The following is a 57,671-nucleotide window of genomic DNA, read 5'->3' as shown; positions in this document are numbered from 1 at the left end:
TCCGGTGGCAAAAGAGGTGACTATTCAGCCTGGTTGCAGCTCCGGTCAGGCGTGTGAAAATGCGCTGCCGGTAACCTACTCTGATGTTCAGCCGAGTGATTTTGTTCAGACCTTTGCTCGTCGTAATGGCGGGGAAGCGACCAGCGGTTTCTTTGAAGTTCCGTTGAACGAAACGAAAGAAAACGGTATTCGCCTCACCGAACGTAAAGAAACGCTGGGTGAGGTAACGCACCGCATTCTTACCGTGCCAATCGCGCAGGATCAGGTAGGGATGTACTACCGTCAGCCTGGCCAGCAGTTAGCGACCTGGATCGTCCCACCGGGACACTACTTCATGATGGGTGATAACCGTGACAACAGCGCGGACAGCCGTTACTGGGGATTTGTGCCGGAAGCGAATCTGGTGGGTAAAGCGACTGCAATCTGGATGAGCTTCGACAAGCAAGAGGGTGAATGGCCGACCGGCGTGCGTTTAAGCCGTATTGGTGGTATTCATTAATTGCTAATAATCGTTCACGTTGTCGTCATTATGGCGACAGCGTGAATTATTTCTCGGATAAATTCCCGCAGACTAACGACATCCCTTGTCGTTGTGTATAGAATATTCCCCCGAAGTTTTAGGTTGGCACCGACAGGTTGCCACGGCACACGAAACAGCGTTGGTTTGTATACAAAAGCATTCAGACGATGCCAGATGGCTAAATGAATGGCGTATATCAGGTCTGTTTCGTGTGCTGAATTGTTGACGCATTCATTTATTGGTATCGCATGAACCCCATCGTAATTAATCGGCTTCAACGGAAGCTGGGCTACACTTTTAATCATCAGGAGCTGTTGCAGCAGGCATTAACTCACCGTAGCGCCAGCAGCAAACATAACGAGCGTTTAGAATTTTTAGGCGACTCTATTTTGAGCTTTGTCATCGCTAATGCGTTATATCACCGTTTCCCGCGTGTGGATGAAGGCGATATGAGCCGCATGCGCGCGACGTTGGTTCGCGGTAATACGCTGGCAGAATTAGCCCGTGAGTTTGACCTCGGTGAATGTTTACGTTTGGGCCCAGGCGAGCTGAAAAGCGGCGGTTTCCGTCGTGAGTCGATCCTGGCGGACACCGTTGAAGCTTTGATCGGCGGCGTCTTCCTCGACAGCGATATTCAAACCGTTGAGCAACTGATCCTGAATTGGTATCAAACCCGTCTGGATGAAATTAGCCCAGGCGACAAACAAAAAGATCCGAAAACGCGCCTGCAGGAATATTTGCAGGGTCGCCACCTGCCGCTGCCGTCCTACCTGGTGGTACAGGTCCGTGGTGAAGCTCACGATCAAGAATTTACTATCCACTGCCAGGTCAGCGGCCTGAGTGAACCGGTGGTTGGCACAGGTTCTAGCCGTCGTAAGGCTGAGCAGGCTGCCGCCGAACAGGCGTTGAAAAAACTGGAGCTGGAATGAGCATCGATAAAACTTACTGCGGATTTATTGCCATCGTCGGCCGCCCGAACGTTGGTAAATCAACCCTGTTGAATAATCTGCTTGGGCAGAAGATTTCTATTACCTCTCGTAAGGCTCAGACAACACGTCACCGTATTGTTGGCATCCATACCGAAGGCGCGTATCAGGCGATTTATGTTGATACCCCGGGCCTGCATATGGAAGAAAAACGAGCCATTAACCGTTTGATGAACAAGGCGGCGAGCAGCTCGATTGGTGATGTTGAGCTGGTGATTTTCGTTGTGGAAGGCACTCGCTGGACGCCGGACGACGAAATGGTGCTCAACAAGCTGCGTGATGGTAAAGCCCCGGTAATTCTGGCGGTGAACAAAGTCGATAACGTTCAGGAAAAAGCCGATCTGCTGCCGCACCTGCAGTTCCTGGCCAGCCAGATGAACTTTCTCGACATCGTGCCGATCTCTGCCGAGACCGGTCTGAATGTTGATACCATTGCGGGTATCGTACGTAAGCATCTGCCGGAAGCAATTCATCACTTCCCGGAAGATTACATTACTGACCGTTCTCAACGCTTTATGGCTTCTGAAATCATCCGTGAAAAGCTGATGCGTTTTCTGGGCGCTGAACTGCCGTATTCCGTCACCGTTGAGATTGAGCGTTTTATTTCTAACGAGCGCGGCGGCTACGATATCAACGGTCTGATCCTTGTCGAACGTGAAGGGCAGAAGAAGATGGTGATTGGCAACAAAGGGGCCAAAATTAAAACTATCGGTATTGAAGCGCGTAAAGACATGCAGGAAATGTTCGAAGCGCCTGTTCACCTCGAACTGTGGGTGAAAGTGAAATCCGGCTGGGCCGATGACGAACGCGCGCTGCGCAGCCTCGGTTACGGCGACGACCAGTAGTTTTAATACTCTATGGCTTTCGAGGTGCAGGAAGGCGGCAAGTCCGTGAATCCCCGGGAGCTTACTCTTGTAAGTGACTGGGGTGAACGGGCGCAGCCAACGCACCTGCAACTTGAAAGACGACGAGTATTATGATGGAAGGATGGCAACGCGCTTTTGTCCTGCACAGCCGCCCGTGGAGCGAAACCAGTCTCGTGCTGGACGTCTTCACGGAAGAATCGGGCCGCGTGCGCCTTGTTGCCAAAGGCGCGCGTTCCAAACGTTCTAATCTCAAAGGCGCACTCCAGCCTTTTACTCCGTTACTGCTTCGCTTTGGTGGGCGTGGTGAGGTCAAAACCTTGCGTAGCGCCGAAGCCGTCTCTCTGGCACTCCCTCTAAGCGGTATTACGTTATACAGCGGCCTGTATATCAACGAGCTTATCTCGCGCGTGCTTGAATACGAGACTCGCTTTTCTGAACTCTTTTTCGACTACCTGAACTGTATTCAGGCGCTGGCAGGCGCGACGGGGTCGCCCGAACCCGCCCTACGCCGCTTTGAACTGGCTTTACTCGGTCATCTGGGTTACGGCGTGGATTTTACCCACTGCGCGGGCAGCGGCGAGCCGGTAGATGACACCATGACCTATCGTTATCGGGAAGAGAAAGGATTTATCGCAAGTGTCGTGATTGATAACGCCACCTTTACCGGACGCCATCTGAAAGCGCTTGAGTCGCGTGAATTTCCGGATGTTGATACGCTTCGCGCTGCGAAACGCTTTACCCGCATGGCGTTAAAGCCGTATCTTGGTGGTAAGCCGTTAAAAAGCCGGGAACTGTTCCGGCAATTTATGCCAAAACGCGCAGTAAAAATTAAAAATGATTAACGAGGATTGTCATGGCTGAATTACTGTTAGGCGTCAACATTGACCACATTGCCACTTTACGTAATGCTCGCGGCACCGCATACCCGGACCCGGTTCAGGCGGCGTTTATCGTTGAACAGGCGGGCGCAGACGGCATTACTGTGCATCTGCGTGAAGACCGTCGCCATATCACCGACAGAGACGTGCGTATTCTGCGTCAGACGCTGGATACGCGTATGAATCTGGAAATGGCGGTAACCGAAGAGATGCTGGCGATTGCCGTTGAGACTAAGCCGCATTTTTGCTGCCTGGTGCCGGAAAAGCGCCAGGAAGTTACCACTGAAGGTGGTCTGGATGTCGCCGGTCAACGCGACAAGATGCGTGACGCCTGTAAACGCCTGGCGGATGCCGGCATCCTGGTTTCACTGTTTATCGATGCCGATGAAGAACAGATCAAAGCCGCTGCTGAAGTTGGCGCGCCGTTTATTGAAATTCACACCGGCTGTTACGCTGATGCAAAAACTGACGCGGAACAGGCCAGCGAACTGGCGCGTATTGCGAAAGCGGCAACTTTTGCCGCAAGCCTTGGCCTGAAGGTGAATGCGGGTCACGGTCTGACGTATCACAACGTTAAGGCCATCGCGCGGATCCCGGAAATGCACGAACTGAACATCGGTCATGCCATTATCGGACGCGCAGTGATGAGCGGTCTGAAAGACGCGGTAGTAGAAATGAAACGCCTGATGCTGGAAGCGCGTGGTTAATGGCGATTTTGGGATTAGGTACGGATATCGTGGAGATTGCCCGCATTGAAGCGGTGATCTCCCGCTCCGGTGACCGTCTGGCAAGACGCGTGCTCAGCGACAACGAATGGGCAATCTGGGAAACGCATCAGCAGCCGGTGCGTTTTCTGGCGAAGCGTTTTGCGGTTAAAGAGGCAGCAGCAAAAGCCTTTGGTACGGGTATTCGCAACGGCTTGGCGTTTAATCAGTTCGAGGTCTTTAACGATGAACTCGGTAAGCCGCGTCTGCGGTTATGGGGGGAGGCGTTAAGCCTGGCGGAAAAACTCGGCGTCGCACATATGCATGTGACGCTGGCCGATGAGCGTCACTACGCCTGCGCCACGGTGATTATTGAAAGTTAGATTTTGTCCGCGTGATGCATCTGGACGAATTTATCCCACAACTGCTCTTCACTCTCTAAATGTGCCGGATCTTTCAAAATAGTATTGGGGATCGGGCACACCTTCTGGCAGGTTGGCGTGTCATAATGGCCTACGCATTCCGTACATTTGTCACTGTTAATCTCGTAAATGCTGTCACCCATCGAAATCGCCTCATTCGGGCATTCAGGTTCGCACATATCGCAATTGATACATTTTTTAGTGATTAACAGGGCCATCAGGAAACTCTCAAAACATCACAAATCGGGCGGGCATTATACGCGCATTCTTTGCTCAGACCAGTTTTTTTACCAGCGCTTCGCTGTGACGAATGCGTTCCGGAGCATGCTCCAGATCCTGCTGCACCAGCGCCATAAACAGTAAATCGGTGAGCATCATTTGCGCATGGGTGGAGGAGATCGCGGCGCTGCGCGTGGCCTGCTCCTCGGCAATCGTATACAGACAATGACTTGCGCGTTGCTGCAGGGCATTGGGCGTAAAGCCGGTGATGGCGAGAATTTTGGCCCCGGTACGCAGCGTTTCATCTGCCGCCAGATTAAGCTCGCGGCGTTCACCGGTGTACGAAATAGCCAGCAGTAGATCGCCTGGCGAAAGCGCCTGCACCGTCGCCAGCAGCGCGTGCATATCGCGTTCAACCACCGCGTTAAAACCAATCTTCAACAGCTTCCAGGCAAAATTCTGCGCTACCAGACCCGATGCGCCAATACCGGTCAGAATAATACGTCGGGCAGAGCGCAGCATCGTGACGCTCTCCAACAGTTTTTCTTCGCTGTTAATATCCAGCGTCGCATGCATCGCCGCCGCGTTCTCCTTAATCAGCTTTTCACCCACCAGACGCATAGGGTCATCACCTCGGATCTGATTATGCACCGGAACAGAATGGGGGTTGGGATTGCTGGCCAGCGCTTCGCTAATCGCCAGTTTCAGTGCCGGAAATCCTTTAAAGCCTAATTTTTGCGCGAACTTCACCACGCTGGACTGGCTGACGCCCGCTTCAAAAGCCAACTGCTGTGAGCTGAGGTGACGCGCGGTATCCGGTTGAGCGAGGAGATAATCCGCAAGTTTTTTATCGCTTTGCGCGAGATCCGGGTAACGCTGACGAATGCGAATTAAACAGTTCATGCTGTCTCCTGGCGAAAACGTGATGGCGATTACAAAACAAAATTTCACTCGCCTGGATGAATATAATATTCCATTATGACAGATTATTATGAATTAAAAATTCCTAAGGACCAAAAAATGAATCTCGGTGCATTAGTTTCAGAAACCCGTAACCCTCAGACCATGGATCTTGATGCGCTCTCCACGCTGGAGTTGGTTCATCGTTTTAATCAACAGGATACGCTGGTAGCAGAAGCAGTAAAAGCCACTCTTCCTGAAGTTGCGCTAGCGGTCGATGCGGCGGCTGATGCGCTTAAAGCGGGCGGACGCATTATTTACATGGGCGCGGGTACCAGCGGGCGTCTTGGGGTTCTGGATGCGTCTGAATGCCCACCGACTTTCGGCGTACCGCACGGTCTGGTGGTTGGCCTGATAGCCGGAGGACCGGGCGCGTTGCTGAAGGCGGTTGAGGGCGCGGAAGATAACCCGCAGTTAGGTGAAGACGATCTGCGTACGCTCAGTCTTACCGCACAGGATCTGGTGGTGGGTCTGGCGGCTTCAGGTCGTACGCCGTATGTGATTGGCGGGCTGAAATATGCCCGGACGGTAGGCTGTACGACGGTGGCAATTTCCTGCAATCCGGACTCTCCTATCGCGCATGAAGCGGATATTGCCATCTCCCCCGTGGTAGGACCGGAGGCCCTGACGGGGTCTACTCGACTGAAATCCGGCACCGCGCAAAAACTGGTGCTCAATATGATCTCCACCGGTGCGATGGTGAAGTTTGGCAAGGTGTATCAGAACCTGATGGTGGATATGCAGGCCACCAACGTCAAACTGGTCGATCGGGCGTGTCGCATGGTGGTTGAAGCCACTGGTATTGCGCGTGAGCAGGCGCAAGCGCTGTTAAAGCAGACTGACTTTGAGGTTAAACCCGCCATTTTAATGGCGCTCACCGGCCTGGACGCCGCTGCCGCCCGCGAAAAGCTTGCCGCTCACCAGGGTTTTTTACGCGCGGCGTTAGAACACTAAGAGGTGTATATGGATAAGACGGCGGTGCTGGCCAGCGACATTCTGCTGGGCGTTGGCGGAGAGAAAAATATTCTGCGCCTGGAAAACTGTATGACCCGTGTCAGGGTGGAAGTCCGGGATGAGGGTCAGCTCGATGTATCGCGGCTCAAGCAACTGTCCGGCGTCAGCGGCTACGTGAAGCAGGGCGCGCAGCACCAGATCATCGTCGGCCCCGGTAAAGCCGCCAGGGTGGTGGATGCTATGCGCTCCCTGATTGCCGATGACGGCGAGCGCACCGATGTACATGATATCGAGCGCACGAAGTCAGCGGCTAAAGCGAAATACAAAGCGCCGATGAGCGATGCGTTGCGTAAGCTGGCGAACGTCTTTATCCCTCTTATTCCGGCGTTTATCGCCTCCGGTTTAATTACCGGCATTATTAACATCCTTAAGCGGCCGGATATCGTCGGGGATTTTGCGACCCACTATCCGAATTTACTTGGACTGATGGGCATATTTGGCAGCGCCGTGTTTGCCATTATGAATATTCTGGTCGGGGTCAATACCGCTAAAGTCTTCGGCGGTTCTCTGGCGATGGGCGGAGTGATGGCGGGGATCCTCTCCAGCCCGCAACTGGCGCAAATTACCCTGTTTGGCGAAACGTTGCAGCCGGGGCGCGGCGGGGTAATCGCCGTGCTGTTGGTGGTAGCGTTGATGTGCTGGATCGAACGCAAATTCCGTGAACTGCTGCCGGAATCACTGGAACTGATCCTTAACCCACTGCTGACCACCATTATTACCGGGGCTATTGCGATAGTGGCGCTGCAACCGTTGGGTGGTTGGATTTCCGAATCTATCGCTCACGGCGCATCCTGGGCTATCGATCGCGGCGGTTTTCTGGTCGGCGCTATACTGGCGGGAACCTTCCTGCCGCTGGTGCTCACCGGGCTTCATCAGGGGTTAGTGCCTATCCACGTCGAACTGGTGCAGGCGCACGGTTATAACGCGCTCTTCCCAATCCTTGCAATGGCGGGTGTTGGGCAAATCGGTGCTGCGATTGCGGTGCTGATGAAAACCCGCAACGCACGACTAAAAAAGGTGATCAAAGGGGCGTTGCCGGTTGGATTATTGGGGATTGGCGAACCGCTGATTTTTGGCGTTACGCTACCGTTGGGTAAGCCGTTTATTGGTGCCTGTCTTGGCGGAGCGGTAGGCGGGGCGCTGATAAGCTACTGGAAAGTGGCGACGGTTATCACCTTTGGTATCTCAGGATTACCGCTGGCATTAACGATTGTTACCGGAAAAGTGATGCTCTATCTGTTAGGCTATCTGGTAGCAGTTATTGCCGGGTTTCTGTTTACCTGGCTATTGGGGTTCAACGATCCAGAGGAATAAAGCTTGACCAATCACCAGCGCCGCGTTGTCTTTTTTGATTTGGATGGCACGTTACATCAGCAGGATATGTTCGGGAGTTTTATTCGTTATCTGCTGCGCCGCCAGCCGCTGAACGTGCTGCTTGTGCTGCCTCTGTTACCGGTGATTGCGCTGGCGTTGTTGATAAAAGGACGCGCGGCCCGCTGGCCAATGAGTCTGCTGTTGTGGGGATGTACTTTTGGTCGTAGCGAGGCGCGTCTGAAAGCGCACCAGGCCGATTTTGTACGTTGGTTTCGCGATAACGTGACGGCGTTTCCGCTCGTACAGCAGCGGCTGACCACTTATCTGTTGAGTTCTGACGCCGACATCTGGCTTATCACCGGTTCCCCACAGTCGCTGGTGGAGCAGGTTTACTTTGATACTCCGTGGCTACCGCGCGTCAATCTGATCGCCAGTAAAATGGCGCGGGGATACGGTGGCTGGGTGCTGCCTCTGCGCTGTCTGGGGCATGAGAAAGTGACACAGCTGGAACGCCAGATTGGCACGCCGCTGCAACTTTATAGTGGTTATAGCGACAGTAAGCAGGACAACCCGCTGCTCTCTTTTTGTCAGCATCGCTGGCGCGTCACGCCGCGTGGGGAACTGCAACAACTCGAATAGAGTAAACGATAGCGTCTGTGTATAATGCGCCCGCTTTGATTACTGGAGTTACCCCCTTTGTCTGAAGTTGAATTTAGCCACGAATACTGGATGCGTCATGCTTTAACGCTGGCTAAGCGCGCCTGGGATGAGCGTGAAGTCCCGGTGGGCGCGGTATTAGTGCATAATAACCGCGTCATTGGCGAAGGTTGGAACCGACCGATTGGTCACCATGATCCCACGGCCCATGCTGAAATTATGGCGCTGCGTCAGGGCGGCCTGGTGCTGCAAAATTACCGTCTGTTGGATGCCACGTTGTACGTCACTCTGGAGCCGTGCGTGATGTGCGCTGGCGCGATGGTGCACAGTCGTATCGGCCGGGTAGTGTTTGGCGCGCGCGATGCGAAAACGGGGGCGGCGGGTTCATTAATTGACGTGCTACATCACCCTGGAATGAATCATCGGGTTGAAGTGACAGAGGGAATCCTGCGGGATGAATGCGCCACGCTGCTCAGCGATTTCTTTCGTATGCGTCGTCAGGAAATTAAAGCCCTGAAAAAATCCGCCAATGCGTAAATGCCGGTCTGATTGCCTGATGTTTATCAGGCCGATAAGACTACTTTTCCTCTTTCTTTTGCGCTGAAAACAGCAGAGAAGGGGAGTGCGTCAGGTAGTTTGACGACGTCTGAGACAGAAACGCGGAAAGCGGGAATTTCTCTTTACCTAATAACTCCGCGGGCGACACCGCCGGGTAATCCTGCGCCAGCTGCTGCGTTTCCTGCGCCTGTTTTTCTTTTTCTTGCAGATATCCCACCAGGCTTATCTGGTATTTACGGATATTTTCCACATAGGCGTAGGCTTCATGACCACGCGCATAGCCATAGGTCAGCTTGTTGTAATACGGCTTTTGACTGAGCAGCGGTAGACGCTGTTTTACATCGGACCAGCTATTCGGATTGCCTTTGGTTTTGACCGTCAGCGCCCGTGCGTCCAGCATATGCGCATAACCCATATTGTAGGCGGCAAGCGCAAACCAGATCCGTTCTCCTTCCGGGACAGTATCTGGCACTTTACTCATCATATCCTGCAAATAACGCGCGCCGCCGCTGATGCTCTGTTCTGCATCGGTACGGTCAGTCAGCCCGAGGCTCTGGGCGGTATTTTTGGTCAACATCATCAGCCCGCGTACGCCGGTCGGGGAGGTGGCCTGCGCGTCCCAGTGCGACTCCTGATACGAGATTGCGGCAAGCAGCCGCCAGTCTATTTCTTGCGCATATTTTTCAAATAGCGGCTTAAGGTCTGGCAACACGCTATCGACGGCGCGCAAAAAGGTGCGGGTGTCGACATAGTCAAAATCATCGCCATGCCCGAGGTATTTCTCTTCCAGTCGCGCCAGAGAGCCATCTTCATTCATGGAATTAAAGAAATCCAACAGGGCGGCGGACAGAGTGTTGTCATCGTCCAGTCGACTAAACCAGGTCACCGGTTGTTCGTCGGAGACATCCAGCGCGACGGCCAGCTCAGGGTGTACGCGTTGGTACAGGCTGATGGCGACGGAATCGGCAATGGTGTAATCCAGCTTACCGGCGATAACATCATCCAGCAGTTCAGTGGTGCCCTTTTTGTCATCCACTTTCCAGCTCAGATCGGGAAATTTTTTCTCTTTTAGCTGCTGGAGGTCGTTAACCACCACGTGCCCCGGGGCGATGGTCAGTTGGTTATCGTTCACGGTGGCCAGGGTTCGGGGGCGATATTGACCGACCCGATACACTAACTGTTGTGAAACCGAATAATAGGTCGGGCCGGGCTGGTAATTTTTCACCCGCTCGCTGTTATACACCAGACCTGCGGCTAACAGATCGGCATCCCCGTTATCCAGGTCGTCAAACAGCTGGCTGATGTTCTGGCGCACAGTGATTTTTAACTTCACGCCTAAGTAGTTGGCGAACGCCTGGGCCAGTTCATAATCCAGACCGAATTTTTTCCCGTTGAGGGTTGCATAAGTTAATGGCGAGTCAATGGTACTGACACGCAGTTCTCCCCGCGACTGAATGGCGGCGATACGATTTTCGGCTTTACCGAACCAGGGAATGGATGGCCAGAGGGCCGCTGCCAACAACAGCGTTAATATGCCGATGAACAGATAATTAATCTTTAATTTTTTCAATTAGTTAATTCTCTGAACCGTACGTTGTCTCTGCCTGCTGTGGTGTTGTTTAAGAAGTGAAATCGTCATTAATGAGCGGCATTTTGCTTAAACTTGCGTCAGTTGGCAACTTATTCAGAATACAGACCGCATTTGATGATAAGACGAGACCGCGATTTTATTTCGACGCAAACGGTTTCGTCGGCGCGGTAGATTCTTTATAATACCGCCCGTTTCCCCCACTTGGGCACACCGAAAGCTTAGAAGACGAGAGACTTATGATGGAAATTCTGCGTGGTTCACCTGCACTGTCTGCATTCCGTATTAACAAACTGCTGGCACGTTTTCAGGCTGCCAACCTCCAGGTCCACAATATTTACGCCGAGTACGTCCATTTTGCCGATCTGAACGCACCATTGAATGAGGATGAGCACGCACAGCTTGCACGCCTGCTGAAATATGGTCCAGCTCTTCACAGTCACGCTCCTGAGGGCAAACTGCTGCTGGTTACCCCTCGTCCGGGCACCATCTCCCCGTGGTCTTCTAAAGCGACTGATATTGCCCATAATTGCGGCCTACAACAGATTAGCCGCCTGGAACGTGGCGTTGCTTATTATGTCGAAGCTTCTACGCTGACTGCGGAGCAGTGGCAGGAGGTTGCCGACGTACTGCACGACCGCATGATGGAAACGGTTTTCTCTGCGCTAAACGATGCCGAAAAACTGTTTGCGCATCATCAGCCTGCATCGGTCTCCAGCGTCGATCTGCTCGGCCAGGGCCGCCAGGCGTTGATTGACGCCAACGTGCGTCTCGGCCTGGCATTGGCGGAAGACGAAATCGACTATCTGCAGGATGCGTTTAGCAAACTGGGGCGCAACCCGAACGACATCGAATTGTATATGTTTGCGCAGGCTAACTCTGAGCACTGCCGCCACAAGATTTTTAACGCCGACTGGGTTATCGACGGTAAACAGCAGCCGAAGTCGCTGTTTAAGATGATCAAAAATACCTTTGAAACCACGCCGGACCACGTGCTGTCTGCCTATAAAGACAACGCCGCGGTGATGGAAGGTTCCGAAGTCGGACGTTACTTTGCCGACCACAAAACCGGTCGCTACGATTTCCATCAGGAGCCAGCCCATATCCTGATGAAGGTAGAAACCCATAACCACCCAACCGCCATCTCTCCATGGCCGGGCGCGGCAACCGGATCCGGCGGTGAAATTCGTGATGAAGGCGCTACCGGGCGCGGCGCGAAGCCGAAAGCCGGGCTGGTGGGCTTCTCTGTTTCCAACCTGCGTATTCCTGGCTTCGAACAGCCGTGGGAAGAAGATTTCGGCAAACCGGAACGTATCGTTACCGCGCTGGATATCATGACCGATGGCCCGCTGGGCGGTGCGGCGTTCAACAACGAATTTGGTCGCCCGGCGCTGACCGGCTACTTCCGTACCTACGAAGAGAAGGTTAACAGCCACAACGGTGAAGAGCTGCGCGGCTACCACAAACCGATTATGCTGGCGGGCGGGATCGGCAACATCCGTGCCGATCACGTGCAGAAAGGCGAGATCGTCGTCGGCGCGAAGCTGATCGTTCTCGGCGGCCCGGCGATGAACATCGGCCTCGGCGGCGGGGCAGCGTCCTCTATGGCCTCGGGTCAGTCTGATGCCGACCTCGACTTCGCCTCCGTACAACGCGATAACCCGGAAATGGAACGCCGCTGTCAGGAAGTTATCGACCGCTGCTGGCAGATGGGCGATGCCAACCCGATTCTGTTTATTCACGACGTCGGTGCGGGCGGTTTGTCTAACGCCATGCCGGAGCTGGTCAGCGATGGCGGTCGCGGCGGTAAATTCCAGTTGCGCGATATCCTCAGCGACGAGCCGGGTATGAGCCCGCTGGAAATCTGGTGTAACGAATCCCAGGAGCGCTATGTGCTGGCGGTTGCCGCTGACCAGTTGCCGCTGTTTGATGAACTGTGTAAGCGTGAGCGCGCGCCGTACGCGGTGATTGGCGAAGCCACCGAAGAGCAGCATCTGACCCTGAGCGACAGCCACTTCGACAATCAGCCGATCGATATGCCGCTGGACGTGCTGCTGGGCAAAACGCCGAAGATGACCCGCGACGTGCAGACGCTGAAAGCTAAGGGCGATGCCCTGAATCGTGGCGAAATCTCGATTGCCGATGCGGTGAACCGCGTACTGCACCTGCCGACGGTCGCTGAGAAAACGTTCCTCGTAACCATCGGCGACCGTACCGTTACCGGTATGGTGGCGCGTGACCAGATGGTCGGGCCGTGGCAGATCCCCGTGGCTAACTGTGCGGTGACCACCGCCAGCCTTGATAGCTACTATGGTGAAGCGATGTCTATCGGCGAACGTGCGCCAGTCGCTCTGCTGGACTTCGCAGCTTCTGCCCGTCTGGCGGTAGGGGAAGCGCTGACTAACATTGCGGCAACACAGATTGGCGACATCAAACGCATTAAACTCTCCGCTAACTGGATGGCGGCCGCGGGTCACCCTGGTGAAGATGCCGGCCTGTACGAAGCGGTAAAAGCTGTTGGGGAAGAATTGTGTCCGGCGCTTGGCCTGACTATTCCGGTAGGTAAAGACTCGATGTCGATGAAAACCCGCTGGCAGGAAGGCAACGAGCAGCGAGAAATGACCTCGCCGTTGTCGCTGGTGATCACCGCTTTTGCCCGCGTGGAAGATGTGCGTCACACTATTACTCCACAGCTCTCTACTGAAGATAATGCCCTGTTGTTAATTGACCTTGGTCTGGGCCACAACGCACTGGGCGCAACGGCGCTGGCGCAGGTTTACCGTCAACTGGGCGACAAACCGGCCGACGTACGTGACGTGGCGCAGTTGAAAGGCTTCTACGACGCCATTCAGGCGCTGGTCGCACAGCGCAAGCTACTGGCCTACCACGACCGCTCCGACGGTGGCTTGCTGGTGACGCTGGCGGAAATGGCTTTCACCGGGCACTGTGGTATTGAGGCTGATATCAGCACCCTGGGCGACGATCGCCTGGCGGCGCTGTTTAACGAAGAGCTGGGCGCGGTGATCCAGGTTCGCGCCGCTGACCGTGATGCGGTGGAAGCCATTCTGGCGGCCAACGGCCTGGCAGACTGCGTACACTACCTCGGTAAAGCCGTCGAAGGCGACCGCTTCACTCTCTCCGCTAATGGACAGTCGGTGTTCAGCGAAAGCCGTACCTCCCTGCGTATGTGGTGGGCAGAAACCACCTGGCAGATGCAGCGTCTGCGCGACAACCCGGAATGTGCCGATCAGGAACACGACGCTAAAACCAACGACGCCGATCCAGGCCTCAACGTTAAACTGACGTTCGATATCAATGACGATGTTGCCGCGCCGTATATCGCCACCGGCGCACGTCCAAAAGTCGCTGTACTGCGCGAGCAGGGGGTGAACTCCCACGTCGAGATGGCGGCAGCTTTCCACCGTGCGGGCTTCGATGCTATCGACGTACACATGAGCGATCTGCTGGGCGGGCGTATCGGTCTGGGGAATTTCCAGGCGCTGGTAGCCTGCGGCGGATTCTCTTACGGCGATGTGCTTGGCGCCGGGGAGGGCTGGGCGAAGTCGATTCTGTTCAACAACCGCGTGCGTGACGAGTTTGAAACCTTCTTCCATCGCCCGCAAACGCTGGCGCTTGGGGTGTGTAACGGTTGTCAGATGATGTCTAACCTGCGCGAGCTGATCCCGGGCAGCGACTTGTGGCCGCGCTTTGTGCGTAACCACTCCGATCGTTTTGAAGCCCGCTTCAGCCTGGTCGAAGTGACGCAAAGCCCATCTTTACTGCTCAGCGATATGGTTGGATCGATGATGCCAATTGCCGTTTCTCACGGTGAAGGCCGTGTGGAAGTGCGTGACGACGCGCATCTGGCTCAGCTTGAGAGCAAAGGCCTGGTGGCGCTGCGCTACGTTGATAACTTCGGTAAGGTGACCGAAACTTACCCGGCTAACCCGAATGGTTCACCGAACGGTATTACTGCCGTTACCACTGAAAACGGTCGCGTCACCATTATGATGCCGCACCCGGAACGTGTGTTCCGCACCGTGGCTAACTCCTGGCACCCGGAAAACTGGGGCGAAGACAGCCCGTGGATGCGTATTTTCCGCAACGCGCGTAAACAGCTCGGTTAATTAGCCCGATAGCCATTAAGCCCCTCCTGCGAGGGGCTTTTTTTGCCTGTCTCTCTGTACGCCGCCATCCGGCAATAAACTCAGCGCTTGCACCGCAAAATTAAAGTGTCGGGAAACCCCGACATAGGTGGGAGTAGGCTGTCGCCAAAAAGAGACATTTAACTATTTGATGTAAAATGGTTTTGTTTTTATGTGCTACAGGTGTTGCTGATTGGCGACAGGAAGTGCAAAAAAACGGCAGAACCATTTTTAACGTGAATAACGATATTTTTCATATCTATCATTGTGTTAACAAAGTGTTTTGAATATTGGCACAGATACTGCATAATATTAACCAGTGGCTCATTCACCTTCTTATGTCAGCCCCTTCGGGAAGCGCTACATAAACTTCGAATGACGCACAACAAGGTGCCTGCCGTCCAACATCTGATATTAGCATGGCTCATATCAACCTCCGGGCGAAACGTCGAGTTAGGCACCGCCTTATTCCACAACAAAGCCGGGTTAATCCCGGCTTTGTTGTATCTGGCGTTCCCCTCAGTTAGCATCAAGTTATTCCTGTCCAATGAGAGTAACGCCTTGAAGCGCTGGTCAGTTTTCCCCCGATCTTTACGTCAATTGGTTATGTTGGCATTCTTGCTGATTCTGCTGCCGTTGTTAGTTCTGGCCTGGCAGGCGTGGCAAAGCCTGAATGCTTTGAGCGCGCAGGCGGCGCTGACGAACCGCACCACGCTGATTGACGCCAGACGCAGTGAGGCGATGACCAACGCCGCGCTGGAGATGGAGCGTAGCTACCGGCAGTATTGTGTGCTTGATGATTCAACGTTGGCAAAGGTCTACCAGAGTCAGCGTAAACGCTATAGCGACATGCTGGATGCGCATGCGGGCGTGTTGCCGGATACCAAGCTTTATCAGGCATTACGTCAGGATCTCAACGACCTCGCGCAATTACAGTGCAATAACAGCGGTCCAGATAGCGTAGCGGCAGCCCGGCTGGAAGCGTTCGCCAATGCCAATACCGAGATGGTACAAGCAACGCGCACCGTGGTCTTTTCTCGTGGTCAGCAGCTACAGCAGGAAATTGCCGAACGTGGGCAGTTCTTTGGCTGGCAGGCGCTGGTGCTGTTTCTCGTCAGTCTGGCGATGGTACTGCTGTTCACTCGCATGATTATCGGCCCGGTGAAAGGCATAGAACGGATGATCAATCGGCTGGGGGAAGGGCGTTCGCTGGGCGACAGCGTATTATTTACCGGGCCGCGTGAGCTGAGGTCTGTCGGTCAGCGCATTATCTGGTTGAGCGAACGTCTTTCCTGGCTTGAGTCGCAACGGCATCAGTTTTTACGTCATCTTTCCCATGAGCTGAAAACGCCGCTGGCGAGTATGCGCGAAGGGACGGAGTTGCTGGCCGATCAGGTTGTGGGACCGCTAACGCCGGAGCAAAAAGAGGTGGTCGGTATTCTGGATGACAGCAGCCGTAACCTGCAAAAGCTGATTGAGCAGCTTCTTGATTACAACCGCAAGCTGGCAGATGACGAGGTTGAGCTTGAGAGTGTGGAAATCGCGCCGCTGGTTGAAAGCGTTGTTTCTGCACATAGTCTGCCTGCTCGCGGCAAAATGATACATACTGAGGTAACGCTTGAGGCGAACACCTGCCTGGCAGAACCGATGCTGTTGATGAGCGTGCTGGACAATCTTTATTCCAATGCGGTGCACTATGGCGCTGAATCCGGTAACATTTGGATCCGCAGCAGTTTGCATGGCTCAACGGTATACATCGATATAACGAATACCGGTACACCGATTCCAGAAGCAGAACAGACCATGATCTTCGAGCCTTTTTTCCAGGGTAGCCATCAGCGAAAAGGGGCGGTAAAAGGAAGCGGGTTGGGGCTGAGCATTGCCAGAGATTGCATCCGCCGTATGCGAGGCAAACTGTATCTGGTTGATGACTATGCGCAAAGCGTTTGCTTTCGCATAGAATTGCCGCTATCTGCTGCAAAAAATCACTAAAATAAACCTAAGTCTGGTGAGTATGCCACACGTTGTTGTCCGAATGCTTAAACGACATTTTTTCCGCCGCATCATCCTCGCAAGCCTGCCGTGTCTGGCGCTGGCCGGGTGCGTGCCGAACGCGGTGAATCATATTATCGGCGACCCCTCGCAGGAGAAAATTCCGCCTTACCAACTGGCGGACTATCTTGCAACCGACTGTAGCGATATCTGGTCGCTGTCTGGTCAGCCCACAGACACCAATCCGCTATACTGGCTGCGGGCGATGGATTGCGCCAATCGCCTGATGCCGGTACAGGCGCGCAGTGAAGCCAGTATGATGGTGCCAGATACCTGGCAGGGGGCTTTCAGGCGCGGGATCCTGCTCGATAACGCCAATATTACGCCACCTGAAAGACGGGAGGCTGTTACGCGCCTCGACGCATTAAGCCCGCAAATTCCGCCACAGGTTCGCCCGCTGTATCAGGTCTGGCGCAGCAGCCAGACGTTGCAGTTGCAGCTTGCCGAAGAGCGTATGCGCTACAGCAAACTCCAGCAAACATCGGACAGCGATCTGGATACTCTGCGTCAACAGCAGCAGCATTTGCAGTCCCAGCTCGATCTCACAACCCGTAAGCTGGAGAATCTGACCGATATTGAACGTCAGCTTTCCACGCGCAAACCTGCCGGCAGCTACAATCCTGATGCGCCGCACGGAAATGATAAACTCACCACGCCTGATAACGAGGATGGCACTGCGCCATCTGCCGATGAGGTCACACCATGATAAGCCGTAAGCCCGCACATCTGCTGCTGGTGGATGACGATCCGGGCCTGTTGAAATTGCTCGGTATGCGACTGACCAGCGAAGGCTACAGCGTAGTAACCGCCGAAAGTGGGCAGGAAGGGTTACGGGTGCTGAACCGCGAAAAAGTGGATCTGGTTATCAGTGACCTGCGCATGGATGAAATGGACGGCATGCAGCTGTTTACTGAAATCCAGAAAGTGCAGCCTGGAATGCCGGTTATTATCCTCACTGCTCACGGTTCCATCCCTGACGCCGTTGCCGCGACGCAGCAAGGGGTGTTCAGTTTTCTCACCAAGCCGGTGGATAAAGACGCGTTATACCACGCGATTGATGGTGCATTGGAACAGTCTGCGCCAGCCACTGATGACAGTTGGCGTGAGTCCATCGTCACCCGCAGTCCGCTGATGCTGCGTTTGTTAGAACAGGCGCGGATGGTCGCGCAATCAGATGTTAGCGTATTGATTAACGGTCAGAGCGGAACCGGGAAAGAGGTGTTTGCCCAGGCGATTCATAATGCCAGCCCGCGTAGTCACAAGCCTTTTATTGCCATTAACTGTGGCGCGTTACCGGAACAACTGCTGGAGTCCGAACTGTTTGGGCATGCGCGCGGTGCCTTTACCGGGGCGGTAAGCAATCGTGAGGGCCTGTTTCAGGCGGCGGAAGGCGGGACGCTGTTTCTTGATGAGATTGGCGATATGCCCGCGCCGTTACAGGTCAAATTGCTGCGCGTTTTACAGGAGCGCAAGGTCAGGCCGCTGGGCAGTAACCGCGATATCGACATTGATGTGCGCATTATATCCGCTACCCACCGCGACCTGCCGAAAGCGATGGCGCGGGGCGAGTTTCGCGAAGATTTGTATTATCGCCTCAACGTGGTAAGCCTGAAGATCCCGGCGCTGGCCGAGCGTACGGAAGATATTCCGTTGCTGGCAAACCATCTGCTGCGTCAGTCTGCAGAACGGCATAAGCCGTTTGTGCGCGCCTTTTCTACCGACGCCATGAAGCGCTTGATGACCGCCAGTTGGCCGGGCAACGTGCGTCAGTTGGTCAACGTGATCGAGCAGTGCGTGGCCTTGACCTCTTCGCCGGTGATCAGCGATGCGCTGGTGGAGCAGGCCCTGGAAGGGGAGAACACCGCGCTGCCGACGTTTGTTGAAGCGCGCAATCAGTTTGAACTCAACTACCTGCGCAAGCTGCTGCAAATCACAAAAGGCAATGTGACCCACGCGGCGCGAATGGCGGGGCGCAACCGCACCGAATTCTACAAGTTGCTCTCTCGCCATGAGCTGGATGCAAACGATTTCAAAGAATAAATCTGCGGATTATGTTAGTTTTATTCGATCAAAAGACAGGCGACCTTTTCAAGGAATAGCATGAAAAAGATTGATGCGATTATTAAACCTTTCAAGCTGGACGACGTCCGTGAAGCGCTGGCTGAAGTCGGCATTACCGGTATGACAGTGACAGAAGTGAAAGGGTTTGGCCGCCAGAAAGGCCATACCGAGTTGTACCGTGGTGCGGAATACATGGTGGATTTTCTGCCGAAGGTAAAAATTGAAATTGTGGTTCCCGACGACATCGTCGATACCTGCGTTGACACCATTATTCGTACCGCGCAGACCGGTAAAATCGGTGACGGTAAGATTTTTGTTTTCGACGTGGCGCGCGTTATTCGTATTCGTACCGGTGAAGAAGACGACGCGGCAATCTAAGCCGCGTCATGCTTGCCGGATGGGCGGTGTCACCTTATCCGACCTACAACATCCCGTAGGCCGGATAAGCGCAGCGCCATGCGGCATGACGTAATTACAATACTTTATGCGGGCCAAAGCATTCGTAATGAATGTTCTCGTTTTTCACGCCCAGACCGACCAGTTGCTTCGCGGCGAACTGCATAAAGCCGACCGGGCCGCACAGATAAAACTGCATCGCCGGATCGCTGATTGCCCCTTCCAGTTTGTTCAGATCCATCAGACCAATATTATCAAATGCACCTTTCGCGCGATCGGCTTCGGTTGGCTCACGATACCAGGTATGCGCGCTAAAGCGTGGCAGCGTTTTGCCGAGTTCTTTTACTTCATCGGCGAAAGCATGTACATCGCCATTTTCCGCCGCGTGGAACCAGTTAACCTGCGCCATATGATTGGCTTTCGCCAGCGTATCCAGCATCGCCAGCATCGGCGTTTGGCCCACGCCTGCGGAAATCAGCGACACCGGCGTATCGGTCGCGACGTCCATAAAGAAATCGCCTGCAGGCGCGGCCAGGTGAACCACATCGCCGACATTGGCGTGGTTATGCAGCCAGGTTGAAACCTGACCACCATCCTCGCGCTTCACGGCAATACGGTAGCCTTTGCCATCTGGCTTACGGGTCAGTGAGTACTGACGAATTTCCTGATGCGGGAAACCTTCTGGTTTCAGCCAGACGCCCAGGTATTGACCCGGATGGTATTCAGCCACTGCGCCGCCGTCGACGGGTTCAAACTCAAAGCTGGTAATCGCGCGGCTTTGCGGCGTTTTCGCCACGATACGGAAAGGACGCGTGCCTTCCCAACCGCCATTTTTGTTGGCATTTTCGCTGTAGATTTGCGCTTCACGGTTAATAAACACGCCCGCCAGCACGCCGTATGCTTTGCCCCACGCATCCAGCACTTCCTGGCCCGGGCTGAACATTTCGTCCAGCGTGGCCAGCAGGTGACTTCCTACGATGTTGTACTGCTCTGGTTTAATCTGGAAGCTGGTATGTTTCTGCGCGATTTTCTCAACGGCTGGCAACAGTGCTGCCAGGTTGTCGATGTTGCTGGCATACGCGGCAATGGCGTTAAACAGCGCTTCACGTTGGTCGCCATTGCGCTGGTTACTCATGTTGAAAATTTCTTTCAGCTCTGGGTTATGCGTAAACATGCGATCGTAGAAATGGGCGGTCAGCTTCGGGCCTGTTTCAACCAGCAGGGGAATGGTGGCTTTCACTGTAGCGATGGTTTGTGCGTCAAGCATACGGTCTTCCTTTATCTGAAACTTTAATGATGTATGTCAAATGCATCTTATAAAAAATACCCCTGCATTGTAAATGGTTCTTTGTAACTTTGCGTTGTAAAGGTTACATCGTGAAAAATCTGCATCACAAACCTGAAAAGAAATCCGTTGAAATTCGGCAGACCTTTGTTCTCCAAAGCCTTGTGTGCCGTGAAGGTAATCGTTTGCGTAAAATCCTTTGTCAAGACCTGTTATCGAAGAATGATTCGGTTATACTGTTGGCCGTCGTCCAACGGGACTGCCTTTTTAGGCCGAAATTCTATTGTTAGCTGAGTCAGGAGATGCGGATGTTAAAGCGTGAAATGAACATTGCCGATTATGATGCCGAACTGTGGCAGGCTATGGAGCAGGAAAAAGTACGTCAGGAAGAGCACATCGAACTGATCGCCTCCGAAAACTATACCAGCCCGCGTGTAATGCAGGCGCAGGGTTCTCAGCTGACCAACAAATACGCTGAAGGTTATCCGGGCAAGCGCTACTACGGCGGTTGCGAATACGTTGATATCGTTGAGCAACTGGCTATCGATCGCGCGAAAGAGCTGTTTGGCGCTGACTACGCTAACGTCCAGCCGCACTCTGGCTCTCAGGCTAACTTCGCTGTCTACACCGCGCTGCTGCAGCCGGGCGATACCGTGCTGGGTATGAACCTGGCGCAGGGCGGCCACCTGACTCACGGCTCCCCGGTTAACTTTTCCGGCAAACTGTACAACATCATTCCTTACGGCATTGATGAGTCCGGTAAAATTGACTACGAAGACATGGCTAAGCAGGCCAAAGAGCACAAGCCGAAAATGATCATCGGTGGCTTCTCTGCCTACTCCGGCGTGGTTGACTGGGCAAAAATGCGTGAAATCGCTGATAGCATCGGCGCATACCTGTTCGTCGACATGGCGCACGTTGCCGGTCTGATTGCCGCTGGCGTTTACCCGAACCCGGTTCCACACGCTCATGTTGTCACCACCACCACGCACAAAACCCTGGCGGGTCCGCGCGGTGGCCTGATCCTGGCGAAAGGCGGTGACGAAGAGCTGTACAAAAAACTGAACTCCGCTGTGTTCCCAAGCGCGCAGGGCGGCCCGCTGATGCACGTGATCGCAGCGAAAGCTGTGGCGCTGAAAGAAGCGATGGAGCCAGAGTTCAAAGTCTACCAGCAGCAGGTTGCGAAAAACGCCAAAGCGATGGTGGAAGTGTTCCTGAACCGTGGCTACAAAGTGGTTTCTGGTGGGACTGAAAACCACCTGTTCCTGCTGGATCTGGTTGATAAAAACCTGACCGGTAAAGAAGCTGACGCCGCACTGGGCCGTGCTAACATCACCGTCAACAAAAACAGCGTACCGAACGATCCGAAGAGCCCGTTTGTGACTTCCGGTATCCGTATCGGTTCCCCGGCTGTCACTCGCCGTGGCTTTAAAGAAGCGGAAGTGAAAGAGCTGGCTGGCTGGATGTGTGATGTTCTGGACAATATCAATGATGAAGCGGTAATTGAGCGCATCAAAGGCAAAGTGCTGGATATCTGCGCACGCTTCCCGGTTTACGCGTAAATAACATTGATTGCCGGACCTTATCCGGCCTACAGGTAACTCACGTGTAGGCCGGATAAACGAAGAGACATCCGCCAGTTATATTGACTTAAGCAAGATTGTTTCATCGACTAAAGCCGCCACTGGCGGCTTTTTCTTTGCCTGAATCCATTTCCGCAATAAGCGCATTTCCCGGCCCTGGTTCAACGTCACTGCGCCGACAATGACATCATTCTGCAGACTAAACCATATTGCTTTCTGCGCATCAGGATCGCCACGTACGAGCCAGCTTTCTCCCTGCATTTCACCAACAAATTGCAGGTTATCACTGTATTGATCGGTCCAGAACCAGCCTGGCGTGGCAGTGGGCAAGGGCAAACCGAGCATCGCGGCGGCAGCAACTTGCGCCTGGCAGTTGGCATTTTCCCAGCTTTCGATGCGCCTTAACGAGCCGTCCGGCTGGCGAGTGAGCGCCACATCACCGGCGGCGAAAATGACCGGGTCGGAGGTGGCGCAGGCGCTATCGACAATAATACCATTGGCCGTTTCCAGCCCCGCGTCGCGGGCCAGCATATCGTTCGCCACGATGCCGATGCCGTAAACCACGGCATCAGCCTGTAGCGTTTCGCCATTTTGCAGGGTAAGCGAGAGGAACTCGCCCGCTTCGGCGTGCTCAATGGCGCTATTGAGCAGCACTCTCACCCCGGCCTGCTGATGGCGGGATAACAGATAGTCGCGCACTGGCGCAGGCGCATTGCGGCCCATCACCGTATCCGCCAGTTCGACTACCGTCACCCGGCAACCGCGCTGGGTAGCGCTGGCCGCCAGCTCCAGGCCAATGGTGCCCGCGCCGACGATGACCACTGATTTCCCTGGTTGTAGAACGGTGCGTAGGCGCTCGGCATCGCCCGCATGACGAAGGGTAAAACAGCGATCGCCCAGCGCATCCAGCAGCGGCAGCGGCCTGGCGGCGGCCCCGGTCGCCAGCAGCAGCTGCGTCCAGCGGTAGGTTTGCCCGTCGGCGAGCGTTAACGTACGCGAGGCGCGATCAATCTCGCGTAGCGTGACGCCCATATGCAACTGCACGTTGTGTTCCTGCCACCAGTTGGCGGGCAGAACTGGCTGAAGCTGTGGGTTATCGTCCAGCAGCATGGCCTTCGAGAGCGGTGGGCGCTCGTAAGGTAAATGCATTTCATTGGAGAAAAGATGCAGCGGCCCGCTCGATAATGGCAATAATCTGTTCGCTCATACTCGCTCCTTACAGATCCAGACCGGCGGCCACGTGGCGGATCCCACGGATCCCCAGCCCGGCATCGGCGTTGATCATCACGCCGCTTAGCGTACGGTTGTTGCGGCGTGAAGCCAGCATCACGTACGGTCCGGTGAAGTCAGCCGGTTCCGGGAAGAACTGCAGCGGCAGAATGGCGGCAATTTTCTCCGGCGTCAGCGACTGCATTATTGAGGTATCGTTCTGACCGAGCGCCTGCGGGCCACGCAGATCGGTGGCCATGCCGCACGGGCCGACGCCGTTCACCCGCACTTTGGGGGCGAGTTCGTAGGCCAACTGGCGAATCAACCCGGTGGCCGCCCCGCCGCCGCCGGGATACCACGCGGCGTTAGACAGGGTAAAGATGATGCTGCCTTCGCTGGCGATTAACGCCTGGGCGCAGGCTTTTGCACCCAGCAGGTAACCCAGCACGTTAACGTTAAACAGCTCGTGGAAGCCGCTCTCCAGCGCCTCGGCGGACGTATTGACCAGCGAAGCATTGTGATCCCAGATACCCGCGTTGCCGATAAAACAATCCAGCGTGCCGAAGGTGATGAGGATACTATCCACCGCGCGCTGGTAGTCGGCGTAGCAGGTAACGTTGCCTTCTACCGCCAGCACATGATCGCCAAAGCGCTGGCGCAGGCTGGCAACCTTCGCCGCGGACAGCTCGAGTGTGGCGACTTTCGCACCTTCTTCAATAAAGCGTTCTACCAGTGCCAGCCCCAGCCCGGAGCCACCGCCGGTAATAAACACAACGTTATCGCGTAAATCGCTCATCAGGACTCCTCAGGTAAATCAATAAACACCTCGCCGCCTTCCACATGCACCGCATAGGTGGTGAGCGGATCGGTGGCGGGCAGGCACAGCGCTTTGCCGGTTTTCAGGCAGAAGCTGGCGGCGTGCAGCGGGCACTCCACCGTGGCGTCGTCTTCCAGATAGCCCTCTGACATCGAGGCGTTACCGTGACTACAGCGATCGTTAATGGCATAAAACTCACCGCCAACGTTAAACAGCGCGATAACGGGAGAGGTTTCCAGCCGGAGGGCTTCACCTTCCGGCAGCTCCGTGGCGGAGCAGGCAAATATGCGGCTCATCAGAACAGTACACTCAGGTTGTGGGAGCTGATCACCGCCTGATCGAGCACGATCTCACGCTCCAGTAAGCGCCATTCGTCGCCCGGCAGACGACGGACTTTATCCATGCGCGTGCCGACGTAGAACGTCTCGTCACGCTCTTTTTGTGCGCGGTACAGCAGATAGTTCAGGCGCACGGCGAATACGTCCGGCTGGTCGGTTTCGCTCACCTGCAGGTTGCTGATCATGTGGCGGGTGCGAGAAGGCGGCTCTTCGGCCCACGCCATGCCGGTTTCCAGCCGCGCGATACGGCGTTCAAGCTGGTCTTTGTTGTCGTTGAAAATCCAGGTGGTCGGCGGCTGTACGCCTTTACGGCGGTCGCGCGTCTGGGCATTCACCGTGGTCCGCATGGTGTAGCGAATGCCTTCATCCAGTTGCGCCAGCCAGTCGCGAAACTGCCAGTCGTCCAGCAGACGCGCTTCTTCATACAGGAACTGGCTGATGCGGTGATGCAGCTCAGGGGAGACTAACGCGCTCATTTCATCACCTCCTGCTGGTATGCGGCGGTTTTTTCCTGCACTTCCTGCCAGCTTTCGCTGCTTAATAAATCGGCCCAACGCTGATACATGCCGCGGGCGGCGGTTTCCGAGAAGATATAGTTTGTGATCCCCGGAATGCCGTCTTCACGGCGTTTTTCCTGGCCGAGACCCATCTCCAGGCACAGTTTGGTGTTGCGCGCCCGGTGGCCTTTCAGCAGTTTTTGAATCTCACACCAGTTTTCCGAGTCGTCCTGCTCAAGGAACCCCGCCGGGCCGAAGGCGCGGGTGGCGCTGTTTTCAAAAGCGGCTTTGACATCATCAGAGGCGGCTTTATCGGCGATGCAGAACGCCCATACTTCGACTTTGTCCGGTCCGCGCGGATGCCAGACGCGCAGCGTGGCGGTGCCGTTCAGCCAGGAGAGCGTGGGGAAAATGTTATTGTGACCGGCGAGACGCAGCGCGCGTACCTTGCCCAGACGCTGCTCGGCCTCTTGATAGGTGTCGCGATAGTAGCTGGAGACTTCACCGTCGACCCAGACGTTGGCGTCTGGTTTCTCGGTAAAGAAGAAGCCGCTGCCGTGCCCGTCCTGGCCGAACTGCAGCGCGTCTTTGGCGGTTTCCCAGACCGGGCGAGCGGTTTGACCGTCTCCGAGGCGTTTGTCGCTGCCGTCATCCTTCGCGCCCAGTACCTGCACGGCGGAAGCGTGGCTGAACAGCGCGTGATACTGGTCGCTGGCGAACTGTTCAGCGGGGAATTTCCAGTTACAGTCAATGGTCCACTTCTGCACGCCACCGACGATTTCAGTGCCGCCTTCACGGCGATCCAGCACGCCGTCGAGATACCAGGCGATGTCGCCGAGATAATCGCGCAGATTCGGTGCGGTGGTATCCCAGTTACCGAAAATAAGCCCTTTGTAGCTCTCGACGCTCGGTACTTCGTTCAGGCCCCAGTGGGATTTGCACAGCCCTTGCGGGTAGGCGCGCGGCTCCAGCGGCACGTCGATTAGCTCGCCGTTAATGCCGTACGACCAGCCATGATACGGGCAGGTGAAGGCGCGGGTGTTACCGCAGTCGGCGTAACTCACGCGCATCGCGCGGTGGCGACACTGGTTGAGAAACGCTTTGATGCTGCCGTCCTTCTGGCGCACCACCACCACGGCGTCTTCGCCCATATAGGTGTTAAAGAAATCGCCCGGTTTGGGGATTTGGCTTTCGTGGGCAAGAAACAGCCAGCAGCGTCCAAAGATGCGTTCCAGCTCCAGTTGGTAAATGTCAGGGTCGGTATAAATACGTGGGGTTACGCGACCGTTTTGCGTGTCGATCAGTCGGTAGATGTCTAAATTTGAGGGTATGGTCATATTTTTTAATCCTGAAAGCTAAGATGTATTGACCTTCTTTTTTTGTACCCTAAGGATGTTGCTGGTTAGTTATCAATCTGTGAAATAGTAAATTTCTACCAGTTGAGACATTTTTTCGATAACAAGGAGAAGGGCATGGAACTGAGGCACTTACGCTATTTTGTAGCGGTGGCGCAGGCGCTGAATTTCACCCGGGCGGCAGAAAAACTGCATACCTCTCAGCCCTCGTTAAGCAGTCAGATCCGCGATCTGGAGGCCTGCGTGGGGGTTCCCTTGCTGGTGCGGGACAAGCGCAAAGTTGCGTTAACGGCAGCAGGTGAATGTTTTTTACAGGATGCGTTGGTGATCCTCGAACAGGCGGAAAATGCCAAAGTTCGCGCCCGTAAAACGGGGCTGGAAGATAACCATTTCGCTATCGGCTTTGTCCCTTCCGCAGAGGTAAATCTGTTGCCCAAGGTGCTGCCTTTGTTTCGTTTAAAACAACCGGATACGCATATTGAACTGGTCAGTTTGATCACCACCGAGCAGGAGGAGAAGATCCTGCGCGGAGAGCTGGACGTTGGCTTAATGCGTCATCCGGTTTACAGCCCAGAGCTGGATTATCTGGAGCTGATTCATGAGCCGCTGGTGGTAGTGTTACCGGTGAATCATCCGCTGGCTAATGAGAAAGCGATATCGGCACAGCAACTGCACGGCGTCAATTTTGTCGGCACCGATCCCGCTTATTCCGGCGCGTTAGCAATGATTGTAAAAAACTGGTTTCAGCAGCAAAAAAGCCAGCCCAATATCGTGCAGGTGGCGACCAATATTCTGGTGACCATGAACCTGGTTGGCATGGGGTTGGGGGTGACTTTGATACCCGGTTATATGAATAATTTTAATACCGGACAGGTGGTTTTTCGCCCCATTATTGGTGATGTTCCAACCATCGCGTTGCTGATGGCGTGGAAAAAGGGGGCACTGAAACCGGCACTGACCGACTTTATCGCCACGGTGCATGAACGTTTAGCCGTGAGCGTTGTGGATTAACGACTACAGCTCGCTAAGTTGTGATTCTACATACAGATAGCCAATTCCCATGAGTTGCTGAGCGCGAGTCAGTTTACCGAAACCGATCTGCGTAGCCCTGGCTCGCGGGTTATCGCCGTGATCGAACGGATTGAATCCGGTTTGTTGTACCAGCGTATTGAGCCAGCTCTCGCCAAATGCGCAGCTCCGCCCATATAACCATATTTGGTTAATATTCAGTATATTCAAAAAGTTATAAAGACTCAGGCCAATAGCGCTGGCGGCATGTTCAGCCCACGCCTGAATGCGGACGTCTCCGTGCCTCCAGGCATCAATAAGCTGGTCGGTGGTCAACGTTTCCGGATCATACAGGGAAGCCGGTTGCGATTTCATCCACACGCGAGCCTGCTTTTTCAGTGCGCTTAATGACGCTACCGTTTCCAGACACCCATAACGACCGCAGTCACAGGCAACGCCGTCCGGATGAATTATTGTATGGCCAATCTGACCGCTGCCATACAAACTGCCCCGCCAGATGTTATCGTTAATCACAAACGATGAGCCAATGCCGTAATCAACGTTAATCACACAAAAATCACCTTTAGCCGCCGGATTTTGCCACTTTTCCGCCAGCGCCAGCATCACGCAGTCATTGTCCAGCCGGACCTGCACACCAAGCATCTCCTCAAGCAGGTATTTTATTTCCACCGGTGTTTTCCACGGAGCCTGAGGCATGGTTTTTGATGCGCCGGTAATCGGATCAACCTGGCCGTGCACGCCTAGCGCCAGATTAATCGTAACCTCTGGAAATTGCCGATGGTATTCCCGCCAGTGTGTCGCCAATGCCGCCAGTAGCGCTTTTGGCGTATCAGGTTTAATGACCTCATGGCGCCAGTCGCCGACGGCCACCAGACGCGCGTCCGCCAGTTGGCTGGTGATGCTGGTGGGAGTGACGTTGATGCAGAGCGTCCAGGCGCCTGTTTCTGGCAAATGATAACTGCCGCTACTCAAACCGCGCTGGCTTAACGTCTCTCGCGAATGGCTGATTCTCCCTTCATCCATCAGCTCTTCAAGAATATTGCTGACCGCCGGGATTGACAGACTGGTGAGCTGCGCCAACTGCGACTTGCTAAGCTGTTTTTCCCGCCATAGATGCGACAAAAAGATCTGTTTATTTGCCTGACGCACCCTGGCGTTATTGAATCCCAAACGCTGCATACACTTAACTTCCTTTACTATATTGCGTGAGCATTGTGCATTTTAACGCCACTTAACTGCTGCAGAATAGCCTCAGGTTAAATTTTTACTTTTGTTTATTGAGTGGAGAGCGGCATGTACGGTTCAGTTAAAGTCTGGCAGGAAACGATCACCCTCCCAACGTGGACGGTGGGTGAAGAAGACGCTAACCCGATGTTTCTGGAGAAAAGGGTGTATCAGGGATCCTCTGGTGCGGTTTATCCCTACGGCGTGATTGATACCCTGACCGGCAAGCGTGAAATGCGCGACTATCAGGCGGTGTGGATGGAGAATGACTTCATTCGCATCATGCTGCTGCCGGAATTAGGCGGACGCATCCATCGTGCGTATGACAAAGTGCAGCAGCGTGATTTCGTCTACTACAACGAAGTAGTGAAACCTGCGTTGGTTGGCCTGCTTGGGCCATGGATCTCTGGCGGCATTGAGTTCAACTGGCCGCAGCATCATCGTCCAACCACCTTTATGCCGGTTGATTTTACGCAACAGCAGGGCGAGCAGGGCGAATACACCGTGTGGATGGGGGAAGTTGAACCCATGCGTGGTTTACAGGTGATGACCGGATTCACACTGTATCCAGATCGCGCGCTGATCGAAATAACCGGGAAGGTGTTTAACGGTAACGCCACGCCGCGCCACTTCCTGTGGTGGGCGAATCCGGCGGTGAAAGGCGGCGACGATCATCAGAGCGTGTTTCCGCCGGATGTAACCGCGGTATTCGACCACGGCAAGCGCGATGTTTCAGCGTTTCCTATCGCTACTGGCACCTACTACAAAGTGGATTACTCGGCGGGTGTGGATATCTCTCGCTACAAAAACGTACCCGTTCCGACCTCTTATATGGCGGAAAAATCGGATTATGACTTTGTCGGTGCCTGGCACCACGGCGAACGCGGTGGATTACTGCACGTCGCGGACCACCATGTTTCGCCGGGGAAAAAACAGTGGACCTGGGGATACGGCGACTTTGGCGTTGCCTGGGATCGTAATCTCACCGATGACAACGGTCCGTATATCGAACTGATGACCGGCGTCTTTACCGATAACCAACCGGATTTTACCTGGCTTGCGCCGTACGAAGAGAAAGTTTTCGTGCAAAACTTCCTGCCCTACAGCGAACTTGGCATGGTGCAAAACGCCAGCACGCAACTGGCGCTTCGGCTGGTGCGTGAGGGAAGCCAACTTTCAGTGGGCGTTTATGCGATAGCGCCGCTACGCGATGTTCAGGTTACGCTTGCGGCACACGGGCAGCCGTTCTTTGAGAATACACTCTCCCTTGAGCCGGGGCAGAGCTGGTTAGCCGATGTATCTGACAATGGCCACGCCCGGGTAACGATGACCGTCACTCGCGCCGATGGCTCCACGCTTTTGCAGTACGAAGAGCACCTGGCGCAAGAGTTACCACTGCCCTCGGCGGCCAGCGCGCCAGCTCAGCCAGAAGCGCTTGCTAATACCGATGAACTCTATTTTATTGGTCAGCATCTGGAGCAGTACAACCACGCCAGCCGCTATGCCGAAGACTATTACCGCCGCGCGCTGGACGTTGACCCGCTGGATTATCGCAATAATGTGGCGCTGGGGACGCTGGCGCTAAACCGCGCGGACTGGGCATTAGCAGCCCATTGTGCGGGCAAGGCGCTGGAACGGGCGCACAAGCTCAATAAGAATCCACGTGATGGCGAGGCGAGTATGCTGCTGGCCGCCGCGCAGGAACGCCTGGGAGACGATGACAGCGCCTGGGATAATTATTATAAGGCGAGCTGGAGCGGCAACTGCCGGGACGCGGCTTTCTGGTCGTTAGCGCGCCTGGCGATGAAACGTCAGGACTATGCCGGCGCGTTGGAAAAGGTCGAGCAGAGCCTGCGCTTTAACGGCAGTAATAACCTGGCGATGGGACTGAAAGCGCTGGCGCTGGCTAAGCTTGATCGCAATGCGCAAGCGCTGGAATACATTTGCCAACAGCTGGTTGATTATCCGCTGAGTTACACCCTGCACTATGCGCGCTGGGCTATTTGCCAGGATGAAGCGACTGCACAGGCGCTAATCTCGATTACCGGGCAGCGCGGTACCAACGCGTGTGAACTGGCTGGCTGGTTGATCGCATTGGGGCAAAAAGATGCTGCCCGTGGCGTGCTGGAACTGCTCGACAGCCAGGAAACGCTACCGATGCTGTGGCGCGCTTCGTTGAGCGATAATCCGCAACCTTTCATCGAACTAGCGCGTAAGTGTCTGCAAAATCGCGTCCGTTTTCCCAATACGCTGGATGAAGTACAGATGCTGCAAACCCTCGAGCAGAGCGCTTTTGCCCGCTATTTGCTCGGCTGTTTCTGGTACAGCAAACGCTGCTATGACGAGGCGGTCTCCTGCTGGCAATTTACCCTTGCGCAGGAGCCGGATTTTGCCCCAGTGCATCGCTTATTGGGTATCTATGCCTGGAACAAACAGCACGATGCACAGCAGGCGATGCAGTATCTGTCGCAGGCCGTCGCACTGGAGCCGCAAAATGCCCGTTTCCTGTTCGAACTCGACTATCTCAAAAAGCTGATGGCGCAACCGGCTGAACAGCGTTTGCAGCGACTGGAAGCCAGCAAAGATATTGTCTTCCATCGTGACGATCTGACGGTGGAACTGCTTAGTCTGTGGAATGGATTGGGGCGCTACGACGAGGCCGCGGTAATCTTACGTGAGCGTGTATTTCATCCGTGGGAGGGGGGAGAAGGCAAAGCCACCGGGCAATATCTGCTGAATCAGATGCATCGCGCACTGGAGGCTGTTCAGGCGGGCGACCCGCAAACCGCCATCACGCAACTGCAACAGGCGCTGCACTACCCGCAAAACCTTGGGGAGGGGCGTCTGCCTGGGCAAACGGATAATGACATCTGGTATTTGCTGGGTTATTGCGCCCAGCAGCAGGGGCATTTCGAGGAATCTCAGCGTTACTTCTCCCGTGCCACACGTGGCGGTAGCTCACTGGATGCCGGACGTTACTACAACGACCAGCCGGTGGACTATCTCTTCTGGCAGGGGATGGCGCAGAGAAAACTTGGCGATGATGCAGAGGCGGACGCTCTGTTCAACAGCTTCCTGCAATGGGTTGAGTCGCATCGCGACAACATCCCGGATGTCGATTTCTTTGCCGTATCGCTGCCCGATCTGGTGGTACTGGATACCTCAGCACAAGCAAAACACCAGCAACACTGCCTGTTTATCAATGCGCTTGGGCATCTGGGACTGGGAAATAGTTCTGCTTGCCAGCGCGATCTTGATGAGCTTCTGCAACTCAATCCGGCGCATGACAAGGCGTTACTGCTGCGTCACGCCATAAACGTAAGGCTGTTCCAGTAATACCCGAAACGGGTGGGGGCAACCTCACCCGAAACCTTCTGTCCCCTGCGTTTCCCTGAAAGAGGAATCATAATGAATAACGCGCAGACACATTTAAAGATTGGTTACGTCTGGACTATCTGCCTGGTTGCCGCCTGCGGTGGTTTACTTTTTGGCTATGACTGGGTGGTAATCGGCGGGGCAAAGCCCTTCTATGAAGCTTATTTCTCGATTACCGATCCGGCGCAATCTGGCTGGGCGATGAGCTCGGCGCTGGTTGGTTGTATCTTTGGTGCGCTGATTTCCGGCTGGTGCGCCGATAAATTTGGCCGAAAGATGCCGCTGATTCTCTCGGCGATCCTCTTTAGCGCTTCAGCCTGGGGGACCGCAGTTGCCAGCAATTTTGACATGTTTGTTGTTTATCGCATCGTTGGCGGCGTGGGGATTGGTCTGGCATCCGCGCTAAGCCCGCTGTATATCGCTGAGGTCAGCCCGGCGGAAAAGCGTGGTCGCTTTGTTGCCGTTAACCAGCTCACCATCGTGATTGGCGTCCTGGCGGCGCAGCTTATCAACCTGATGATTGCCGAACCTGTCGCCACAGGCGCTACGCAGCAGGCGATTGTGGAAAGCTGGAACGGTCAGACGGGCTGGCGCTGGATGTTTGGCGCTGAATTAGTGCCCGCGGTAATATTCCTGGTGCTGATGTTCTTTGTCCCTGAATCGCCGCGCTGGTTGGTGAAGGCAGGAAAAGCCGAACGTGCGCGCACCATGCTGCAGCGCATTGGTTCGGCAGAATATGCCGGGCAAACGCTGAAAGAGATTGAACATACGCTACAAAAAGATAACCACAAGGTCGCGTGGTCATCACTGTTACAACCGCAGATCAAACCGATAGTGATTATTGGCATGGTGCTTGCAGTGTTCCAGCAGTGGTGTGGGATCAACGTTATTTTCAACTATGCGCAGGAGATATTTGCTTCCGCCGGATTCGACATCAACGGCACGTTAAAATCGATCGTAGCGACCGGGATCATCAATCTGGTCTTTACCCTTGCCGCTCTGCCGCTGGTGGACAAAATTGGGCGTCGTAAACTGATGCTGTTTGGTGCATCAGGGCTGACGGTTATCTACGTACTCATTGCCGGGGCGTACGGGTTGGGCATTCTGGGCTGGCCGGTTTTGGTTCTGGTGCTGGCGGCGATTGCCATTTACGCCCTGACGCTGGCCCCGGTAACCTGGGTGCTGCTGTCCGAAATTTTCCCCAACCGTGTTCGCGGGTTAGCGATGTCGCTCGGCACGCTGGCGTTGTGGATTGCCTGCTTCCTGCTGACCTATACCTTCCCACTGCTGAATGCGAGTCTGGGCGCATCGGGAAGTTTCCTGCTCTATGGTGTGATTTGTGCGATGGGCTTTATCTATGTTCTGCGTAATGTGCCGGAAACCAAAGGCGTGACGCTGGAAGCGCTGGAAGAACGGCTGGCGGCGCAGCATACGAAAGTTGGCGCATCAAGCCAGCAACGAAGCGCCCGCTAATGAACTCTCTGCTGATGTTACAAAACGCACATCTACGGATGTGCGTAGATCCACAGGGCGGTTCGCTATTGAGTCTGGTTTCGTTACAACATCAACAGGCAATATTACGCGAAGGTCATGGTCAGCAGCCCGGTGATTGCGGCCTGTTCCCGATGTTACCGGTGGCAAATAGGGTGGCGGGCAATCGTTTTATGTTACGTGGGGAAGAGGTTGTGCTACCGCACCATGAGGCGGATGCACACTTCTTCCTGCACGGTGACGGTTGGCTGCAGCGCTGGCAGGTTATCACTGCTACGCAAAGCGGTTGTTTGCTACAGTTGCGCAGTTGGCATCCCTGTGGTTACGACTATACGGCGCAGATTTGCTACCAACTGGAAGCGTCAAGCCTGCATGCTTCATTGACGCTCACCCATTGCGGGGAACAACCGATGATCTATGGCTGCGGGTTCCATCCGTTTTTTGCCTTTGATACGCACAGTACGGCCCAGTTCACCGCCAGCGGCTACTGGCCGGAGGGGGAACAGCATCTGCCACTGGACTGGCAAAGTAATATTCCACCCGCAGCAGATTTCATGCATGCGCAATACGGTGAAGATGCCTGGTTGAATGTGGGTTATTCTGGCTGGAGCGGGCGGGCCGTTATTCAGCATGATGTGATGAAAGTCACGATTTTAGCGCAAACTCCGTGGTTGATGCTGTTCAGAATGTCGGGTGAACCATTCCTGTGCCTGGAGCCGCAGACGCATCCGGTGAATGCCCACCACATGCAGGGGCAGCCGGGATTGCAGGTTTTAGCGCAGGAAGAACGCTGTCATTTTGCGATGCAAATTTGCATCGAATAGGGCGAAAATCATGTTATCTGCCTGTTAATGGTCTCTTGCGCCAGCCAGAGTTTATCGCCAGACTACCGTCTCCAAACGGGAGGGATTCATGGCTTTGCATTCCACGCGCTGGCTGGCGCTCGGTTATTTCACCTATTTCTTTAGCTACGGTATTTTTCTGCCTTTCTGGAGCGTCTGGCTCGAAGGACTGGGGCTGACGCCGGAAACCATTGGTTTACTGCTGGGCGCGGGGCTGATTGCCCGTTTTCTCGGTAGCTTGCTGATTGCGCCGCGCGTGAGCGATCCCTCTCGTCTGATTACCGCTTTACGTATTCTGGCTCTGTTGACGTTGGTGTTTGCGCTGGCTTTCTGGGCGGGGACCAACGTGGCGTGGCTGATGGTGGTGATGGTCGGATTTAACCTGTTTTTCTCACCGTTGGTGCCGCTGACCGACGCGCTGGCTAACACCTGGCAAAAACAGATAACCATGGATTATGGGCGGGTTCGACTGTGGGGATCCGTGGCCTTTGTGATTGGCTCTGCGCTGACCGGTAAGCTGGTGAGCCTGTTTGACTATCGGGTGATCCTTATTCTGCTGTCGCTTGGCGTCGCCTCTATGCTGCTGGGCATGATGATTCGCCCGAGCGTGCAGCCAGCAGGTGAAACCCGTCAGCAGGAGAGTGCGGGATGGCCCGCCTGGCGCGCGTTAATAACGCAAAGCTGGCGTTTTCTTGCCTGCGTGAGTCTGCTGCAGGGCGCACATGCCGCCTATTATGGTTTTAGCGCCATTTACTGGCAATCCGCCGGTTATTCCGCCTCGGCGGTGGGCTATTTATGGTCATTGGGCGTTGTGGCGGAAGTGATCATCTTCGCGCTGAGTCACAAGTTGTTCCGCCGCTTTAGCGCCCGCGATCTGCTGTTGCTTTCCGCCGTTTGCGGCGTGGCGCGTTGGGGGCTGATGGGCTGGAGCACCGAGCTGCCGTGGCTGATTGTGGTGCAGATCCTGCACTGCGGTACCTTCACCGTCTGTCACCTGGCGGCAATGCGCTATATCGCGGCGCGACAGGGCAGCGAAGTGATTCGTTTGCAGGCGGTCTATTCCGCGGTGGCGATGGGCGGCAGTATCGCCATCATGACCGTTTTCGCCGGCTACCTGTACCAGAACCTGGGCAGCGGCGTATTCTGGGTGATGGCGCTGGTGGCGCTCCCGGCTATCGTGCTGCGCCCGAAAGTGGTGGCGCAGCCTGCGACGTTATGATTCGAGGATTTTGCGGATCTGCTGCTGCTGGTGAGACGTCAGCGCCAGATCCGCATGAATCAACGGCGGTGAAAACAGCGGCAGCGGCGTAGTGTACGGTGTGACGATCAGCGTTACGCCGCGCGGCGCGCCCTCTTTTTGAAAGTCCTGCATTGGCATATGTTTTACGTTGAGCGGCAGCAGCGTCAGTTCGCGTAGCTGCTGTTCTATATGCGCTTCGAGTTGTTCATTACTGCCGGTCAGCAGGATAATCTGCTTTTCGTGCAAATCCTTCTCCTGCATCAGCCAGGCACCGAAAATCACCGCCACCAATCCGATCTCTTCTTCTGAAAACTGCACATCGTATTCCGCTTCGAATCCGTGTATCGCCTCGCGGGTGGTGCGTACCAGCCGGGGATAAAGTCGGCTGAACTCTTCCGGTAGCGTGTTATCAATGCCAATAGCAAACACACTGCGGTTCAGCGCCTGGGCAAGGTGGATATACAACTGGTCGTTCAGCCCTTGTTCATCGCTGAAGCGAACGTTGCCATACTCGCGAAAACGCAGCACCAGCCGCGCGATAGCCAGACGAAGACGGCGATCCTGCTGGTGGTTATCGCGGATGGGGTCGGGGATGCGAATCATTGAGAACAGCAATGCCATAAACAGCGATTCGCCCGGCGGCGCACTTTGCATGACGTGACGTTGCCAGTGGCGGGCGATCTCCTCAGCCAGAGCGTACTCCGCGCAGGATTGCGCCCAGCGCTGCTGGAGTGGATTAAACTCCGGGGTGATCCCCGCGTGATGTTGCAGCAGGCAGTATTGTAAAAACAGCCGCAGGAACTGGATATCACGACACTCAAAGGGCTTTTGCAAGCGTCGGGAGCAGAGGTTAATCAGCGCATGCAGATTGGTGTCATCATACAACGTGCGCGCTATGCCCTGCTGTTTCAGCGCCATTTTCAATGCGGGTGTGAAATGTTGGGCGATAAAGGTCGGGCAGATCCGCAGGCCACGGCGCAGCCAATGCAACAGGCACAGACGCTGGTTCAGCGGGGCGCCTTCGATCGCATAGCCGCCATTCTGGGCGGAAATAATGGCGAGCCGATGATAACGCTGGATTTCAAGCCCCGCGCCAATGATATCCTCCTGAACGGTGGCATCATCGACGCCATTGAGACTGCTGAAGGTCTGCGCGGTAGCTATCTGCCCCGGCAGAAAAAGCGTCAGCAGTACCTGGCAACGGCGTTGGGGAGCGGAAAGTACAGATGGCGGGGCGAGCGTTGACATCATCTGTAGAATCTCCCGTGAGTATGTTTGATAAGAATAGTTAAAGTTTGCGCATAGATTTGAGGAATGGAAAGCTTTACGCCAGGAATGCTGGGGAGCGTCACAGAATTTTTAACGTGCGGAACAGATAGCGGTAGTGGAACGCAGCGCGTTAATCCGCTTTTTCACTGTTTTATCTTTAGTTGGGATATAAAAAATGCCAGAGGGGGGAATGCGGCGGAGGGAGGTATAAACATGCTATCGCAGAGAAAGGTTCCGTTCACCTCATGTTCATCGCTTCTCTGTACACTGAACGCCAGTGAACGTGTTAAGGGTGCTATCGCCGCACCCTTAACAATCCCGGCTCCCGGCGGGAAAATTGCCGCTCCGCGGTTCCCTCCGCTTATTCCTCCAGGCTACCGGGGCGGGCGCGATGTAACGTCCCTGTAAAGCGCGCCCTGAGCCAGCATCCATGCTGGCTCTCCCGGCCTTACGGAAACACGTCGGCAATTTTCAGCCGGACCAGCCACGCCTGACCATCTGTATTTTTATTTGAACATGTTTGAACAGCAAAAAGGATATAGCTGAAAGTCAGAGCGTTGAGGTGAACGGAACCCTGAGCCGGAATTACATGTTCTCCATCACGCCTGCCCACGGCTCAGCGTTAATCCCACATCGCCGCCGGGATGCACTGCCAGCAGTGTCTCCTTTGAGTAGCCGCTTTCACTCATCAAACAGGCGCAGGCGGCGTCAAAGATCGCCAGTACCAGCAGAATTGAGGTCGTCGCCAGCATGTTCAGCGGGTCGGCCTCACGCTGGACGCCGGTGGAAATCACCAGCCTCGACGCTTTAGCGATGGCCGAATCAGCGTTTTCCGTCACGCTCAGGATCGGCACATTTCTCGCCGCCAGCCCAGGCAGCAGCCGGGTAAGTTCATCCGAATTGCCCCCGCGTGACAGCATAATAACCAGGTCGTCGGCGCGTAAAAAACCCAGATCACCGTGCGCCGCATCGGTGGCATTGAGATAAATCGCCGGGCGCTCCACGCAGGCGAGCATATGCGCGACTTTACGCGCCGCAATGCCGGAGGTGCCGACGCCGGTAACGACGATTTTTCCCTGACAACCGCGCAGTTCCGCCATCAGCGACTCCCAGAGCGGTTCAGTCAGGTGCTGTCCCAGACCCGCAAGGGCATCGCTGTAGATCTGGAATACGCCGGTGGCCTGAGACCAGGAGTCACTCATGCTTCCTCCTGCATCAGCTGGCGGTATTTCATATCGTCCTGATACATCTCGTGGAATACCCGATATTTGCGATCGTAGTACTGCTTAATACGGTTGGTTTGCGGGGTGACCGTTTTACCAATCCGGCTCATCGCCGACATCGCTTCCGGGAAGGTGTCAAATACACCGGCGGCGATAGTTCCCATCATGGCACCGCCCAACAGCATGGCTTCACTCTCTTCCGGCAGCAGCATGGCGCAACCGGTGGCGTTGGCGTGTTCCTGAACGAAGATCGGGTTTTTCGTCCCGCCGCCGCTGGCCATAATCGTATCGATGGTGTAGCCACTTTGATTCATCGTTTCAATGATATGTCGCGTACCGAGGGCAATGGCCTGGATAGTCGCCAGATACTGTCGCGCCATATCTTCCGGCGTGCGCGACAGCTTAAGTCCGGTGATTGTCCCCGTAAGCGTAGGGTTGGCGCGCGGCGAGCGATTGCCGTGGAAATAGGGCAGGATATGCATATCGCGGGTCAGGAAGGCGATATCTTCCGGCTCACCGGCCATTTTACGCAGCAACGCATTCAGCACTTCATAAATGGTCTGTCCCTGCGACTTAGCCTGCGCCAGTAGAGTGTCGTAGCACGGATGCGACTGAATTACGTGGTCGATTAACGCCCCCGTTGCCGACTGCCCGCCTTCGTTGAGCCAGTATTCCGGCAGTACGGCAGAGTAGTAAGGCCCCCAGACACCGCCGATAAAACGCGGCTCTTTGGAAATCGCCATGTGTCCGGTGGAGGTGCCGCCAATCAGTGCGATACGACGGTCGAAATCCGGCACCTCGCCGGAAACTCCGCTGGCGCCGAGCGTACCGAGGGTACCGGCGTGGGCATCAATAATCGATACGCTGACCGCGGTGCCGGGGATCAGTCCCATTTCGCTGGCGGCGCGTGCTGACAGCCCATGGCCGAGCGGTTCGCCCATGGTTTTCACGTAGCGGCCAATTTTAGCGGCATCGTGTTCCAACAAATCTTCCAGCCCAATCTGGCGGAAATAGCTGGCATCCCATTTATCTTCATGGCCCATATAGGTCCATTTACACACCGTCGAGCACAATGAGCGTGTGTCATCGCCCGTTGCGCGCCAGGTGAGGAAATCAGGCAGGTCAAAGTAGTAACCGGCGTTAGCCCAGGTATTGGGCATATGCTGCTTCAGCCACAACAGTTTTGGCGTTTGCATCTCCGGGGAGATAATGCCGCCGACGTAGTCCAGTACCCGATGATGCAAGGCGTTAATGCGATCGGCCTGAGTAATGGCGCGATGGTCCATCCACACAATAATGTTCTGTTCACTGCGCCCGGAAGGGCTGATGGTGAGTGGATTACCTTCTTTATCCAGCACCACCAGTGAACAGGTGGCGTCGAAGCCCAGACCTTTCACCTGGATAGGATTGATATCCGACTGGTTAATCGCATCGCGTACCGCGTTACACACAGCCTGCCAGATGTTATCGGAAGACTGCTCAACAAAATCGGCCTGCGGACGGTAAATCTCGATGGCCCGACTGGCCTGACCGACCATCCTGCCGTTGAGATCAAACACGCCAGCGCGGGCGCTTCCGGTTCCGACATCCACACCAATAAAGTAACTTGCCATAATTTTTTCTCCTGAAATCAGGCTTTACGATTCTGTAATGCGATAAAGAGGATCAGCACCGCACCCCACAGCGCCATCGTCAGATAGCTGCTGACCCCCAGCAAGTTAAGGCCGCTTTCCAGCATTTGCAGCACAATCAGCGCCAGTACCAGGCCGATAATGCGTCCGAAGCCGCCATCCGGGTTAATGCCGCCGAGCACAGAGGCAAGGATGGTGACCAGCAGGTAGGATTCACCGTATCCGGCTTTGGCCGAGTTGAATTTTGCCATCATCAGAATGGCGGCGACCCAGCCGAGCAGGGCTGAAATAACGTACACCGAAACTTGTACCCGTACGGTATTCACGCCGCTGTAGCGGGTAGCCTGCTCATTGGAGCCGACGAGATACAGGCTGCGCCCAAGCGTGGTGTGCTCCAGCAGCACCCACAGCAGGATTGCCACGAGGAAAAAGAGCAGCAGCGCCACCGGAATACCGCCAATTGTGGCGTTGCCAAGATACTGAATGGCGGTCGGGAAACCTGAAATCACCGTCCCGTTGGAAAGCAAAATATTCAGCCCGGAGATCAGCGTCATCGTGCCGAGGGTGGCGAGAATAGGCGAGACGCCGACCCAGGCAATTAAAGCGCCGTTGAGCGTGCCGATAGCCACCGCCACCGCAGCGCCAGCAACCAATGCCAGCACCAGAAACAGCGGGTTATCCGGATGGGCGACAATAATTGCCGCCATTACCAGCGAGCAGGCATTCGCCCCGGCAATAATCGACAGGTTAATGCCGCCGGTCAGCATGGTCATGCCCATACCCAGAGCCAGCATGCCGAGGATCGGCAGCTGTGAGCCTATCGACTGAAAGTTAGCGACGCTGAAAAAACGGCTGCCGAGCAGGGCCGAGAAGACCAGGGCGACGGCCACAATAATGACGCATTGCAGACGAATGATGGCATCACCGGGTAAAAATCTGGCGATTGTTTTCATCTCAAAGCTCCCTTGCCAGTTTACGTTTTTCGTTCCAGGCCGTGGCGCTAATGCTGACCAGGATAATGGCGCCGCTGAACACGGTGTGCCAGTAAGAGGAGACGCTCAGCAGCGTCAGACCATTTTGCAAGAACGCCAGCAGCACAACACCCAGTAGCGTTCCGGTTAACGTACCGCGCCCGCCGCTCATGCTGGTGCCGCCGAGCACGACCGCCGCCAGCACCGTTAACTCAAAGCCGAGTAGGGAATTGGGGGCAACAGACTGGGTGATTTGCGCCTGAACCACGGCGGCAACGCCTGCCAGAATGCCCATATAGCCATAGACGTAAAAATGCAGCTTCAGCAGATTCAGCCCCAGGCGCGAGGCCGCGTCGCGGTTGCCGCCCATGGCGTAAACCTGACGGCCAAGACGGGTATAGTTCATCAGTACGGCGGTAAAGATGATCACCGCAGCCAGGCACAGCAGGGGCAGGGTTAAACCGTAGTCGTAGCCGTCTGTCGCGGTGAACGACAACCAGTTGATACCGTTCATAAACCAGTCCGGGAAGCCGTACAGCCAGGTACCCTTGGTGGCATAAACCAGCAGGCCGTAGTAGACGTTCAGCGTGGCGATGGTAATGATGATCGCCGGAACGCGCAGCCAGTAGACCAGGAAGCCATTAATCAGCCCAAGCAGCAGACCTACCGCCATTGCGATGGTTAAAGCCAGTACGAAGTTGCCGCCGTGAGCGATCACCCAACTGGCCATCGCATACTGGGCAATCGCGGTCATCGCTGGAAATGAGATGTCGATCCCGCCGGAAATCAGCACCACAAACAGCCCGCAGGCGAGAATACCGAGAATCGCGTAGCTGGTGGCGACATCTGTGAGATTGCCCAGCGACAGGAACTCATCGGTACTGACGCTCAGCCCGACGGCGAGCGCCACGACCAGCAGGCCCAGCCAGAATTCATGTTGCCCGATTAAACGGGAGAGACGCAGACTATTCATTGATTACCTCGACCACTTCAGCAATCTCCTCTTCACGGCAGTGATGAGGATTAAATTCCGCTACCAGCTTGCCGCGGCGCATCACCAGCACACGATGACTGTTGTAATACGCTTCCGGGATTTCATCGCAAATCATCAGCACCGCCATTCCCTGTTCCGCCAGATCGCGGGCTATCTGGTAAATCCCCTCTTTGTTGGCGATATCCACGCCGACGGTAGGGGAGTCGAGGATTAAGATGCGCGGATGGGTTGCCACCCATTTGGCAATGGCAATGCGTTGGGCATTACCGCCGGAGAGCGTTTTGACCGGCAGATGCGGATCGGAGACTTTAATGTTCAACTCACGGATCAAATCGGCGACCAGCTTTTGAGCTTTACGATGATCGAGCAGACCGCTGTGGGTATGCAGTTGGTCAAACACCGTGACGATGGTGTTGTCATAGATCGACTGCTCCATGATCAGTCCCTGCGTCAGGCGATCTTCAGAGACATAGCCGATCCCGTGTTTGATGGCGTCATGGTTGTTGCGCAGAGTAACCGGCTGGCCGTTAATGCGCATTTCGCCGCTTTCCGGCTGGGTCATGCCGAACAAACTGAGGCAAAGCTCGGTGCGACCGGCACCCAGCAGACCGACAATGGAGACAATCTCGCCGCTATGTAGCGATAAATTGATGTTCTGGTATTTCCCCCGGCGGCTGAGGTTGCGCAGCTCGAGCAGCGGCTCTTGCTCAATAGCAGGTCTTTCCGGCAACGGGCTGTAGTGGAAGCGTTGTCCGGTCATCAGGAAGGCCAGTTCGTGACTGTCGAGTTCGCTGGCCGGGTAAGTCCCCACCAGTTTGCCGTCGCGCATCACGCTGATGCGGTCCGCCACTTCCATCACTTCATCCAGACGGTGGCTGACAAACACCACGCAAATCCCGGCCGCTTTCAGTTCGTTGACGACCCGTAGCAGACCATTGACCTCCTGGCGGGTTAACGAAGCGGTGGGTTCATCCATAATCACCAGACGCGCATCGGCGGCAATAGCCCGGCAAATGGCGACCAGTTGCCGGTCGGCAATCGACAGTTTTTCGACTTTTTTATCGGGATCGATGCTCACGCCGATGCGTTTCATAGCGGCCAGCGCCTGCTGTTTCATCGCGCCACGGCGTACCCAGATATCGCCACCGGGCAGATAGCGGTTGACCGCGATATTTTCAGCGACGCTAAAGTTAGGGAATAACGACAGGTCCTGATAAATAACCTGAATACCATAATGGGAAGAAAGCTGCGGCGTCAGGTGATGGAATAATTTGCCATCGAGTAAAATCTGCGCGCCTTTTTCCGGATGATACACTCCAGAGATCACTTTAATAATGGTGCTTTTACCACAGCCGTTTTGACCCGCCAGACAGTGAACTTCGCCTTTTCTCAGCGTCAGATTCACGTTATCCAGCGCCAGCACGCCCGGGAATTGTTTGCTGATATTCTCAAGAGTGATAAATGCGGTGGTGTCTGTCATGGACAATACCCCTGCGCACGTCCGCATGGACGCTAAGTGTTAGTTTGGTTGATAGCGCCGACCAGACGGTCGGCGTTAAGGTTCCCTGGTGTCGGCTAAAGCCTTAGAAACCGAGTGATTGTGCGTTGTCTTTGGTGACTTCGAGGATCTTGTTAAAGCGGATCACTTTCTTCTCCGTGTCGATATCGGCTTTCCCTAAACCATCGATACTCAGATCGGCGTTCACTTCTTTACCCTGCAACAGCTGATCGGCCACCGTTACCAGCGCATAACCCGCGTCTTTTGGATCCCACAGCAGCGCTTTCTTAATATCACCGCGCATCAGGTAAGGTGCAGCCTGTGCTGGCATGGCGATCCCGACGACGGCGATTTTATCTTTGGCGCGTTTTTTCTGTACCGCCTGACCCGCACCGATAGGACCCAGCGAGCCAAAGCCGATAATGCCCTTCATCTGCGGATAGGTTTTCATCAGGTCCAGCGTGGTGGCGTAGGATTTATCGATGCTTTCCGCGACTGGCAGACGTGAAGTGACCTCGAACATCTCCGGATATTTTTCTTTCTGGTACTTAATTGCATAATCTGCCCACGCGTTATGAAGTGGGACCGTCAGCGAACCGACATAGATGGCATACCCGCCTTTGCCGCCCATGTTTTTTGCTAATTCATCGACGTTAGCCTGCGCATATTTTTCACTGTCGATGGTTTCAATATCCCACTGGCCAATCTGCTCGTCCGGGGATTCGTGCGTCAGCACCACGATGCCTTTGTCGCGCGCTTTTTTCAGCACCGGCTCAAGGACCTTGGCATCATTCGGCACCACGATGATTGCGTTAACATTTTTGGCGATCAGATCCTCAATGACTTTCACCTGCTGAGCCGGATCCGGCGTGGAAGGCCCGGTCTGGTAAGCATTCACATCCAATTTTTTTGCTGCTTCATTCACGCCGGTTTCCATGCGGTTAAACCATGGGATCCCGGTGACTTTGGCAACCACAGCAATTTCATATTTTTCCGCCGCAAAGGACGTGCCGGACAACATGCATGCAGAAACCAGGGTTGCACTGAGTAATGCGAGTTTGAATTTCATAGTTGTACCTTTCGTAGGGGGCAGGACATGTCACGGGGTGAAGTTAACTACGAATGGAAGAGGGAATGAATCATGAGTTTCATGAATGTGATCTATGTCCAGCATTGTGAATTTATGGAAAAATAATGGTTAAAAATTGGTTAAATTAAAGGAGTTTTATATCCATGACAGCAAAGTTATTGTTAATGGATTATTAAAATGAAACCATAAATTAACAATTAATTATCATTTTGCGTAAATTGTGGTGGCGAGAAGGGATTTAGACGGGTGTTGCTGGAAAAAGAAATCTCGAAATTGAGAACTGAATCGATACCGGAAAAGGGTGCTCAACATTTTTTCGTTCAATGATATCCTCAGCACTCTTTCGCCAAACATACCATTATTTCTGGCAGCCTGGATTTTTATCGTGGAGAAGCCATGCAGCGCGTTAAACGCATCATTGTCACGTTGTTTCTTGCTGTCCTGTCTTTTGACGCAGGCGCTCATCCCCATAGCTTTATCCATTTGAAAACTGAGATCGTGAGCGAGAATAATCAGTTCGTGGCGCTGAAAATGCGCTGGATGATGGATGAAATCACCTCGGCTGATCTGCTTTACGATGCGGGGAATGCCAAACCTGGCTCGGAGATCTGGAAAAAACTGGCGGCGGAAGTGATGGCGAATGTGCTTGGGCAGCATTATTTCACCGAAGTGTGGCATGACGGGCAAAAGGTAAAGTTTAAAAACAGGCCGACGGAATACGGCATGGAACGTGAGGAACATCAGGCGGTGCTAACGTTCGTTCTACCATTAGCTGAACCGCAGCCGCTGAGTGGTCAAAAATATACCATTTCAACCTTCGACCCGACCTACTACGTTGATATGAGCTATGACCAGGACAGCGACGCTATGCTGGGGCAGGCCATTAGCCAGCAATGCCGACTCACTGTCCATACACCGACGCCGAATGAACAAACGCTGAGCTTTGCCCAGTCGCTGGATAAAGAAGATGCACCACCGGAGGATATGGAGTTGGGTAAACAGTTCGCACAAACGGTAACGCTGCAATGTCAGTAGTTTATCAGCCACGCCCCGCCGGACGCCGCTGGCTCACGCTGTGGCCGCTGGCGCTATTTTTGTTGCTGGCGGCAGGCGGCATACTGTGGCTATGGCAGGCCTGGCCGCAGGTGATGATGAAAAGCATCGTCTGGCAGCGCGAAGTAAACCAACAGATGAGCGGATTGCTGAAAGCGGTTGCTGCCAGTCCGACCCAGGCAGGGGGATCGCTGCTGCTGTTTAGTTTTCTCTATGGCGTCCTGCATGCACTGGGGCCGGGACATGGAAAAGTGGTGATTACTACCTGGCTTGCGACGCACCCGTCAAAACTCAAATCAAGTATCGGCCTGACGCTGGCGTCGTCTTTATTACAAGGACTGGTCGCGATTGGTCTGGTCGTTATCGTGCTCACCGTCTTGCAGTTACCTGCGCGGCAGCTGCATATGAGCAGCTTCTGGCTGGAAAGAGGAAGCTATGTGCTGGTGGGCGTGTTGGGCCTGCTGCTGTGCTGGCGGGCGCTGAAAAAACTGCGCTCATTGCTAAAACGGCCAACGTTTACCGCTTTCACACCGCACCATGTGCATCACGACGGCTGTGGCTGCGGGCATCAGCATTTACCGCAGCCGGAACAGTTGCAAAGCGGTGATGACTGGCGCGCCCGGTTGATGATTATTCTGTCTATGGGGATGCGCCCATGCTCCGGGGCTATCATGGTGCTGCTGTTCAGTAAAGTGATTGGCGTCTTTAGCTGGGGCATGGCCTCGGCGCTGGCGATGGCGGCGGGAACTTCTTTGACGATTACGTCACTGGCTTTATTGGTACACAGTTTCCGCTCGCTGGCGGTAAGACTTAGCGGGCATAAAGCGCCGGTGCTGTGGCGACAGATTGGCTGGACAACGCTGGCATTAGCCGGTGGGGCGATATTGATTGCGGCGGCGGTGGTGATGTGGATGAGCGCGGTGCCGGTAGGTAGGGGATTAAGACCGTTTTAGATTAGTGAGCGGCAGGAATTGTAGGCCGGATAAGACGCGAAAGCGTCGCATCCGGCACCACAGCAGATTAACGCTTCAGCGCGTCGCTCAGTTCATCACGCATGTTAGCCAGCATGGCTTTCACTACGCGCGGGTTACCTGCAACGATGTTGCCGGTTGCCATGTAGTTATGGCCGCCGGTGAAGTCGCAAACCAGTGCGCCGGCTTCACGAGCAATCAGCTCACCTGCGGCGAAATCCCACGGGCGCAGACCAATTTCGAAATAACCGTCAACGCGGGCTGCGGCAACGTAGGCCAGATCCAGCGCGGCAGAGCCGGTGCGGCGGAAGTCAGCGCATTCGGTAAACATGTTGCCAAGGATTTTCATGTAAGAAGCAGCGTGCTGTTTCGCTTTGAACGGGAAGCCGGTGGCAATGATGGTGCCGTCCAGATCGCGAGCCGTGCTGCCACGCAGACGGTAACCGTTAAGCTGAGCGCCTTGGCCGCGGGTTGCGGTGAACAGTTCATTACGCATTGGATCGTAAACAACGGCAACTTCAGTACGGCCTTTAATGCGTACTGCGATAGATACCGCGAAGTGCGGCAGACGTTTTACGAAGTTGGTAGTGCCATCCAGTGGATCGATAACCCATTGAACATCCAAATCTTCACCAACATGTTCACCGCTTTCTTCGGTGATGATGGTGTGCTGTGGGTAAGATTTGCGAATCGTTTCGATAATAATCGCTTCGGCGGCTTTATCGACGTTAGTCACGAAATCATTGCTGCCTTTCTGGCTGGTTTCTACAGAGTCTGGGGTTTCGTAGTGTTTGGCAATTACATTACCCGCCTTGCGCGCTGCGCGCACGGCGATGGTCAGCATCGGATGCATCGGTCTCTCTCACTGGATGTTAAAGAACGGGAAAACGGCGCAGAGTATAGCAGCGAGTTCGGAATATGTCTTCGTTTTATGATAATATGCCCGAATAATCTTTAGCCGAAGAAATACAATGCTGCAAAACATTCGAATCGTGCTGGTGGAAACCTCTCACACTGGCAACATGGGCTCTGTGGCCCGCGCAATGAAAACCATGGGTTTAACCAATCTGTGGCTGGTTAATCCACTGGTCAAACCGGACTCGCAGGCCATCGCCCTGGCGGCAGGTGCCAGCGATGTGATTGGCAGCGCGCAGATCGTCGATACCCTCGATGAAGCGCTGGCGGGTTGTAGTCTGGTAGTAGGCACCAGCGCGCGTTCCCGTACGTTGCCGTGGCCGATGCTGGACCCGCGCGAATGCGGCTTAAAAAGCGTCTCTGAAGCGGCGAATACGCCGGTGGCGCTGGTATTTGGCCGTGAACGCGTTGGCCTGACCAATGAAGAACTGCAAAAATGCCATTACCACGTCGCCATTGCCGCGAACCCGGAATACAGTTCGCTCAACCTGGCGATGGCGGTGCAGGTTATCTCTTATGAAGTCCGCATGGCCTGGCTGGCGACGCAGGAAGGTGATAAGACCGTCGAATACGAAGAAGCTGAGTATCCGCTGGTGGATGATTTAGAGCGTTTTTACGGTCATCTGGAACAAACGCTGCTGTCGACCGGATTTATTCGCGAAGGCCATCCGGGACAAGTGATGAACAAGCTGCGTCGTCTGTTTACGCGTGCGCGTCCTGAGAGTCAGGAGCTGAACATTTTGCGCGGAATTTTGGCGTCGATTGAACAGCAGAATAAAGGCAAGTAAGCGAAACGCCTCCTGCAAGTGAAAACGGCACTGAAGGTTAAATACCTGACTAAATTAGTCAAGTAAATAGTTGACTGATTTAGTCGGGAATGTCAGACTTGCCCCTGCTATGCAATACCCCCATTTTACAATAAAAAACCCCGGGCAGGGGCGAGTTTGAGGCTAAGTAAGACATGAGACTGACATCAAAAGGGCGTTATGCCGTGACCGCAATGTTGGACGTTGCGCTCAACTCCGAAACGGGCCCGGTACCGTTGGCTGATATTTCTGAACGTCAGGGAATTTCCCTGTCATATCTGGAGCAGCTGTTTTCCCGTTTGCGTAAAAACGGTCTGGTTTCAAGCGTACGTGGACCAGGCGGCGGGTATCTGCTGGGTAAAGATGCCGGGAGCATCGCAGTAGGTGAAGTCATTAGCGCTGTCGACGAGTCTGTAGATGCGACCCGTTGCCAGGGCAAAGGCGGTTGTCAGGGCGGCGATAAATGCCTGACCCATGCGCTGTGGCGCGATCTGAGCGATCGTCTGACCGGATTCCTCAACAACATTACGTTGGGCGAACTGGTGAATAACCAGGAAGTCCTGGATGTGTCTGGTCGCCAGCACACGCATGACGCTCCACGCACTAATCGTGCTCAAGACGCGATCGACGTTAAGTTACGCGCATAATAAAAGTATTTCAGAATCAGGCCGGGGTGTTCGACGCCCCGTTAACTCGGTCGTACATCCAGCCGGTTGCCTGGTTCCTTGCATTGAAGCGATGTACGGAGTTTATAGAGCAATGAAATTACCGATCTATCTCGATTACTCCGCAACCACGCCGGTGGACCCGCGTGTTGCCGAGAAAATGATGCAGTGTCTGACCCTGGACGGAAACTTTGGTAACCCAGCGTCTCGTTCACACCGTTTTGGCTGGCAGGCTGAAGAGGCGGTAGATATCGCCCGTAACCAGATTGCCGACCTCGTGGGCGCTGACCCGCGTGAAATCGTATTTACTTCCGGTGCGACGGAATCCGATAACCTGGCGATTAAAGGTGCAGCCAACTTTTATCAGAAAAAAGGCAAGCACATCATCACCAGCAAAACCGAACACAAAGCCGTGCTGGATACCTGTCGTCAGCTGGAGCGCGAAGGGTTCGAAGTTACCTACCTCGCCCCGCAGCGTAACGGCATCATCGATCTTAAAGAACTTGAAGCGGCAATGCGTGACGACACCATCCTCGTGTCCATCATGCACGTGAACAACGAAATCGGCGTGGTGCAGGATATCGCGACTATCGGCGAAATGTGCCGTGCGCGCGGCATCATCTATCACGTTGACGCCACTCAGAGCGTGGGCAAACTGCCGATCGACCTGAGCCAGCTGAAAGTTGACCTGATGTCCTTCTCCGGCCACAAAATCTATGGCCCGAAAGGTATTGGCGCGCTGTATGTGCGTCGTAAACCGCGTATTCGTATTGAAGCGCAGATGCACGGCGGTGGTCACGAGCGCGGCATGCGTTCCGGTACTTTGCCTGTTCACCAGATCGTGGGCATGGGTGAAGCGTACCGTATCGCTAAAGAAGAGATGGAAACCGAGATGGCGCGTCTGCGCAGCCTGCGTAACCGTCTGTGGAACGGCGTGAAGGACATGGAAGAAGTGTACCTGAACGGCGATCTCGAACAGGGCGCACCGAACATTCTCAACGTCAGCTTCAACTTTGTTGAAGGCGAGTCTCTGATTATGGCGCTGAAAGACCTGGCGGTATCCTCCGGTTCTGCATGTACTTCAGCAAGCCTGGAGCCATCCTACGTGCTGCGCGCGCTGGGTATGACCGACGAGCTGGCACACAGCTCAATTCGTTTCTCTTTAGGTCGTTTCACTACCGAAGAAGAGATTGACTATGCCATCAATCTGGTTCGCAACTCCATTGGCCGTCTGCGCGACCTTTCTCCACTGTGGGAAATGTTCAAACAGGGCGTGGATTTGAACAGTATTGAATGGTCACATCACTAATTCGGCACCGATAAGGAGAATTCAACATGGCTTACAGCGAAAAAGTTATCGATCATTACGAGAATCCACGTAACGTGGGCTCTTTTGACAACAGCGACGAGAACGTGGGTAGCGGCATGGTCGGTGCACCAGCCTGTGGCGACGTGATGAAGTTGCAGATCAAAGTCAACAATGAGGGTATCATTGAAGACGCGCGTTTCAAGACTTACGGCTGCGGTTCCGCTATTGCCTCCAGTTCTCTGGTTACCGAATGGGTAAAAGGGAAATCTCTGGACGAAGCACAGGCGATTAAAAACACCGATATCGCCGACGAGCTTGAACTGCCACCGGTGAAAATTCACTGCTCTATCCTGGCTGAAGACGCGATTAAAGCCGCGATTGCGGATTACAAAAGCAAACGTGAAGCAAAATAATTAAGAGTTGAGGTTTTATTATGTCGATTACCTTAAGCGACAGTGCAGCAGCGCGTGTAAATACCTTCCTGGCAAACCGCGGTAAAGGGTTTGGTCTGCGTCTGGGCGTGAGAACCTCCGGCTGCTCAGGTATGGCCTATGTACTGGAATTTGTTGACGAGCCGGCGGCTGAAGATACCGTGTTTGAAGACAAAGGCGTTAAAGTTGTGGTCGACGGTAAGAGCCTGCAATTTCTCGACGGTACGCAGTTAGACTTCGTCAAAGAAGGTCTGAACGAAGGGTTTAAGTTCACTAACCCGAACGTGAAAGACGAATGTGGATGCGGCGAAAGCTTCCACGTATAACGCGCTCACCGATAACCCCACACGCATGATTTTACGTGTGGGGTTTGTTCTAACAGGCTACCCCTGAGATAGTTATGGATTACTTCACTCTCTTCGGATTACCCGCTCAATATCCTATTGATCTCCAGGCTCTGACGATCCGTTTTCAGGATCTCCAACGTCAGTATCATCCTGATAAATTCGCCAGCGGTTCTCAGGCGGAGCAACTTGCTGCGGTTTCGCAGTCCGCCACCATTAACCAGGCCTGGCAAACGCTGCGTCATCCCTTGATGCGCGCCGAATACTTATTGTCTTTACACGGCTTTGATATTCGCAATGAGCAGCACACGGTGCGTGATACCGCGTTCCTGATGGAGCAACTGGAGCTGCGGGAAGAGCTTGACGAGATTGAGCAGGCAAAAGACGAATCGCGACTGGAAAGCTTTATCCAGCGCGTGAAAAAAATGTTTGAAAGTCGCCATCAACTGATGGTTGAACAGCTGGATAACGAGATGTGGGACGCGGCGGCGGATACCGTGCGTAAGCTGCGTTTTCTCGATAAACTGCGAAGCAGTGCAGAACAACTCGAAGAAAAACTGCTCGATTTTTAATTTCCGGAAGCGAAAATGGCCTTATTACAAATTAGTGAGCCTGGTCTGAGCGCCGCGCCGCATCAGCGTCGTCTGGCGGTAGGCATCGATTTAGGCACCACCAACTCCCTGGTTGCGACCGTACGCAGCGGCCAGGCCGAAACGCTGGCAGACCACGAAGGTCGCCACCTGTTGCCGTCAGTGGTTCACTATCAGCCGCAGGGCTACTCTGTCGGTTACGATGCTCGCGCCAATGCCGCGCTTGACCCGGCCAATACCGTTAGTTCGGTAAAACGCATGATGGGCCGCTCTCTGGCGGATATCCAGGCGCGCTATCCGCATCAGCCTTATACATTTCAGGCCAGTGAAAACGGCCTGCCGATGATTGAAACCGCTGCCGGTTTACTTAATCCGGTGCGCGTATCCGCTGACATTCTGAAAGCGCTGGCCGCGCGGGCAACCGAATCGCTGTCCGGTGAACTGGACGGCGTCGTGATCACCGTTCCGGCATATTTTGACGATGCGCAGCGTCAGGGGACCAAAGACGCCGCGCGTCTGGCTGGCCTGCACGTATTACGTCTGCTGAATGAGCCGACCGCTGCGGCGATTGCTTATGGCCTGGACTCCGGTCAGGAAGGCGTGATCGCGGTCTATGACCTTGGCGGCGGTACCTTTGATATTTCTATTCTGCGCCTGAGCCGCGGCGTGTTCGAAGTGCTGGCGACCGGCGGTGATTCCGCACTCGGCGGTGATGATTTTGACCATCTGCTCGCCGATTACATTCGCGAGCAGGCGGGAGTTACCGATCGTAGCGACAACCGCGTACAGCGTGAACTGTTGGATGCCGCCATTGCGGCGAAAATTGCGCTCAGCGACGCCGATTCTGTGGCGGTTAACGTGGCGGGATGGCAGGGTGAAATCACCCGTGAAACCTTCAATGAACTTATTTCCGCACTGGTTAAGCGTACGTTGCTGGCCTGTCGTCGCGCGCTGAAAGATGCGGGTGTTGAGCCGCAGGATGTGTTGGAAGTGGTGATGGTCGGTGGTTCAACGCGCGTACCGCTGGTACGTGAACGCGTGGGTGAGTTTTTTGGCCGTACGCCGCTGACCTCTATTGACCCGGACAAAGTGGTCGCTATCGGTGCGGCAATCCAGGCGGATATTCTGGTCGGAAATAAACCGGACAGCGAAATGCTGCTGCTGGACGTCATCCCGCTGTCCCTGGGACTGGAAACCATGGGCGGCCTGGTGGAGAAAGTGATCCCGCGTAATACCACTATCCCGGTGGCGCGTGCGCAGGACTTTACCACCTTTAAAGACGGCCAGACCGCAATGTCCATCCACGTGATGCAAGGCGAGCGTGAGCTGGTGCAGGACTGCCGTTCACTGGCGCGTTTTGCGCTGCGCGGTATTCCGGCGCTGCCAGCAGGCGGCGCGCATATCCGCGTGACCTTCCAGGTGGATGCCGATGGGCTGCTGAGCGTCACCGCCATGGAGAAATCCACAGGCGTTGAGTCCTCAATCCAGGTTAAACCGTCCTACGGTCTGACTGACGGCGAAATCGCCTCCATGATTCAGGATTCGATGAGTTTTGCCGAGCAGGACGTCAAAGCCCGTATGCTGGCAGAACAGAAAGTCGAAGCGGCACGTGTACTGGAAAGTTTATCCGGTGCGCTGAACGCTGATGCCGCGCTGTTAAGCGCCGCAGAACGTCAGGCTATCGACACCGCCGCCGCGCACTTGAGCGAGGTTGCGCAGGGTGACGATGTTGACGCGATAGAACAAGCCATTAAAAACGTAGACAAACAAACCCAGGAATTCGCCGCTCGCCGCATGGACAAATCCGTCCGTAGCGCGCTGAAAGGCCATTCCGTGGACGAGGTTTAATATGCCAAAGATTGTTATTTTGCCTCATCAGGATCTCTGTCCCGATGGCGCAGTTCTGGAAGCTGAGACCGGCGAAACCATTCTCGACGTTGCCCTGCGTAACGGTATCGAAATTGAACACGCCTGTGAAAAATCCTGTGCCTGTACGACCTGTCACTGCATCGTACGTGAAGGTTTTGATTCTTTGCCGGAAAGCACGGAAGAAGAAGACGACATGCTGGATAAAGCCTGGGGTCTGGAGCCGGAAAGCCGTTTAAGCTGCCAGGCGCGGGTAACCGAGGACGATTTAGTGGTCGAAATCCCACGTTACACAATCAATCATGCACGTGAGCATTAACAGAGGGTAGTATGGGACTGAAGTGGACCGATAGCCGTGAAATCGGTGAAGCGCTGTACGACGCCTTCCCCGATCTTGATCCCAAGACCGTTCGTTTCACCGATCTGCACCAATGGATCTGTGACCTGGAAGAGTTCGATGATGATCCACAGGCATCGAACGAAAAAATCCTTGAGGCCATTTTGCTGGTCTGGCTGGACGAAGCCGAATAAGTTAACGGGCTGCCCACGGGTGGCCCGTTTTCCTGTATGCGCGAAAATAAGGATAAATAAAATGACAGAAGCCATGAAAATTACGCTTTCCACGCAACCTGCCGATGCCCGCTGGGGTGAAAAGGCTACATACAGCATTAATAATGAAGGCATTACCCTGCACCTGAACGGAAAAGATGACCTTGGCCTTATCCAGCGCGCCGCGCGTAAAATCGACGGCCTGGGTATTAAACACGTTCAACTGGACGGTGAAGGCTGGGATACCGAACGCAGCTGGGCTTTCTGGCAGGGCTATAAAGGACCAAAAGGCACCCGCAAAGTTGAGTGGGCTACCCTGGACGAAGCACAGAGCAAAGAGCTGGATAACCGTCTGAAGATTATTGACTGGGTGCGCGATACCATTAACGCCCCGGCGGAAGAACTGGGTCCGGAACAACTGGCGCAGCGCGCGGTCGACCTGCTGTGCGGGGTGGCCTGCGATAACGTCTCTTACCGCATCACCAAAGGTGAAGATCTGCGCGAGCAGAACTACATGGGGCTGCATACCGTGGGGCGAGGTTCTGAGCGTCCTCCGGTGCTGCTGGCGCTGGACTACAATCCTACCGGTGATAAAGAAGCCCCGGTTTATGCTTGCCTGGTTGGTAAGGGAATTACCTTTGACTCAGGCGGTTACAGCATCAAGCAAAGCGCATTTATGGACTCAATGAAGTCCGATATGGGCGGTGCGGCAACGGTCACTGGCGCGCTGGCGTTTGCCATTACCCGTGGTCTGAACAAGCGTGTGAAACTGTACCTGTGCTGCGCTGATAACCTTATCAGCGGCAACGCCTTTAAACTGGGCGATATTATTCACTATCGCAACGGCAAAAAAGTTGAAGTGATGAATACCGATGCGGAAGGACGCCTGGTGCTGGCGGATGGTTTGATCGACGCCAGCGCGCAGAAACCGGAGCTGATTATTGATGCAGCTACGCTGACCGGTGCCGCGAAAACCGCCCTGGGTAACGATTATCACGCGTTGTTCAGCTTTGACGACAAGCTGGCTGCCCGTCTGCTGGCAAGCGCGGCACAAGAAAACGAGCCGTTCTGGCGTCTACCGTTGGCTGAGTTCCACCGTAGTCAGTTGCCATCTAACTTTGCTGAACTAAACAACACCGGTAGCGCGGCCTACCCGGCGGGTGCGAGCACGGCGGCGGGCTTCCTGTCCCATTTTGTGGAAAACTACCAGCAAGGCTGGCTGCACATCGACTGCTCTGCAACCTATCGCAAAGCGCCGGTTGAGCAGTGGTCTGCGGGCGCAACCGGTCTGGGTGTGCGCACCATCGCGAATCTGCTGACCGCATAATTCATGACTGTATTGCCGGATGGCGCGACGCTTATCCGGCCTACATGTATTCATCCAATTTGTGATCCTTATGACCGAAACAAAAAATGAATTAGAAACGTTGCTGGAACAAGCGGCGACAGAGCCTGCGCATCGACCGGCATTTTTCCGTACTTTACTTGAATCCACCGTTTGGGTGCCGGGTACTGCTGCAGAAGGCGAGGCGGTGGTTGAAGACAGCGCTCTCGATCTGCAGCACTGGGAAAAAGAAGACGGCACAACCGTGATCCCGTTCTTTACTTCCCTTGAGGCTTTGCAGCAGGCGGTTGAAGATGAGCAAGCATTTGTCGTTATGCCGGTGCGTACGTTGTTTGAAATGACGCTTGGCGAAACGCTGTTTCTCAACGCGAAACTGCCGACCGGCAAAGAGTTTATGCCGCGTGAAATCAGTCTGCTGATCGGTGAAGAGGGGAGTCCGCTAAGCACCCAGGAGGTTCTGGAAGGGGGGGAATCGCTGATCCTCTCTGAAGTCGCTGAACCACCAGCGCAGATGATTGACTCGCTGACCACGCTGTTTAAAACCATCAAGCCGGTAAAACGCGCGTTTCTTTGCTCAATCAAAGAAAGTGCGGAAGCTCAGCCAAACCTGTTGATCGGGATTGAAGCTGACGGTGATATTGAAGAGATCATCCACGCTGCGGGCAGCGTCGCGACCGACACATTACCGGGCGATGAACCGATTGATATTTGCCAGGTGAAGAAAGGCGAGAAGGGTGTCAGCCACTTTATCACCGAGCATATCGCGCCGTTCTACGAACGCCGCTGGGGCGGCTTCCTGCGCGATTTTAAACAGAACCGGATTATCTGAGTAAAGGAAAGCCGCCCCGAAGGGCCACGGAGAATAATACCTCACGTTGTGAATAATTTCTCGGCTAACTAACTTGACTTTTACTCCCTTAAAAGGGAGTATTAAATCACTACGATGTGCCTGCGTTGCTATGGCAACACAGCCTGCCAGAAAGGCCGCGAACCGGACTGGCACAAAAAAACCGCTCAACTGAGCGGTTTTTTTGTCGGCGAAAAAGAAGGGTAAATCAGATTTTATTTAGCCTCAGTCGGTTCTACCGGTAAATCGTTGCGCGCTCCCCATTCGCTCCACGCCCCGTCATACAATGAGACGTTCGAAACATCCAGAGTGGCAAGCGCCAGTACCACCACGGCAGCCGTTACGCCGGAGCCGCAGCTGGCGATAATGGGGCGGTCAAAGCTCACGCCGTGGCTGAAGAAAATAGCATCCAGTTCGTCGGTAGTTTTCAGTTCGCCGTCACGAACCAGCTCTGTCCACGGTACGTTAAGCGCACCAGGCACATGACCACGCTTCAGACCAGGACGCGGCTCGTCAACTTCGGCATTAAAACGTGCAGCCGGGCGGGCATCGACGATCTGCGCCGTTTTTTCATGACTGGCCAGCAGCACATCAGTGACGCGCACCACGGCTTCAGGCGTAAATGCGGCGTTAAATTCGCCTTCGGGTAACTCCTCGTTTCCTTCCTGCAGCATTAGCTCATCGCGCTGCCAGCCAGCAAGACCGCCCGCCAGAATGGAGACATTCTCGACGCCAAAAGTCCGCAGCATCCACCATGCGCGGGGGGCGGAAAAAAGGTTGCCGTCATCGTAGACAACCAGATGTTTATCCTGATGAACACCCAATTCGCGCATCGCGACAGCGAAGGCTTCCGGGCGCGGCATCATGTGCGGCAACGGCGAGGTATGGTCAGAAAGCGCTTCAATATCAAAAAAAACGGCGCCAGGAATATGACCCGCACGATACTCCTCGCCAACATCGCGATCTTCCTGACCTGGAGGTGCCATCCGGGCATCAAGGATTTGTATTTCCGGGTCGTCAATGTGTTCGGCAAGCCAGTCGGCAGCGACAAAGAAGGCGGTGGTCATAGGCATCTCCATTTTTACCAGGTTTTGGCAAATTGTCGGACGTTTAGTGCAAAGCGACAAGTAAAAGAGGCTGATTTGGCAGGCGAATCCACATTAATCACGAAAATTAGGACAACGTTGTTCATTTACTGGCTTCCACAGCCAGAAAACTAACGCATAATAGTTGTTCTACGTAGCTAACGGGCCACTACGGCCAGGGATGAACAATGAAACATTTACGCGTAGCGGCCTGCATGCTGATGCTGGCACTTGTCGGGTGCGATAATAATAACGAAAAATCGACGACGGCTGCGAAGCCGGATGCACCTGCGCCGCAGACCGCGCCCGCAAAAGACAAGGCTCAGTTAGAAAAGCTGATGCAACAAAGTCAGGGCAAGTCGCTGACGCTGTTGGATGCCTCAGAGGTCCAACTCGACGGCGCAGCAACGCTCGTATTGACCTTCTCCATTCCCCTCGATCCGGAACAAGATTTTTCCCGTGTAGTGCACGTTGTCGATAAAAAAAGCGGCAAAGTCGATGGGGCGTGGGAACTGGCGCCAAACCTGAAAGAGCTACGCTTACGCCACCTCGAACCTAACCGGGAACTGGTGGTTACCATTGAGCGTGATTTAC

Annotated in this window: 53 protein-coding genes and 1 pseudogene (2 of these 54 cut by a window edge); 35 read left to right on the top strand and 19 right to left on the bottom strand. The window is 54.7% G+C overall.

Going from position 1 to position 57,671, the window contains the following annotated elements; translation table 11 throughout:
• The 6 genes from lepB to acpS all read left to right on the top strand — a co-directional run.
• Positions 1–499, top strand: partial view of a signal peptidase I gene (gene lepB, locus FDX11_RS22795; RefSeq protein ID WP_038642704.1) — the 3' portion only. It extends 476 nt beyond the left edge of the window; the window shows 499 of its 975 coding nt (coding positions 477–975); its start codon lies beyond the left edge, outside the window; its stop codon occupies positions 497–499.
• 269 nt (positions 500–768) lie between these two features.
• Positions 769–1,449, top strand: a complete 681-nt coding sequence (gene rnc, locus FDX11_RS22790; RefSeq protein ID WP_003037579.1) for a ribonuclease III — start codon at positions 769–771, stop codon at positions 1,447–1,449.
• A complete protein-coding gene (gene era, locus FDX11_RS22785) occupies positions 1,446–2,351 on the top strand; it encodes a GTPase Era (protein WP_110497136.1) in 906 nt (301 codons plus the stop codon). The genes rnc and era overlap by 4 nt, the downstream gene beginning before the upstream one ends.
• A gap of 134 nt (positions 2,352–2,485) precedes the next feature.
• Positions 2,486–3,214, top strand: coding sequence for a DNA repair protein RecO (gene recO / locus FDX11_RS22780; protein WP_042306658.1), 729 nt, complete (start codon positions 2,486–2,488; stop codon positions 3,212–3,214).
• A gap of 11 nt (positions 3,215–3,225) precedes the next feature.
• Positions 3,226–3,957, top strand: coding sequence for a pyridoxine 5'-phosphate synthase (gene pdxJ / locus FDX11_RS22775; protein ID WP_003838383.1), 732 nt, complete (start codon positions 3,226–3,228; stop codon positions 3,955–3,957).
• Complete coding sequence (gene acpS, locus FDX11_RS22770) at positions 3,957–4,337, top strand: holo-ACP synthase (RefSeq protein WP_137360552.1); 381 nt, start codon at positions 3,957–3,959, stop codon at positions 4,335–4,337. Before pdxJ ends, acpS begins: the two co-directional genes overlap by 1 nt.
• Here the strand turns inward: acpS and FDX11_RS22765 are convergent.
• Together FDX11_RS22765 and FDX11_RS22760 are read right to left on the bottom strand one after the other, a co-directional pair.
• A complete protein-coding gene (locus FDX11_RS22765) occupies positions 4,334–4,594 on the bottom strand; it encodes a YfhL family 4Fe-4S dicluster ferredoxin (protein ID WP_038642696.1) in 261 nt (86 codons plus the stop codon). The two genes, acpS and FDX11_RS22765, sit on opposite strands and share 4 nt — an antisense overlap.
• A 55-nt stretch (positions 4,595–4,649) precedes the next feature.
• Positions 4,650–5,498, bottom strand: coding sequence for a MurR/RpiR family transcriptional regulator (locus FDX11_RS22760; RefSeq protein ID WP_137398567.1), 849 nt, complete (start codon positions 5,496–5,498; stop codon positions 4,650–4,652).
• Between the two features lie 117 nt (positions 5,499–5,615).
• On the opposite strand from FDX11_RS22760, the gene murQ reads away from it, so the two are divergent.
• Genes murQ through tadA form a run of 4 tightly spaced genes read left to right on the top strand, consistent with a single transcriptional unit; the run spans position 5,616 to position 9,077 of the window.
• On the top strand, positions 5,616–6,509 hold the full coding sequence (gene murQ / locus FDX11_RS22755) for an N-acetylmuramic acid 6-phosphate etherase (RefSeq protein ID WP_137398566.1): 894 nt from the start codon (positions 5,616–5,618) through the stop codon (positions 6,507–6,509).
• 9 nt (positions 6,510–6,518) lie between these two features.
• Positions 6,519–7,883 (top strand): PTS transporter subunit EIIC, encoded by a 1,365-nt coding sequence (locus FDX11_RS22750; protein WP_137349366.1) that lies wholly within the window; start codon positions 6,519–6,521, stop codon positions 7,881–7,883.
• 3 nt (positions 7,884–7,886) lie between these two features.
• Positions 7,887–8,522 carry a phosphatidylglycerophosphatase C gene (yfhb, locus tag FDX11_RS22745; RefSeq protein WP_137371291.1) on the top strand — a complete coding sequence of 212 codons (636 nt, stop codon included), beginning with the start codon at positions 7,887–7,889 and terminating at the stop codon, positions 8,520–8,522.
• A 57-nt stretch (positions 8,523–8,579) separates the two neighbouring features.
• Positions 8,580–9,077, top strand: coding sequence for a tRNA adenosine(34) deaminase TadA (gene tadA, locus FDX11_RS22740; RefSeq protein ID WP_137398565.1), 498 nt, complete (start codon positions 8,580–8,582; stop codon positions 9,075–9,077).
• A 40-nt stretch (positions 9,078–9,117) separates the two neighbouring features.
• Here the strand turns inward: tadA and mltF are convergent, their stop codons facing one another.
• The gene (gene mltF / locus FDX11_RS22735; RefSeq protein ID WP_061382211.1) at positions 9,118–10,668 is read right to left on the bottom strand and encodes a membrane-bound lytic murein transglycosylase MltF; all 1,551 of its coding nucleotides are present in this window, start codon (positions 10,666–10,668) and stop codon (positions 9,118–9,120) included.
• A gap of 257 nt (positions 10,669–10,925) precedes the next feature.
• On the opposite strand from mltF, the gene purL reads away from it, so the two are divergent.
• The 5 genes from purL (at position 10,926) to glnB (ending at position 19,322) form a co-directional block, all read left to right on the top strand.
• Positions 10,926–14,813, top strand: a complete 3,888-nt coding sequence (purL, locus tag FDX11_RS22725; RefSeq protein ID WP_137398564.1) for a phosphoribosylformylglycinamidine synthase — start codon at positions 10,926–10,928, stop codon at positions 14,811–14,813.
• Between the two features lie 579 nt (positions 14,814–15,392).
• Positions 15,393–16,823 (top strand): two component system sensor histidine kinase QseE/GlrK, encoded by a 1,431-nt coding sequence (gene qseE / locus FDX11_RS22720; RefSeq protein WP_137398574.1) that lies wholly within the window; start codon positions 15,393–15,395, stop codon positions 16,821–16,823.
• Between the two features lie 22 nt (positions 16,824–16,845).
• A complete protein-coding gene (gene qseG / locus FDX11_RS22715) occupies positions 16,846–17,589 on the top strand; it encodes a two-component system QseEF-associated lipoprotein QseG (protein WP_061382208.1) in 744 nt (247 codons plus the stop codon).
• Positions 17,589–18,923, top strand: coding sequence for a two-component system response regulator GlrR (glrR, locus tag FDX11_RS22710; protein WP_304441077.1), 1,335 nt, complete (start codon positions 17,589–17,591; stop codon positions 18,921–18,923). The genes qseG and glrR overlap by 1 nt, the downstream gene beginning before the upstream one ends.
• 60 nt (positions 18,924–18,983) lie before the next feature.
• Positions 18,984–19,322, top strand: coding sequence for a nitrogen regulatory protein P-II (gene glnB / locus FDX11_RS22705; RefSeq protein ID WP_000717694.1), 339 nt, complete (start codon positions 18,984–18,986; stop codon positions 19,320–19,322).
• Between the two features lie 94 nt (positions 19,323–19,416).
• Here the strand turns inward: glnB and hmpA are convergent, their stop codons facing one another.
• Positions 19,417–20,607, bottom strand: a complete 1,191-nt coding sequence (gene hmpA / locus FDX11_RS22700; RefSeq protein WP_137398563.1) for an NO-inducible flavohemoprotein — start codon at positions 20,605–20,607, stop codon at positions 19,417–19,419.
• Between the two features lie 326 nt (positions 20,608–20,933).
• Between hmpA and glyA the strand changes: the two genes are divergently transcribed.
• Complete coding sequence (glyA, locus tag FDX11_RS22695) at positions 20,934–22,187, top strand: serine hydroxymethyltransferase (RefSeq protein ID WP_032939458.1); 1,254 nt, start codon at positions 20,934–20,936, stop codon at positions 22,185–22,187.
• A gap of 78 nt (positions 22,188–22,265) precedes the next feature.
• On the opposite strand, the pseudogene hcaD reads toward glyA, so the two are convergent.
• The 5 genes and pseudogenes from hcaD to hcaE form a co-directional block, all read right to left on the bottom strand.
• Positions 22,266–23,387, bottom strand: a pseudogene (gene hcaD, locus FDX11_RS22690) (phenylpropionate dioxygenase ferredoxin reductase subunit); the annotation flags it as partial.
• 37 nt (positions 23,388–23,424) lie between these two features.
• Positions 23,425–24,213 carry a 3-phenylpropionate-dihydrodiol/cinnamic acid-dihydrodiol dehydrogenase gene (gene hcaB / locus FDX11_RS22685; RefSeq protein ID WP_137398561.1) on the bottom strand — a complete coding sequence of 263 codons (789 nt, stop codon included), beginning with the start codon at positions 24,211–24,213 and terminating at the stop codon, positions 23,425–23,427.
• On the bottom strand, positions 24,213–24,530 hold the full coding sequence (gene hcaC, locus FDX11_RS22680) for a 3-phenylpropionate/cinnamic acid dioxygenase ferredoxin subunit (RefSeq protein WP_042306700.1): 318 nt from the start codon (positions 24,528–24,530) through the stop codon (positions 24,213–24,215). Before hcaC ends, hcaB begins: the two co-directional genes overlap by 1 nt.
• Positions 24,530–25,048 (bottom strand): 3-phenylpropionate/cinnamic acid dioxygenase subunit beta, encoded by a 519-nt coding sequence (gene hcaF, locus FDX11_RS22675; RefSeq protein WP_042306702.1) that lies wholly within the window; start codon positions 25,046–25,048, stop codon positions 24,530–24,532. Before hcaF ends, hcaC begins: the two co-directional genes overlap by 1 nt.
• Entirely contained in the window at positions 25,045–26,406 is a 1,362-nt protein-coding gene (gene hcaE / locus FDX11_RS22670; RefSeq protein WP_137398560.1) for a 3-phenylpropionate/cinnamic acid dioxygenase subunit alpha, read from the bottom strand. The genes hcaF and hcaE overlap by 4 nt, the downstream gene beginning before the upstream one ends.
• Before the next feature lie 135 nt (positions 26,407–26,541).
• On the opposite strand from hcaE, the gene hcaR reads away from it, so the two are divergent.
• Positions 26,542–27,435: a DNA-binding transcriptional regulator HcaR gene (gene hcaR, locus FDX11_RS22665; protein ID WP_061382202.1), complete on the top strand. Its 894-nt coding sequence runs from the start codon at positions 26,542–26,544 to the stop codon at positions 27,433–27,435.
• A 3-nt stretch (positions 27,436–27,438) separates the two neighbouring features.
• Here hcaR and FDX11_RS22660 read toward each other — a convergent pair whose 3' ends face one another.
• A complete protein-coding gene (locus FDX11_RS22660) occupies positions 27,439–28,632 on the bottom strand; it encodes an ROK family transcriptional regulator (protein ID WP_061382201.1) in 1,194 nt (397 codons plus the stop codon).
• Between the two features lie 114 nt (positions 28,633–28,746).
• On the opposite strand from FDX11_RS22660, the gene FDX11_RS22655 reads away from it, so the two are divergent.
• The 4 genes from FDX11_RS22655 (at position 28,747) to FDX11_RS22640 (ending at position 35,604) form a co-directional block, all read left to right on the top strand.
• Complete coding sequence (locus tag FDX11_RS22655; protein WP_137398559.1) at positions 28,747–32,013, top strand: DUF5107 domain-containing protein; 3,267 nt, start codon at positions 28,747–28,749, stop codon at positions 32,011–32,013.
• 72 nt (positions 32,014–32,085) lie between these two features.
• Complete coding sequence (locus tag FDX11_RS22650) at positions 32,086–33,525, top strand: sugar porter family MFS transporter (RefSeq protein WP_042306711.1); 1,440 nt, start codon at positions 32,086–32,088, stop codon at positions 33,523–33,525.
• On the top strand, positions 33,525–34,367 hold the full coding sequence (locus FDX11_RS22645) for an aldose 1-epimerase (protein ID WP_137398558.1): 843 nt from the start codon (positions 33,525–33,527) through the stop codon (positions 34,365–34,367). Before FDX11_RS22650 ends, FDX11_RS22645 begins: the two co-directional genes overlap by 1 nt.
• 88 nt (positions 34,368–34,455) lie before the next feature.
• Positions 34,456–35,604 (top strand): 3-phenylpropionate MFS transporter, encoded by a 1,149-nt coding sequence (locus FDX11_RS22640; protein WP_061382198.1) that lies wholly within the window; start codon positions 34,456–34,458, stop codon positions 35,602–35,604.
• On the opposite strand, the gene csiE is transcribed toward FDX11_RS22640, so the two are convergent.
• The 7 genes from csiE to FDX11_RS22605 form a co-directional block, all read right to left on the bottom strand.
• Complete coding sequence (gene csiE / locus FDX11_RS22635; RefSeq protein WP_042306717.1) at positions 35,599–36,876, bottom strand: stationary phase inducible protein CsiE; 1,278 nt, start codon at positions 36,874–36,876, stop codon at positions 35,599–35,601. The genes FDX11_RS22640 and csiE overlap by 6 nt on opposite strands.
• Before the next feature lie 617 nt (positions 36,877–37,493).
• Entirely contained in the window at positions 37,494–38,096 is a 603-nt protein-coding gene (locus FDX11_RS22630; RefSeq protein ID WP_079223140.1) for an SIS domain-containing protein, read from the bottom strand.
• On the bottom strand, positions 38,093–39,730 hold the full coding sequence (locus tag FDX11_RS22625) for an FGGY-family carbohydrate kinase (RefSeq protein WP_042306721.1): 1,638 nt from the start codon (positions 39,728–39,730) through the stop codon (positions 38,093–38,095). Before FDX11_RS22625 ends, FDX11_RS22630 begins: the two co-directional genes overlap by 4 nt.
• Before the next feature lie 17 nt (positions 39,731–39,747).
• A complete protein-coding gene (locus tag FDX11_RS22620; protein ID WP_137398557.1) occupies positions 39,748–40,701 on the bottom strand; it encodes an ABC transporter permease in 954 nt (317 codons plus the stop codon).
• Between the two features lies 1 nt (position 40,702).
• Complete coding sequence (locus FDX11_RS22615) at positions 40,703–41,692, bottom strand: ABC transporter permease (protein ID WP_042306725.1); 990 nt, start codon at positions 41,690–41,692, stop codon at positions 40,703–40,705.
• Positions 41,685–43,193: a sugar ABC transporter ATP-binding protein gene (locus FDX11_RS22610; RefSeq protein WP_137398556.1), complete on the bottom strand. Its 1,509-nt coding sequence runs from the start codon at positions 43,191–43,193 to the stop codon at positions 41,685–41,687. Before FDX11_RS22610 ends, FDX11_RS22615 begins: the two co-directional genes overlap by 8 nt.
• 103 nt (positions 43,194–43,296) lie before the next feature.
• Complete coding sequence (locus FDX11_RS22605; protein ID WP_003037665.1) at positions 43,297–44,280, bottom strand: autoinducer 2 ABC transporter substrate-binding protein; 984 nt, start codon at positions 44,278–44,280, stop codon at positions 43,297–43,299.
• Between the two features lie 417 nt (positions 44,281–44,697).
• Between FDX11_RS22605 and FDX11_RS22600 the strand changes: the two genes are divergently transcribed.
• Both FDX11_RS22600 and FDX11_RS22595 read left to right on the top strand, forming a co-directional pair.
• Entirely contained in the window at positions 44,698–45,336 is a 639-nt protein-coding gene (locus tag FDX11_RS22600; protein WP_061382193.1) for a DUF1007 family protein, read from the top strand.
• On the top strand, positions 45,327–46,307 hold the full coding sequence (locus FDX11_RS22595) for a nickel/cobalt transporter (RefSeq protein ID WP_061382192.1): 981 nt from the start codon (positions 45,327–45,329) through the stop codon (positions 46,305–46,307). Before FDX11_RS22600 ends, FDX11_RS22595 begins: the two co-directional genes overlap by 10 nt.
• A 67-nt stretch (positions 46,308–46,374) precedes the next feature.
• Here FDX11_RS22595 and suhB read toward each other — a convergent pair whose 3' ends face one another.
• Positions 46,375–47,178 (bottom strand): inositol-1-monophosphatase, encoded by an 804-nt coding sequence (gene suhB / locus FDX11_RS22590; RefSeq protein ID WP_003835237.1) that lies wholly within the window; start codon positions 47,176–47,178, stop codon positions 46,375–46,377.
• Between the two features lie 118 nt (positions 47,179–47,296).
• Between suhB and trmJ the strand changes: the two genes are divergently transcribed.
• The 11 genes from trmJ to sseB all read left to right on the top strand — a co-directional run bounded on the left by trmJ (position 47,297) and on the right by sseB (position 55,974).
• Entirely contained in the window at positions 47,297–48,028 is a 732-nt protein-coding gene (gene trmJ, locus FDX11_RS22585) for a tRNA (cytosine(32)/uridine(32)-2'-O)-methyltransferase TrmJ (protein WP_042306733.1), read from the top strand.
• A 173-nt stretch (positions 48,029–48,201) separates the two neighbouring features.
• A complete protein-coding gene (gene iscR / locus FDX11_RS22580; RefSeq protein WP_003037674.1) occupies positions 48,202–48,693 on the top strand; it encodes a Fe-S cluster assembly transcriptional regulator IscR in 492 nt (163 codons plus the stop codon).
• Positions 48,694–48,805: 112 nt separating this feature from the next.
• Entirely contained in the window at positions 48,806–50,020 is a 1,215-nt protein-coding gene (gene iscS / locus FDX11_RS22575; protein ID WP_003835233.1) for a cysteine desulfurase, read from the top strand.
• Between the two features lie 26 nt (positions 50,021–50,046).
• Positions 50,047–50,433: a Fe-S cluster assembly scaffold IscU gene (iscU, locus tag FDX11_RS22570; protein WP_002913991.1), complete on the top strand. Its 387-nt coding sequence runs from the start codon at positions 50,047–50,049 to the stop codon at positions 50,431–50,433.
• Between the two features lie 20 nt (positions 50,434–50,453).
• A complete protein-coding gene (iscA, locus tag FDX11_RS22565) occupies positions 50,454–50,777 on the top strand; it encodes an iron-sulfur cluster assembly protein IscA (protein ID WP_003037681.1) in 324 nt (107 codons plus the stop codon).
• Between the two features lie 74 nt (positions 50,778–50,851).
• Positions 50,852–51,367: a co-chaperone HscB gene (hscB, locus tag FDX11_RS22560; protein WP_042306735.1), complete on the top strand. Its 516-nt coding sequence runs from the start codon at positions 50,852–50,854 to the stop codon at positions 51,365–51,367.
• Between the two features lie 15 nt (positions 51,368–51,382).
• A complete protein-coding gene (gene hscA / locus FDX11_RS22555) occupies positions 51,383–53,233 on the top strand; it encodes a Fe-S protein assembly chaperone HscA (protein WP_042306737.1) in 1,851 nt (616 codons plus the stop codon).
• Position 53,234: 1 nt separating this feature from the next.
• Entirely contained in the window at positions 53,235–53,570 is a 336-nt protein-coding gene (gene fdx / locus FDX11_RS22550; RefSeq protein WP_003037690.1) for an ISC system 2Fe-2S type ferredoxin, read from the top strand.
• An 11-nt stretch (positions 53,571–53,581) separates the two neighbouring features.
• A complete protein-coding gene (gene iscX / locus FDX11_RS22545; RefSeq protein WP_003037694.1) occupies positions 53,582–53,782 on the top strand; it encodes a Fe-S cluster assembly protein IscX in 201 nt (66 codons plus the stop codon).
• 61 nt (positions 53,783–53,843) lie between these two features.
• Complete coding sequence (gene pepB / locus FDX11_RS22540; protein ID WP_137398555.1) at positions 53,844–55,127, top strand: aminopeptidase PepB; 1,284 nt, start codon at positions 53,844–53,846, stop codon at positions 55,125–55,127.
• A 70-nt stretch (positions 55,128–55,197) separates the two neighbouring features.
• On the top strand, positions 55,198–55,974 hold the full coding sequence (gene sseB / locus FDX11_RS22535) for an enhanced serine sensitivity protein SseB (RefSeq protein WP_042307197.1): 777 nt from the start codon (positions 55,198–55,200) through the stop codon (positions 55,972–55,974).
• Between the two features lie 233 nt (positions 55,975–56,207).
• Here the strand turns inward: sseB and sseA are convergent, their stop codons facing one another.
• On the bottom strand, positions 56,208–57,059 hold the full coding sequence (gene sseA, locus FDX11_RS22530) for a 3-mercaptopyruvate sulfurtransferase (protein ID WP_061382190.1): 852 nt from the start codon (positions 57,057–57,059) through the stop codon (positions 56,208–56,210).
• Between the two features lie 206 nt (positions 57,060–57,265).
• Here sseA and FDX11_RS22525 point away from each other — a divergent pair, with 206 nt between their 5' ends.
• Positions 57,266–57,671: the 5' end (the start) of an alpha-2-macroglobulin gene (locus FDX11_RS22525; protein ID WP_137398554.1), read on the top strand. The gene runs 4,529 nt beyond the window's last position; 406 of the gene's 4,935 nt are visible here — the first part of the coding sequence; the start codon lies at positions 57,266–57,268; its stop codon lies off the right edge, out of view.

The sequence above is a fragment of the Citrobacter sp. wls714 genome, from assembly GCF_005281025.1.
In the GTDB taxonomy this organism is placed as follows: Bacteria; Pseudomonadota; Gammaproteobacteria; order Enterobacterales; family Enterobacteriaceae; genus Citrobacter; species Citrobacter werkmanii.
Note: the sequence above shows the minus strand (reverse complement) of the source record. Positions and strands in the feature narration are given on the sequence as shown.

Bases quoted from the DNA above. Each gene is read 5' to 3' on its own strand.
- rnc (WP_003037579.1), top strand. From the start codon at position 769: ATGAACCCCATCGTAATTAATCGGCTTCAACGGAAGCTGGGCTACACT.
- era (WP_110497136.1), top strand. From the start codon at position 1,446: ATGAGCATCGATAAAACTTACTGCGGATTTATTGCCATCGTCGGCCGC.
- recO (WP_042306658.1), top strand. From the start codon at position 2,486: ATGGAAGGATGGCAACGCGCTTTTGTCCTGCACAGCCGCCCGTGGAGC.
- pdxJ (WP_003838383.1), top strand. From the start codon at position 3,226: ATGGCTGAATTACTGTTAGGCGTCAACATTGACCACATTGCCACTTTA.
- acpS (WP_137360552.1), top strand. From the start codon at position 3,957: ATGGCGATTTTGGGATTAGGTACGGATATCGTGGAGATTGCCCGCATT.
- FDX11_RS22765 (WP_038642696.1), bottom strand. From the start codon at position 4,594: ATGGCCCTGTTAATCACTAAAAAATGTATCAATTGCGATATGTGCGAA.
- FDX11_RS22760 (WP_137398567.1), bottom strand. From the start codon at position 5,498: ATGAACTGTTTAATTCGCATTCGTCAGCGTTACCCGGATCTCGCGCAA.
- murQ (WP_137398566.1), top strand. From the start codon at position 5,616: ATGAATCTCGGTGCATTAGTTTCAGAAACCCGTAACCCTCAGACCATG.
- FDX11_RS22750 (WP_137349366.1), top strand. From the start codon at position 6,519: ATGGATAAGACGGCGGTGCTGGCCAGCGACATTCTGCTGGGCGTTGGC.
- purL (WP_137398564.1), top strand. From the start codon at position 10,926: ATGATGGAAATTCTGCGTGGTTCACCTGCACTGTCTGCATTCCGTATT.
- qseG (WP_061382208.1), top strand. From the start codon at position 16,846: ATGCCACACGTTGTTGTCCGAATGCTTAAACGACATTTTTTCCGCCGC.
- glnB (WP_000717694.1), top strand. From the start codon at position 18,984: ATGAAAAAGATTGATGCGATTATTAAACCTTTCAAGCTGGACGACGTC.
- hmpA (WP_137398563.1), bottom strand. From the start codon at position 20,607: ATGCTTGACGCACAAACCATCGCTACAGTGAAAGCCACCATTCCCCTG.
- glyA (WP_032939458.1), top strand. From the start codon at position 20,934: ATGTTAAAGCGTGAAATGAACATTGCCGATTATGATGCCGAACTGTGG.
- hcaB (WP_137398561.1), bottom strand. From the start codon at position 24,213: ATGAGCGATTTACGCGATAACGTTGTGTTTATTACCGGCGGTGGCTCC.
- hcaC (WP_042306700.1), bottom strand. From the start codon at position 24,530: ATGAGCCGCATATTTGCCTGCTCCGCCACGGAGCTGCCGGAAGGTGAA.
- hcaF (WP_042306702.1), bottom strand. From the start codon at position 25,048: ATGAGCGCGTTAGTCTCCCCTGAGCTGCATCACCGCATCAGCCAGTTC.
- hcaE (WP_137398560.1), bottom strand. From the start codon at position 26,406: ATGACCATACCCTCAAATTTAGACATCTACCGACTGATCGACACGCAA.
- hcaR (WP_061382202.1), top strand. From the start codon at position 26,542: ATGGAACTGAGGCACTTACGCTATTTTGTAGCGGTGGCGCAGGCGCTG.
- FDX11_RS22660 (WP_061382201.1), bottom strand. From the start codon at position 28,632: ATGCAGCGTTTGGGATTCAATAACGCCAGGGTGCGTCAGGCAAATAAA.
- FDX11_RS22655 (WP_137398559.1), top strand. From the start codon at position 28,747: ATGTACGGTTCAGTTAAAGTCTGGCAGGAAACGATCACCCTCCCAACG.
- FDX11_RS22650 (WP_042306711.1), top strand. From the start codon at position 32,086: ATGAATAACGCGCAGACACATTTAAAGATTGGTTACGTCTGGACTATC.
- FDX11_RS22645 (WP_137398558.1), top strand. From the start codon at position 33,525: ATGAACTCTCTGCTGATGTTACAAAACGCACATCTACGGATGTGCGTA.
- FDX11_RS22640 (WP_061382198.1), top strand. From the start codon at position 34,456: ATGGCTTTGCATTCCACGCGCTGGCTGGCGCTCGGTTATTTCACCTAT.
- csiE (WP_042306717.1), bottom strand. From the start codon at position 36,876: ATGATGTCAACGCTCGCCCCGCCATCTGTACTTTCCGCTCCCCAACGC.
- FDX11_RS22630 (WP_079223140.1), bottom strand. From the start codon at position 38,096: ATGAGTGACTCCTGGTCTCAGGCCACCGGCGTATTCCAGATCTACAGC.
- FDX11_RS22625 (WP_042306721.1), bottom strand. From the start codon at position 39,730: ATGGCAAGTTACTTTATTGGTGTGGATGTCGGAACCGGAAGCGCCCGC.
- FDX11_RS22620 (WP_137398557.1), bottom strand. From the start codon at position 40,701: ATGAAAACAATCGCCAGATTTTTACCCGGTGATGCCATCATTCGTCTG.
- FDX11_RS22615 (WP_042306725.1), bottom strand. From the start codon at position 41,692: ATGAATAGTCTGCGTCTCTCCCGTTTAATCGGGCAACATGAATTCTGG.
- FDX11_RS22610 (WP_137398556.1), bottom strand. From the start codon at position 43,193: ATGACAGACACCACCGCATTTATCACTCTTGAGAATATCAGCAAACAA.
- FDX11_RS22605 (WP_003037665.1), bottom strand. From the start codon at position 44,280: ATGAAATTCAAACTCGCATTACTCAGTGCAACCCTGGTTTCTGCATGC.
- FDX11_RS22600 (WP_061382193.1), top strand. From the start codon at position 44,698: ATGCAGCGCGTTAAACGCATCATTGTCACGTTGTTTCTTGCTGTCCTG.
- FDX11_RS22595 (WP_061382192.1), top strand. From the start codon at position 45,327: ATGTCAGTAGTTTATCAGCCACGCCCCGCCGGACGCCGCTGGCTCACG.
- suhB (WP_003835237.1), bottom strand. From the start codon at position 47,178: ATGCATCCGATGCTGACCATCGCCGTGCGCGCAGCGCGCAAGGCGGGT.
- trmJ (WP_042306733.1), top strand. From the start codon at position 47,297: ATGCTGCAAAACATTCGAATCGTGCTGGTGGAAACCTCTCACACTGGC.
- iscR (WP_003037674.1), top strand. From the start codon at position 48,202: ATGAGACTGACATCAAAAGGGCGTTATGCCGTGACCGCAATGTTGGAC.
- iscS (WP_003835233.1), top strand. From the start codon at position 48,806: ATGAAATTACCGATCTATCTCGATTACTCCGCAACCACGCCGGTGGAC.
- iscU (WP_002913991.1), top strand. From the start codon at position 50,047: ATGGCTTACAGCGAAAAAGTTATCGATCATTACGAGAATCCACGTAAC.
- iscA (WP_003037681.1), top strand. From the start codon at position 50,454: ATGTCGATTACCTTAAGCGACAGTGCAGCAGCGCGTGTAAATACCTTC.
- hscB (WP_042306735.1), top strand. From the start codon at position 50,852: ATGGATTACTTCACTCTCTTCGGATTACCCGCTCAATATCCTATTGAT.
- hscA (WP_042306737.1), top strand. From the start codon at position 51,383: ATGGCCTTATTACAAATTAGTGAGCCTGGTCTGAGCGCCGCGCCGCAT.
- fdx (WP_003037690.1), top strand. From the start codon at position 53,235: ATGCCAAAGATTGTTATTTTGCCTCATCAGGATCTCTGTCCCGATGGC.
- iscX (WP_003037694.1), top strand. From the start codon at position 53,582: ATGGGACTGAAGTGGACCGATAGCCGTGAAATCGGTGAAGCGCTGTAC.
- pepB (WP_137398555.1), top strand. From the start codon at position 53,844: ATGACAGAAGCCATGAAAATTACGCTTTCCACGCAACCTGCCGATGCC.
- sseB (WP_042307197.1), top strand. From the start codon at position 55,198: ATGACCGAAACAAAAAATGAATTAGAAACGTTGCTGGAACAAGCGGCG.
- sseA (WP_061382190.1), bottom strand. From the start codon at position 57,059: ATGACCACCGCCTTCTTTGTCGCTGCCGACTGGCTTGCCGAACACATT.